The sequence below is a fragment of the Acinetobacter sp. Tr-809 genome (assembly GCF_011753255.1).
Lineage (GTDB): Bacteria > Pseudomonadota > Gammaproteobacteria > Pseudomonadales > Moraxellaceae > Acinetobacter.
Genome location: NZ_VWVZ01000001.1, coordinates 748,837 through 805,956, shown reverse-complemented (window position 1 = coordinate 805,956; position 57,120 = coordinate 748,837). Strand labels below are relative to the sequence as shown.

58 protein-coding genes and 1 pseudogene (1 of these 59 only partly in view) are annotated in these 57,120 nt (G+C 39.5%); 26 read left to right on the top strand and 33 right to left on the bottom strand.

Annotated features, from left to right (window positions below):
* The 3 genes in view from cysE to dnaE are tightly spaced (at most 13 nt apart) and all read right to left on the bottom strand, a layout consistent with a single transcriptional unit that may run on beyond the window.
* Positions 1 to 118, bottom strand: partial view of a serine O-acetyltransferase gene (gene cysE, locus F3J02_RS04110; protein ID WP_167247822.1) — the 5' portion only. It extends 695 nt beyond the left edge of the window; 118 of the gene's 813 nt are visible here — the first part of the coding sequence; the start codon lies at positions 116 to 118; its stop codon lies beyond the left edge, outside the window.
* The gene (locus F3J02_RS04105; RefSeq protein WP_171525997.1) at positions 111 to 950 is read right to left on the bottom strand and encodes an RNA methyltransferase; all 840 of its coding nucleotides are present in this window, start codon (positions 948 to 950) and stop codon (positions 111 to 113) included. The genes cysE and F3J02_RS04105 overlap by 8 nt, the downstream gene beginning before the upstream one ends.
* 13 nt (positions 951 to 963) lie before the next feature.
* Positions 964 to 4,527 carry a DNA polymerase III subunit alpha gene (gene dnaE, locus F3J02_RS04100; protein WP_167247821.1) on the bottom strand — a complete coding sequence of 1,188 codons (3,564 nt, stop codon included), beginning with the start codon at positions 4,525 to 4,527 and terminating at the stop codon, positions 964 to 966.
* Positions 4,528 to 4,742: 215 nt separating this feature from the next.
* On the opposite strand from dnaE, the gene F3J02_RS04095 reads away from it, so the two are divergent.
* Positions 4,743 to 5,639, top strand: coding sequence for a tetratricopeptide repeat protein (locus F3J02_RS04095; protein WP_167247820.1), 897 nt, complete (start codon positions 4,743 to 4,745; stop codon positions 5,637 to 5,639).
* Between the two features lie 37 nt (positions 5,640 to 5,676).
* Here the strand turns inward: F3J02_RS04095 and F3J02_RS04090 are convergent, their stop codons facing one another.
* Complete coding sequence (locus F3J02_RS04090) at positions 5,677 to 7,107, bottom strand: pyridoxal phosphate-dependent aminotransferase (protein WP_167247819.1); 1,431 nt, start codon at positions 7,105 to 7,107, stop codon at positions 5,677 to 5,679.
* Positions 7,108 to 7,347: 240 nt separating this feature from the next.
* Here F3J02_RS04090 and msrB point away from each other — a divergent pair, with 240 nt between their 5' ends.
* From msrB to F3J02_RS04070, 4 genes are all read left to right on the top strand, one after another.
* Positions 7,348 to 7,767: a peptide-methionine (R)-S-oxide reductase MsrB gene (gene msrB / locus F3J02_RS04085; protein WP_167247871.1), complete on the top strand. Its 420-nt coding sequence runs from the start codon at positions 7,348 to 7,350 to the stop codon at positions 7,765 to 7,767.
* Entirely contained in the window at positions 7,764 to 8,249 is a 486-nt protein-coding gene (locus F3J02_RS04080; RefSeq protein WP_167247818.1) for a glutathione peroxidase, read from the top strand. Before msrB ends, F3J02_RS04080 begins: the two co-directional genes overlap by 4 nt.
* 72 nt (positions 8,250 to 8,321) lie before the next feature.
* A complete protein-coding gene (locus F3J02_RS04075; RefSeq protein WP_167247817.1) occupies positions 8,322 to 9,125 on the top strand; it encodes an AraC family transcriptional regulator in 804 nt (267 codons plus the stop codon).
* 72 nt (positions 9,126 to 9,197) lie between these two features.
* On the top strand, positions 9,198 to 9,821 hold the full coding sequence (locus F3J02_RS04070) for a LysE family translocator (RefSeq protein WP_167247816.1): 624 nt from the start codon (positions 9,198 to 9,200) through the stop codon (positions 9,819 to 9,821).
* 38 nt (positions 9,822 to 9,859) lie between these two features.
* Here F3J02_RS04070 and F3J02_RS04065 read toward each other — a convergent pair whose 3' ends face one another.
* The 3 genes from F3J02_RS04065 to F3J02_RS04055 all read right to left on the bottom strand — a co-directional run bounded on the left by F3J02_RS04065 (position 9,860) and on the right by F3J02_RS04055 (position 14,840).
* Positions 9,860 to 13,012: an efflux RND transporter permease subunit gene (locus F3J02_RS04065; protein WP_167247815.1), complete on the bottom strand. Its 3,153-nt coding sequence runs from the start codon at positions 13,010 to 13,012 to the stop codon at positions 9,860 to 9,862.
* 1 nt (position 13,013) lies between these two features.
* Positions 13,014 to 14,204, bottom strand: a complete 1,191-nt coding sequence (locus F3J02_RS04060; protein ID WP_167247814.1) for an efflux RND transporter periplasmic adaptor subunit — start codon at positions 14,202 to 14,204, stop codon at positions 13,014 to 13,016.
* Positions 14,205 to 14,387: 183 nt separating this feature from the next.
* A complete protein-coding gene (locus F3J02_RS04055; RefSeq protein WP_004653055.1) occupies positions 14,388 to 14,840 on the bottom strand; it encodes an Lrp/AsnC family transcriptional regulator in 453 nt (150 codons plus the stop codon).
* 152 nt (positions 14,841 to 14,992) lie between these two features.
* Here F3J02_RS04055 and F3J02_RS04050 point away from each other — a divergent pair, with 152 nt between their 5' ends.
* Positions 14,993 to 15,610: a LysE family translocator gene (locus F3J02_RS04050; RefSeq protein WP_167247870.1), complete on the top strand. Its 618-nt coding sequence runs from the start codon at positions 14,993 to 14,995 to the stop codon at positions 15,608 to 15,610.
* Positions 15,611 to 15,799: 189 nt separating this feature from the next.
* Entirely contained in the window at positions 15,800 to 18,019 is a 2,220-nt protein-coding gene (locus tag F3J02_RS04045; protein ID WP_167247813.1) for a TonB-dependent receptor, read from the top strand.
* Positions 18,020 to 18,064: 45 nt separating this feature from the next.
* Here F3J02_RS04045 and dapC read toward each other — a convergent pair whose 3' ends face one another.
* The 4 genes from dapC to F3J02_RS04025 form a co-directional block, all read right to left on the bottom strand.
* Positions 18,065 to 19,234, bottom strand: a complete 1,170-nt coding sequence (dapC, locus tag F3J02_RS04040; protein WP_167247812.1) for a succinyldiaminopimelate transaminase — start codon at positions 19,232 to 19,234, stop codon at positions 18,065 to 18,067.
* A 25-nt stretch (positions 19,235 to 19,259) separates the two neighbouring features.
* Complete coding sequence (glnD, locus tag F3J02_RS04035; protein WP_167247811.1) at positions 19,260 to 21,923, bottom strand: [protein-PII] uridylyltransferase; 2,664 nt, start codon at positions 21,921 to 21,923, stop codon at positions 19,260 to 19,262.
* 70 nt (positions 21,924 to 21,993) lie between these two features.
* A complete protein-coding gene (purT, locus tag F3J02_RS04030) occupies positions 21,994 to 23,211 on the bottom strand; it encodes a formate-dependent phosphoribosylglycinamide formyltransferase (RefSeq protein ID WP_323127244.1) in 1,218 nt (405 codons plus the stop codon).
* Positions 23,212 to 23,331: 120 nt separating this feature from the next.
* Positions 23,332 to 23,721, bottom strand: a complete 390-nt coding sequence (locus F3J02_RS04025) for a tautomerase family protein (RefSeq protein WP_167247809.1) — start codon at positions 23,719 to 23,721, stop codon at positions 23,332 to 23,334.
* A gap of 187 nt (positions 23,722 to 23,908) precedes the next feature.
* On the opposite strand from F3J02_RS04025, the gene F3J02_RS04020 reads away from it, so the two are divergent.
* Complete coding sequence (locus F3J02_RS04020) at positions 23,909 to 24,373, top strand: hypothetical protein (RefSeq protein WP_167247808.1); 465 nt, start codon at positions 23,909 to 23,911, stop codon at positions 24,371 to 24,373.
* A 9-nt stretch (positions 24,374 to 24,382) separates the two neighbouring features.
* Entirely contained in the window at positions 24,383 to 24,886 is a 504-nt protein-coding gene (locus F3J02_RS04015; RefSeq protein ID WP_167247807.1) for a hypothetical protein, read from the top strand.
* Positions 24,887 to 25,005: 119 nt separating this feature from the next.
* On the opposite strand, the gene F3J02_RS04010 is transcribed toward F3J02_RS04015, so the two are convergent.
* Together F3J02_RS04010 and F3J02_RS04005 are read right to left on the bottom strand one after the other, a co-directional pair.
* Positions 25,006 to 25,323: a hypothetical protein gene (locus F3J02_RS04010; protein WP_101235898.1), complete on the bottom strand. Its 318-nt coding sequence runs from the start codon at positions 25,321 to 25,323 to the stop codon at positions 25,006 to 25,008.
* Between the two features lie 203 nt (positions 25,324 to 25,526).
* Positions 25,527 to 26,231, bottom strand: coding sequence for a Crp/Fnr family transcriptional regulator (locus F3J02_RS04005; RefSeq protein ID WP_167247806.1), 705 nt, complete (start codon positions 26,229 to 26,231; stop codon positions 25,527 to 25,529).
* A gap of 107 nt (positions 26,232 to 26,338) precedes the next feature.
* Here F3J02_RS04005 and F3J02_RS04000 point away from each other — a divergent pair, with 107 nt between their 5' ends.
* Positions 26,339 to 26,872 (top strand): DUF962 domain-containing protein, encoded by a 534-nt coding sequence (locus F3J02_RS04000; protein ID WP_167247805.1) that lies wholly within the window; start codon positions 26,339 to 26,341, stop codon positions 26,870 to 26,872.
* A 102-nt stretch (positions 26,873 to 26,974) separates the two neighbouring features.
* Here F3J02_RS04000 and F3J02_RS03995 read toward each other — a convergent pair whose 3' ends face one another.
* The gene (locus F3J02_RS03995) at positions 26,975 to 27,754 is read right to left on the bottom strand and encodes an alpha/beta fold hydrolase (RefSeq protein ID WP_167247804.1); all 780 of its coding nucleotides are present in this window, start codon (positions 27,752 to 27,754) and stop codon (positions 26,975 to 26,977) included.
* 102 nt (positions 27,755 to 27,856) lie between these two features.
* Here F3J02_RS03995 and F3J02_RS03990 point away from each other — a divergent pair, with 102 nt between their 5' ends.
* Complete coding sequence (locus tag F3J02_RS03990) at positions 27,857 to 28,804, top strand: GlxA family transcriptional regulator (protein WP_167247803.1); 948 nt, start codon at positions 27,857 to 27,859, stop codon at positions 28,802 to 28,804.
* A 51-nt stretch (positions 28,805 to 28,855) separates the two neighbouring features.
* On the opposite strand, the gene ychF is transcribed toward F3J02_RS03990, so the two are convergent.
* The 7 genes from ychF to F3J02_RS03955 all read right to left on the bottom strand — a co-directional run bounded on the left by ychF (position 28,856) and on the right by F3J02_RS03955 (position 36,487).
* Positions 28,856 to 29,947, bottom strand: a complete 1,092-nt coding sequence (gene ychF, locus F3J02_RS03985; protein ID WP_167247802.1) for a redox-regulated ATPase YchF — start codon at positions 29,945 to 29,947, stop codon at positions 28,856 to 28,858.
* Between the two features lie 99 nt (positions 29,948 to 30,046).
* On the bottom strand, positions 30,047 to 30,706 hold the full coding sequence (locus F3J02_RS03980; protein ID WP_008941282.1) for a methionine ABC transporter permease: 660 nt from the start codon (positions 30,704 to 30,706) through the stop codon (positions 30,047 to 30,049).
* On the bottom strand, positions 30,687 to 31,757 hold the full coding sequence (locus F3J02_RS03975; RefSeq protein WP_167247801.1) for a methionine ABC transporter ATP-binding protein: 1,071 nt from the start codon (positions 31,755 to 31,757) through the stop codon (positions 30,687 to 30,689). Before F3J02_RS03975 ends, F3J02_RS03980 begins: the two co-directional genes overlap by 20 nt.
* An 11-nt stretch (positions 31,758 to 31,768) precedes the next feature.
* On the bottom strand, positions 31,769 to 32,599 hold the full coding sequence (locus tag F3J02_RS03970; RefSeq protein WP_167247800.1) for a MetQ/NlpA family ABC transporter substrate-binding protein: 831 nt from the start codon (positions 32,597 to 32,599) through the stop codon (positions 31,769 to 31,771).
* Positions 32,600 to 32,626: 27 nt separating this feature from the next.
* Entirely contained in the window at positions 32,627 to 34,039 is a 1,413-nt protein-coding gene (locus F3J02_RS03965) for an LLM class flavin-dependent oxidoreductase (RefSeq protein WP_167247799.1), read from the bottom strand.
* Complete coding sequence (locus F3J02_RS03960; protein WP_167247869.1) at positions 34,039 to 35,262, bottom strand: SfnB family sulfur acquisition oxidoreductase; 1,224 nt, start codon at positions 35,260 to 35,262, stop codon at positions 34,039 to 34,041. Before F3J02_RS03960 ends, F3J02_RS03965 begins: the two co-directional genes overlap by 1 nt.
* 13 nt (positions 35,263 to 35,275) lie before the next feature.
* Positions 35,276 to 36,487 (bottom strand): SfnB family sulfur acquisition oxidoreductase, encoded by a 1,212-nt coding sequence (locus F3J02_RS03955; protein ID WP_167247798.1) that lies wholly within the window; start codon positions 36,485 to 36,487, stop codon positions 35,276 to 35,278.
* Between the two features lie 359 nt (positions 36,488 to 36,846).
* Between F3J02_RS03955 and F3J02_RS03950 the strand changes: the two genes are divergently transcribed.
* Together F3J02_RS03950 and F3J02_RS03945 are read left to right on the top strand one after the other, a co-directional pair.
* Positions 36,847 to 37,617, top strand: a complete 771-nt coding sequence (locus F3J02_RS03950; RefSeq protein WP_167247797.1) for a glutathione S-transferase family protein — start codon at positions 36,847 to 36,849, stop codon at positions 37,615 to 37,617.
* 459 nt (positions 37,618 to 38,076) lie between these two features.
* Entirely contained in the window at positions 38,077 to 38,547 is a 471-nt protein-coding gene (locus tag F3J02_RS03945; protein WP_004661600.1) for an Lrp/AsnC family transcriptional regulator, read from the top strand.
* Positions 38,548 to 38,591: 44 nt separating this feature from the next.
* Here F3J02_RS03945 and F3J02_RS03940 read toward each other — a convergent pair whose 3' ends face one another.
* Complete coding sequence (locus F3J02_RS03940) at positions 38,592 to 39,341, bottom strand: YebC/PmpR family DNA-binding transcriptional regulator (RefSeq protein ID WP_167247796.1); 750 nt, start codon at positions 39,339 to 39,341, stop codon at positions 38,592 to 38,594.
* Positions 39,342 to 39,482: 141 nt separating this feature from the next.
* Entirely contained in the window at positions 39,483 to 40,028 is a 546-nt protein-coding gene (locus F3J02_RS03935; RefSeq protein ID WP_416224637.1) for a 1-acyl-sn-glycerol-3-phosphate acyltransferase, read from the bottom strand.
* 636 nt (positions 40,029 to 40,664) lie between these two features.
* Between F3J02_RS03935 and F3J02_RS03930 the strand changes: the two genes are divergently transcribed.
* Positions 40,665 to 41,486, top strand: a complete 822-nt coding sequence (locus F3J02_RS03930; RefSeq protein ID WP_167247795.1) for a hypothetical protein — start codon at positions 40,665 to 40,667, stop codon at positions 41,484 to 41,486.
* A 7-nt stretch (positions 41,487 to 41,493) separates the two neighbouring features.
* Here F3J02_RS03930 and F3J02_RS03925 read toward each other — a convergent pair whose 3' ends face one another.
* From F3J02_RS03925 to F3J02_RS03895, 7 genes are all read right to left on the bottom strand, one after another.
* On the bottom strand, positions 41,494 to 41,760 hold the full coding sequence (locus tag F3J02_RS03925; RefSeq protein ID WP_167247794.1) for a DNA-binding protein: 267 nt from the start codon (positions 41,758 to 41,760) through the stop codon (positions 41,494 to 41,496).
* 262 nt (positions 41,761 to 42,022) lie between these two features.
* Positions 42,023 to 42,742 carry an ERF family protein gene (locus tag F3J02_RS03920; RefSeq protein WP_167247867.1) on the bottom strand — a complete coding sequence of 240 codons (720 nt, stop codon included), beginning with the start codon at positions 42,740 to 42,742 and terminating at the stop codon, positions 42,023 to 42,025.
* Positions 42,743 to 42,753: 11 nt separating this feature from the next.
* Positions 42,754 to 43,299 carry a hypothetical protein gene (locus tag F3J02_RS03915; protein ID WP_167247793.1) on the bottom strand — a complete coding sequence of 182 codons (546 nt, stop codon included), beginning with the start codon at positions 43,297 to 43,299 and terminating at the stop codon, positions 42,754 to 42,756.
* A gap of 4 nt (positions 43,300 to 43,303) precedes the next feature.
* Positions 43,304 to 43,501 (bottom strand): hypothetical protein, encoded by a 198-nt coding sequence (locus tag F3J02_RS03910; RefSeq protein ID WP_167247792.1) that lies wholly within the window; start codon positions 43,499 to 43,501, stop codon positions 43,304 to 43,306.
* Positions 43,502 to 43,701: 200 nt separating this feature from the next.
* Entirely contained in the window at positions 43,702 to 44,568 is an 867-nt protein-coding gene (locus F3J02_RS03905) for a DNA adenine methylase (RefSeq protein ID WP_416224636.1), read from the bottom strand.
* On the bottom strand, positions 44,558 to 46,402 hold the full coding sequence (locus F3J02_RS03900) for an AAA family ATPase (protein ID WP_167247790.1): 1,845 nt from the start codon (positions 46,400 to 46,402) through the stop codon (positions 44,558 to 44,560). The genes F3J02_RS03905 and F3J02_RS03900 overlap by 11 nt, the downstream gene beginning before the upstream one ends.
* 23 nt (positions 46,403 to 46,425) lie before the next feature.
* The gene (locus tag F3J02_RS03895) at positions 46,426 to 47,202 is read right to left on the bottom strand and encodes a LexA family protein (protein WP_167247789.1); all 777 of its coding nucleotides are present in this window, start codon (positions 47,200 to 47,202) and stop codon (positions 46,426 to 46,428) included.
* 1 nt (position 47,203) lies between these two features.
* Here F3J02_RS03895 and F3J02_RS03890 point away from each other — a divergent pair, with 1 nt between their 5' ends.
* The 10 genes from F3J02_RS03890 to F3J02_RS03845 all read left to right on the top strand — a co-directional run bounded on the left by F3J02_RS03890 (position 47,204) and on the right by F3J02_RS03845 (position 52,832).
* Positions 47,204 to 47,449, top strand: coding sequence for a transcriptional regulator (locus F3J02_RS03890; RefSeq protein WP_167247788.1), 246 nt, complete (start codon positions 47,204 to 47,206; stop codon positions 47,447 to 47,449).
* Between the two features lie 24 nt (positions 47,450 to 47,473).
* Positions 47,474 to 47,926: a phage regulatory CII family protein gene (locus F3J02_RS03885; RefSeq protein WP_167247787.1), complete on the top strand. Its 453-nt coding sequence runs from the start codon at positions 47,474 to 47,476 to the stop codon at positions 47,924 to 47,926.
* A 263-nt stretch (positions 47,927 to 48,189) separates the two neighbouring features.
* Complete coding sequence (locus F3J02_RS03880; RefSeq protein WP_167247786.1) at positions 48,190 to 48,483, top strand: hypothetical protein; 294 nt, start codon at positions 48,190 to 48,192, stop codon at positions 48,481 to 48,483.
* A complete protein-coding gene (locus F3J02_RS03875) occupies positions 48,480 to 49,478 on the top strand; it encodes a DNA cytosine methyltransferase (protein WP_167247785.1) in 999 nt (332 codons plus the stop codon). Before F3J02_RS03880 ends, F3J02_RS03875 begins: the two co-directional genes overlap by 4 nt.
* Entirely contained in the window at positions 49,475 to 50,395 is a 921-nt protein-coding gene (locus F3J02_RS03870; protein WP_167247784.1) for a helix-turn-helix domain-containing protein, read from the top strand. Before F3J02_RS03875 ends, F3J02_RS03870 begins: the two co-directional genes overlap by 4 nt.
* 64 nt (positions 50,396 to 50,459) lie before the next feature.
* Positions 50,460 to 50,864, top strand: a complete 405-nt coding sequence (locus F3J02_RS03865) for a DUF559 domain-containing protein (protein WP_167247783.1) — start codon at positions 50,460 to 50,462, stop codon at positions 50,862 to 50,864.
* The gene (locus F3J02_RS03860) at positions 50,861 to 51,367 is read left to right on the top strand and encodes a hypothetical protein (protein WP_167247782.1); all 507 of its coding nucleotides are present in this window, start codon (positions 50,861 to 50,863) and stop codon (positions 51,365 to 51,367) included. The genes F3J02_RS03865 and F3J02_RS03860 overlap by 4 nt, the downstream gene beginning before the upstream one ends.
* A 71-nt stretch (positions 51,368 to 51,438) precedes the next feature.
* Positions 51,439 to 51,675: a hypothetical protein gene (locus F3J02_RS03855; RefSeq protein ID WP_167247781.1), complete on the top strand. Its 237-nt coding sequence runs from the start codon at positions 51,439 to 51,441 to the stop codon at positions 51,673 to 51,675.
* Positions 51,676 to 51,677: 2 nt separating this feature from the next.
* Positions 51,678 to 52,298, top strand: coding sequence for a hypothetical protein (locus F3J02_RS03850; RefSeq protein ID WP_167247780.1), 621 nt, complete (start codon positions 51,678 to 51,680; stop codon positions 52,296 to 52,298).
* A 15-nt stretch (positions 52,299 to 52,313) separates the two neighbouring features.
* Positions 52,314 to 52,832 (top strand): hypothetical protein, encoded by a 519-nt coding sequence (locus F3J02_RS03845; RefSeq protein WP_167247779.1) that lies wholly within the window; start codon positions 52,314 to 52,316, stop codon positions 52,830 to 52,832.
* A gap of 540 nt (positions 52,833 to 53,372) precedes the next feature.
* Here the strand turns inward: F3J02_RS03845 and F3J02_RS03840 are convergent.
* Positions 53,373 to 53,537, bottom strand: a pseudogene (locus F3J02_RS03840) (HNH endonuclease); the annotation flags it as partial.
* A gap of 97 nt (positions 53,538 to 53,634) precedes the next feature.
* Between F3J02_RS03840 and F3J02_RS03835 the strand changes: the two are divergent.
* Positions 53,635 to 54,726 carry a protein NO VEIN domain-containing protein gene (locus F3J02_RS03835; protein WP_167247778.1) on the top strand — a complete coding sequence of 364 codons (1,092 nt, stop codon included), beginning with the start codon at positions 53,635 to 53,637 and terminating at the stop codon, positions 54,724 to 54,726.
* Positions 54,727 to 54,806: 80 nt separating this feature from the next.
* On the opposite strand, the gene F3J02_RS03830 is transcribed toward F3J02_RS03835, so the two are convergent.
* Positions 54,807 to 55,172: a MazG nucleotide pyrophosphohydrolase domain-containing protein gene (locus F3J02_RS03830; RefSeq protein ID WP_167247777.1), complete on the bottom strand. Its 366-nt coding sequence runs from the start codon at positions 55,170 to 55,172 to the stop codon at positions 54,807 to 54,809.
* Positions 55,159 to 56,286: an HNH endonuclease gene (locus F3J02_RS03825; protein WP_167247776.1), complete on the bottom strand. Its 1,128-nt coding sequence runs from the start codon at positions 56,284 to 56,286 to the stop codon at positions 55,159 to 55,161. Before F3J02_RS03825 ends, F3J02_RS03830 begins: the two co-directional genes overlap by 14 nt.
* 242 nt (positions 56,287 to 56,528) lie before the next feature.
* On the opposite strand from F3J02_RS03825, the gene F3J02_RS03820 reads away from it, so the two are divergent.
* Positions 56,529 to 57,029 carry a hypothetical protein gene (locus tag F3J02_RS03820; protein ID WP_167247774.1) on the top strand — a complete coding sequence of 167 codons (501 nt, stop codon included), beginning with the start codon at positions 56,529 to 56,531 and terminating at the stop codon, positions 57,027 to 57,029.
* Positions 57,030 to 57,120: the final 91 nt, after the last annotated feature.

Below are 57,120 nucleotides of genomic sequence, written 5' to 3'. Positions count from 1 at the left end.
TACGGTGCATGATTAAGGCGTGGATACCAGGGTAAGTGGTCAGGACTTCTAAAGTATTGCGGGCTGCAGGATCACGCGCAAATACAGCTTCGATATCTTCTTTCAGCTGTTTAATCATGATTATGATCCTCCGTATTCGTTTTTTTCCATGAACCATTGGCTAGAGCTTGTACGCGACTGAAAATCCCACGTAATAAATGATACTCCATACGATCTAATTGTATCCTTCCAAACAGACGACGCAAGCGTAATGGGAGTAAACGGGGATTATTCGGGTCAAGAAACTCAATCTCAGTTAGCATTTTTTCAAGATGAGGATAAAATTCTTCCATCTGCTGTTGCGTAACCAGAGGCTCATCCCATTCCATACTTTGCTGTTGTTTAAGTTGCATATGATCGGCTGGCGTTTCTTGTGCTTGACTATTTTGCTCAAGCGCAGCCATTCTCAACTCATAACAGACCACCTGAATGGCCTGTGCAACATTGAGAACACCATATTCTGGATTCACTGGGATGGTTAAATGGTAATTGGCCAAAGCGAGTTCTTCATTGGTGAGACCGCGATCTTCACGGCCAAACACGATCGCAATATTTTGTTGTTTGGTCGCTGCATGTAATGCTTCTTTGGCAGCAGGACGAACATCAAGTAATGGCCAAGGAATGGTGCGACTTCGTGCGCTGGTTCCAAACACCATATGGCAATCTTGAATCGCTTGTTCCAAAGTTTCAACAATTTCAATTTGTTCAATTAAATCTTGTGCACCTGCTGCCAAAGCATCAATATCTGGATGCGGATAGGTTTTCGGCGCGACCAATACAAGTTTTGATAAACCCATCGTTTTCATTGCACGTAAAGCACTACCGATGTTGGCTGGCAGGGTGGTATTGACCATAACAATACGCACATGATCCAAATGTTTGGACACGTTATTTGAGTCAAACAGGTTCATATATTATCCAAAATTAAGAATATTGAGAGGCTTCAGCCTGATAGAGATCAAGCGCTTCATCCATTGACATATTTTCAGGTGGTGGAGCAACCACACTGACTTTAGGTGCTTCGGCAACTTTTGCCGCTTTAGACTTCACTTGGTATTCAATGAAGATGGCTTCTTTACCAAAGTAATCACGTAACTTTCCAAGCAATTCATCCAGCGGTGCAACTTTCCATTGTGCACCAAGATGTAGCTCTGCTGTGGCAAAACTTTGATCAAGCTGGATGTGTAAACCAATATGTTGGCACATATCGACATTACAATAAGGTAAAAGTATTGCCTGTAAATCTTTGGCCAAAGATTTTGTCATTAAGTCTTGCGGTAGGCGAATTTGAATGCTTTGCGCACGTTTTTGACGAATTTCATTTAAGCTAAATGCTTTGCTCAAGCGCGCCATTGGGCGATCAAAGCCCTCACGCTCATAGATTTCACCTTCAATCACCACAACTTGTTCAGGGCGAACAATATCTTTATAGCGTTGGAAGCGTTCATGGTTACAGCTGATTTCTACACGAGCGGTACCATCATCTAGGGTGATCATAATACGGTTCGGGAAGTTGGCAATATCAACCACTAAACCCGCAAAAACAGTGGTGACACCACGGCGTGTCGGAGTAAGTTCATTTAGTTTGGCTGGAACAAAAGACTTTAATTCTGGACGATACACATCAATCGGGTGACCTGTGAGGTACAAGCCAAGTGTATCTTTTTCACCTTTTAAGCGAACTTCATCTGACCATGGTTTTACCGGTTTAGCTGGCTTACGTTGGACTTCTTCTACTTCACCGAATAAGTCCATGATGCCAGTTTCACGGTTGCTACGCGCTTGATCAGCCGCTTGTACTGCTTCAGGCAATTGTGCCATTAAGCTTGAACGTTCAATACCTAAGCAGTCAAGGGCACCCGCACGAATCAAGGCTTCTAAGGTTCGTTTATTGATTTTTTTCAAATCAATACGATGGCAGAAGTCGAATAAATCTTTATATGGGCCTTCATTTATACGTGAATCAATCACCGATTGCATCGCTTGTTCACCAACACCTTTGATCGCGCCTAGACCATATACAATGGTTTGTTCATCGCTGGCATGGAAATGATACAAAGACATATTCACTGAAGGTGGTAGTACTTCGAGTTTGTTATTCCGACAATCATCAATCAAGAATACAATGCTGTCAGTATTTTGCATTTCCGATGATAAAACGGCTGCCATAAATTCAGCAGGGTAATGGGCTTTTAACCAAGCCGTATGATAGGCAACTAAGGCATAGGCCGCGGCATGGGATTTGTTAAAGCCATAGCCTGCGAATTTTTCCATATAGTCGAAGATATGGTTGGCTGTGGCTTCATCAATATCTTTTTTCGCGGCACCTTCAGTAAAGATCTGGCGTTGCTTGACCATTTCTTCAGGTTTCTTTTTACCCATGGCACGACGCAGTAAGTCCGCACCACCGAGGGTATAGCCAGCACAGAATTGTGCGGCTTGCATTACCTGTTCTTGGTAAACCATGATCCCGTAGGTTGGTTCCAGTACACCTTCAAGCAATGGATGCAGATATTCAAACTCACCTCCATGCATACGATGGATAAAGTCAGGAATCAAGTCCATTGGACCCGGACGATACAAGGAAACGAAGGCAATAATTTCTTCAAACTTACTCGGTCGTGCTTCCTTAAGCATCTTCTTCATACCGACGGATTCAAACTGGAATACCGCTGTGGTATTTGCTTCGGCGAAGACCAAATAGGCATCTTTATCGTCGAGTGGGACGTTGGAAATATTCAGTGGAGTTTCAGATTTGATGCGTTTATTAATATTTTGAATTGCATCTTCAATGACGGTTAAGTTACGTAGGCCCAAGAAGTCAAATTTAACCAGACCTGCCGCTTCAACATCATCTTTATCGTATTGTGCAACACGGTTAGTACCATCAGCATCACAAAGTACCGCTGAATAATCGGTAATTTTACCAGGCGCAATAACCACACCACCGGCATGTTTACCCGTATTACGGGTAATTCCTTCAAGTTTGAGCGCCATTTCCCAGATTTCAGCCGCATCATCATTGTCAGGATTCGATGGGTTGGTAACGATATCTTTGAGCTGTGGCTCCATGTCAATCGCTGTGGCCAAATCGACACCCAGCGGTTTGGTTGGAATCATTTTTGAAATACGGTCAGCAAGACCATAAGACTTACCTAAGACACGCGCTACATCTCGGATGGCACCTTTCGCGGCCATGGTACCGAAGGTAGCGATCTGTGATACTGCTTGGCGACCATAGTTTTGTGCAACATATTCAATGACACGGTCACGACCTGCGATACAGAAATCGACGTCAAAGTCGGGCATCGAGACACGTTCTGGGTTCAAGAAACGTTCGAAGAGTAAGTCGTAACGTAATGGGTCAAGATCGGTAATTTTTAAACTATAGGCAACCAGTGACCCTGCACCTGAACCACGTCCTGGACCAACAGGCACACCATTATTTTTTGCCCATTGGATGAAGTCCATAACGATCAGGAAGTAGCCTGGGAACCCCATTTTTAGAATAATATCAACTTCGTATTTGATTCGTTCATCATACGGTTTACGAATTTCTGCCCAATCGTCATCACGTTCTTCAATTGGATAAAGATGGTTTAAACGTTCTTCCAAGCCTGTACGAGATAAATGCTCGAAATAGGTGTCGATGGTATAGCCATCTGGAATCGGGAAATCTGGTAGGAAATATGTACCGAGTTGCAATGCGACATTACAACGTCTTGCAATATGGTAGGTGTTTTCAATGGCACTTGGAATATCTGAGAATAGCTCAGACATTTGCTCACCAGTTTTGAAATACTGTTCTGTACTATAGTTTTTAGGACGCTTGTCATCACCTAAAACATAGCCATCGGCAATACAAACACGAGCCTCGTGTGCTTCAAAATCATCTTGCTTAACAAAGTGCACATCGTTATGCGCAACCACACCAATTTGATATTTTGCAGCAAGTTTTACCGCTTGCTGAATAAAATCTTCTTCTCCAACGCGTTCAGTACGTGTTAAAGCCAGATATACGCGATTACCAAATTTTTCAATCCATGCTTCTAATAAAGGTTCAGCTTTTTGTGGATTGGAAGAGCTCAACATTTTGCCGACATCACTATGTTGCCCAAGCAGGACAATCAGGTCTTCGGATTGCTCAAGTATCCATTCTTTTTGTACGCATGGGAGACTGAGTTGCTGTCCCTCAATAAAGCCGCGTGAAACAATTTCAGTCAGATTACGCCAACCTGTACTGCTCATGGCCAATAAAGTTGCACGGTGTTCAGCATCATTCAAGCGAATGACACTACCTAAAATAGGCTTAATGCCTTTTTTTAAGCATGATTCATAAAATTTGACTGCAGCATGAAGGTTGGATAAGTCAGTCAATGCCAGTGCGGGCATTTCATCTGTTACGGCAGCCTTGACCAAATCAGGTATGCGAACAATCGATTCCGTGATCGAAAATTCTGTGTGGATACCGAGATGAACAAACCGCATAGAAGGACTATCCTTTTTTAAAGCAACGCATAGTTTAGCATGCAAACCGAAAATGACATGCTTAATATTTTGGCAAACCGTGTGTTTGCTTTGTTATTTTTATAAAATGTTAAAAATTAGTTTTTGATTTTTCACTAGATATAAATATCTGTTTACACAAAGTGTTTTACCGATAGAATGTAATCGAATAAAAATGTAGCAATGTGAGCGAAATAATGAAATTAAAAAATATCGTGTTTTCAATATTATTGACCAGTAGCCTATTTACCTTAAGTCATGCAGATGATGTGTCTTTTAGTCAAGAACTTGTACAACAAGCGAAAGCGGGGGATGCCACTGCACAGAACAATTTGGGTGATGCTTATTATTATGGAAATGAGGTTGATCAAGATTTTGGTAAAGCATTGGAGTGGTTTAAAAAAGCGGCAGCAAAGGGTAATGCAGATGCGATTTTTTCAGTCGGTTATATGTATGATTATGGCGAAGGTGTAGAAGAAGATAACCTAACTGCTTTGAAATGGTACACCCAAGCGGCACAAAAGGATCAGCTCTATGCACAATACTATTTAGGTTATTTATATCTTTATGGTGACGAAGGTGTAGGGGTAAATACCAAAAAAGGAGTGGAGTGGATGACCAAGTCGGCTGATGCTGGTTTGGATATGGCGCAAGCAGAACTCGGCCATTTATATAATGATGGTGAGGAAGGTGTAGCACAAGATCTCAAAAAAGCACTGCATTATTATCAGTTGGCTGCGAAACAAGAGGAGCCTTCTGCAATTAATAACTTGGGTATTTTCTACTTAGAGGGTAAGGCTGGGTTGAAGCAAGATTATAAAGAGGCTTTGCGTTTATTTAGTTTGGCTTCTGGTGTAGGAAATGGTTTGGGTTCTTCTAATATAGCGTATATCCATGAAGAGGCCAAAGGTGTTGCAAAGAATTATAAAAAAGCAGCAGAGTTTTATGAACTCGCAGTGGCACAGGGTGAAGACGAAGCCTTGCTGGATTTAGCTCGTTTATATGAAAAAGGTGGCTATGGTTTGACTAAAAACCTAAAAAAATCGAAAGAATATGAAGCGCAGTGGGATGAATTACAGGATTCTGATTCTTAAATAAAAAAGCCCCCATGAATTAATGGGGGCTTTTTTATTAACGCATTTTGGCTAAGAACCGACTTAAGCGATTGATTGCTTCACGTAGTTCATTTTCAGCTGGTAAGAACACCACACGGAAATGATCTGGTGTTGGCCAGTTAAAACCTGTGCCTTGAACCAAGAGAACTTTTTCAGCTCTTAATAAATCCAACATCAGTTTTTCATCATCTTCAATTGGATAAACTGTTGGATCGAGTTTCGGGAAGCAGTACATTGCGCCATCTGGCTTAACACAACTTACACCAGGAATTTCATTCAACATTTCCCACGCAATATTACGCTGTTCGTATAAACGACCACCTGGGCGAATTAGGTCGTTAATTGACTGATAGCCACCTAAAGCGGTTTGAATTGCATATTGCGCTTGATGATTAGCACACAAACGCATTGAAGCCAGCATATCTAAGCCTTCAATATAGTCTGCGGCACGCGCTTTATTACCCGTGATCGCCATCCATCCAGCGCGATAACCAGCAATACGATAAGCTTTTGATAAGCCATTAAATGAAATACACAGTTGATCGCCAGCCAATGCTGCAACGGCCACATGCTCAATGCCGTCATAGACGATTTTGTCATAGATTTCATCAGCAAATAAAATTAAGTCATGTTTCTTCGCTAGGGCAACAATTTGCTCTAACACATGACGAGGATATACAGAACCTGTTGGGTTATTTGGATTAATAATCACAATACCGCGAGTATTCGCTGTGATTTTACTTTCCATATCTGCAATATCTGGATACCAGTAGTTTTCAGAATCACATTTATAGTGAATCGCAGTACCGCCTGAAAGGTTTACGGCAGCAGTCCATAACGGATAGTCAGGCATAGGTACCAGCATTTCGTCGCCATCATCGAGTAGACCTTGCATGGCCATCACAATGAGCTCTGAAACACCATTACCGACATACACATCATTGACGTGCATATCAAAGATGCCTTTTTGTTGGTAATACTGACAAATGGCTTTACGAGCAGGGAAAATCCCTTTTGAGTCGGTATAGCCAATTGCATTGGGAAGGTTTAAAGCAACGTCGTTGATAATTTCTTGTGGAGCTTCAAAACCAAATGGTGCAGGGTTGCCGATATTGAGCTTGATGATCTTATGTCCTTGCTCTTCCATTTCATTGGCGGCGCGTAATACTGGTCCACGAATGTCGTAACAAACATGCTCAAGCTTAGATGATTTTTTAATTTCTCGGCTTGAATGAGTAGACTGGGGAACAACAGTATTTTTTGACATAGCTGGATTCACTTTTGCATATCGGTATAAATAACTTTTAAAGGTTTCAACGCTTACCAAATTTAGATCGTGTTGATCTCTCAGTAATTCAACAATTTTTTCATGCGTAAAGCCTGATTGTTGATATTGTCTGATAGTTGGTAATAAATTTTGGAAAACCACACTTTTTTTCTGAGACATTTTTTGTCCTATACAACCGTGCGAAATTAGAATAACACCTTATTTGCTTACGCAAAAGACAATATTGTTAAAATTTGCTTACCACATCAATTTTATTTGCTTTCTTTTTGCTATTTTTGATTTAAGTGCTTAAATTTCACTAAATTGTACGATCTGAGACTAGAGTTTTTTTTTCGAATGGCGTAAATATAAAACCTGATCATTAAGATAGTTCTAACATCAGAATAAAAGGTGCAGGTTATGGGAAAAGTGAATAAAACAGACCGGGAATGGCAAAGAGAATTATCACCTGAAGAATACCGCATAACTCGTCAAAAGGGCACAGAACCCGCATTTACAGGACAATATTGGAACAATAAACAGCACGGCACTTATGTTTGTCGTTGTTGCGGTGCGGAATTATTTTCTTCTGAAACTAAATATGATAGTGGCTGTGGCTGGCCAAGCTTTTTTAGACCCGTCGACAGTGTTGCTGTAGAAGAACATGAAGATTTGTCGCATGGTATGGTCAGAACGGAAATTGTCTGCCATGATTGCGATGCACATTTGGGCCATGTGTTTGAGGATGGCCCACAGCCGACAGGACTGCGTTACTGCGTGAATTCGGCATCATTACAACTTAAAACAGAAGAAAAGAATGACGAGGAAACTTATCCATGAGTAACATTTATCAGTTTGAAGCTGAATTGTTAGAGGGAGAAACAAAAGCGCTCGCTGATTATAAAGGCAAGGTCATGCTGATTGTAAATACTGCAAGTAAGTGTGGCTTTACTCCACAATTTGCAGGACTTGAGAAACTTTATGAAAAATATAATGCTCAAGGATTAGAAGTTTTAGGTTTTCCATGTAATCAGTTTGGAGGACAAGATCCGGGGACAAATAAGGAAATTGGGGCATATTGCCAACGTAATTATGGGGTGACTTTTCCCATGTTTGCCAAGGTAGATGTGAAAGGACCTGAAGCACATGTAATTTTCCGCTATTTGACCCGTGAAGCAAAAGGCCTTTTAGGTAGCAGAAATATCAAATGGAACTTTACTAAGTTCTTAGTGGGCCGTAATGGAGAAGTTTTGGAGCGTTATGCACCAACGACCAAGCCAGAGGCTTTAGAAGCTGATATTGAAAAAGCTTTGGCCAAATAAGGAATGATAAGACTAGAGGTTGAGGTTTAAATTATTTTGGACTCAACAGTTGATTTTTGGAGTCATCCAGATATGCCTTATGTTGAAACGCGTAAGGCATGTCAAAGTCGAATTTGTTATAAATCTCACAGTCATCCTACTTTTTCAATTGGTGCGATTGATGCGGGACAGAGTCATTTTTCCAGTAGTTTTGCACAAGACCAGCTAATTCAAGCGGGTAGTGTTGTTGTTATTCCTGCTCATGTACAACATTCCTGTAATCCTTTACCTGATCAGGCGTGGAGCTACCAGATGATGCATTTAGATGCTGCTTGGTTAGCGACCCTGATTGAAGAGCTGCATCAAGATATTGCTTTAGAGAATGGCCGACAAGCAATACATTTCCCTCAGTTAAAACCAACTATTGTTCATGACGTAATAGTTTATGACACATTTACAGCATTAAATCGGCTTTTATTTAACGAACAGATTTCGGTACTCGAAAAAGAACAATATTTAGTTAAGATTTTAGCTGAGATGTTGATACCAAATTTTCATTGGGAAAAGATACATTCTTCTCACTATTTTCAGAAGCATCTTCCCGACTTGTTGGAATGCCTTGAAGACAATATTGAGAATCTGTCTCTGCAAGTCATTTCTGAAAAGATGAACATGAGCCGTTATGCATTGATACGATTATTTAAACATTACTTTGGCTTAACACCACACGCTTACCAGTTGAATTATAAGGTAAACCAAGCTCGACAACGCCTGAGAGAAAAATGTGATTTAGCTCAATTGGCATACGAACTCGATTTTACCGATCAGAGCCATTTCCATCGCGTTTTTAAGCAACATACAGGCATAACGCCCAAGCAATATTATAAAAAATCTTAGCCCACGCAATTTTATACAAGAATTGAGCCCTATAGCTTTTTAAGATGACTCCGATTTATTTGGAGAGCATCTATGGAGCTTTTTCTGACCATTGCGATTACACATTTTATTGCATTACTGACCCCAGGCGCAGATTTCTTTTTAATTTTAAAAACTTTGTTAGAGAGCCAGAAAAAGGCTGCGCGATTCACCTGTGCAGGCGTTGCACTTGGGAATGCCCTCATACTGATCAGCATCTATTTGAGTCTATTTATTATTGGTCAAGTGAATACCGAATTATTCATCCTCATGAAGTGGTTGGGTATTATTTATTTTGCATATCTGGCTTTTCAATGCTTTCGTTTGGCTCAATTAGCACAGAGGGTCAATGGACTTGCTGAGCAATGCGTTCATCTACCGCACAAGAATGCTTACCTCAAGGCATTTTTGTCGGGATTGCTTTCCAGTGTGTTGAACCCGAAAAATTTGATGTTCTATAGCGTCTTGGTGATTTTGATTTATCCGCAATATAATTTTGTTCAAAATACTTTGCTGTGTCTTTGGATGGTTGGGTTAGTGTTGATCTGGAATCTCACTATTGTTCAATTGATCGGTTCGAGCATTTATCTGTCTTGGTTAAATCGACATCTACAGCATTTATATTATTTGGCAGGATTCAGTTTTTTATTGTTTATGCTGGTACTGATTATGTATTAAATAAAAAGACGGTCATTTGACCGTCTTTTTATTCAAGCTTATTGAGTGGGTTCAACAGGTTGATGTGGTGTCTTCCTAAAGCTATGGATCTTGCGATTAATATCATCGATAAAGGTGTACACCACAGGGATCACCAATAACGATAAGAAGGTACTGGTAATCAGGCCGCCAATGACCGAGATTGCCATTGGTGCGCGGAAGCTTGGGTCGGTACCAATCCCGAGCGCAATTGGCAACATCCCTGCACCCATGGCCAGTGTGGTCATGATGATCGGACGTGCCCGTTTATGGCAGGCATCGAGTAGGGCATTGAAGCGAGAATAATGCTTTTCATTCCTTGCGATAATCGCGTAATCGACCAGTAGAATTGAGTTCTTACTGGCAATCCCCATCAACATAATCAGACCGATTAAGCTCGGCATTGAGAAACTGCTTTTGGCTAAAAGCAGCATCACGAATGCACCACCGAGGGATAAAGGTAAGGCCACCAGAATGGTAATTGGCTGTAAAAAATCTTTAAATAACAATACCAGAACTACATAGATACACAGTACCCCTGTGAGCATTGCTAGACCGAAGCTAGAGAACAGTTCCTGCATCACTTCAGCATCACCAATATTGGTACGCTTCACCGTAGGTGGTAAATTCTTCATCGTCGGTAGTTGATCAACTTTGGCAGCAATATCTCCCAAGGGTTGATTATTCAATTCAATATTGAAGTTAATGTTACGTAAACGGTTGAAACGGTCAATTTGTGATGGCCCACTTTCGATATTAACATCGGCAATGGTACCGAGCATCACCGGACCCCGACTCCCTTTCACCATCAAGCGTTTCATGAGCTCTTGATCTTGACGGGCAGCCAGTGGCAATTTAATCACTACAGGCACTTGCCGTTGAGATAAGTTCAATTTTGCAAGGTTTTGATCAAAGTCACCAGCAGTCGCGATTCGTAAAGTCTCAGCTATATCGTAAGTGGTCACACCTAAATCAGCTGCTTTGGCAAAATCAGGGCGAATCACTAACTCAGGACGGATCAAGGCTGCACTCGAGGTGATACTGCCTACATTTGGAATGGTACGTAATTCACGCTCAAGGCTACGTGCCGTTGCCATTAAGGCCTCTGGATCGTCACCTGATAAAGCCAGTTGGTATTGACTGTTGTTACCTGCCAATCCAACTTGAATACGTGCACCCGGAAGTGGGGCAAGGCGTTGGCGCAGTTGATCTTCAATATCTTGTAGACTGGTGCTACGATCTGACCGTTCGGTGGTTTGAATCGTGAGCGTCGCTTTGCGCGGTTCACTTGATGCGCCACCAGCAAAAGGATCTGTTCCCGCAGCACCGCCTCCAATGGTGGTATAGATGCTTTTAATCTCAGGATGGTCTTTAATCAGCGTACGTGCATATTCGGCAGTCTTAAGCGTATCACCAAACTGTGAGCCTGGGGTAAGCTCCAAACGAACTTGCGTTTGTCCTGTATCAGGTGGTGGGACAAAACCTGTAGGTAGTAACGGAATCAGTAAGACTGAACCGACAAAAAAGGCAATTGCACCGCTGAGAGTGAGCCAGCGATGATTGAGACACCATGTCACCAAACGCATATAGCCACGCATGACTTTGCCATCTTTAGCACGGTCTTTGGCTAGACTACTTGTACCTTGATCGGTGATAGTGTGTGCTGTTGTTGATTCATCTTGTTGTTCAACTTTACCAACCCATGGTTTCAGAATATAGGCGGACATCATTGGGGTGAGTAACCGTGCAACAAGCAGTGAGGCAAAGATCGCAAGAGCAGCCGTCCAACCAAACTGAACGAAAAATTTACCTGCGATACCACTCATAAAAGCAGTAGGTAGGAATACGGCAATCAATGTGAACGTGGTGGCAATCACTGCCAGACCAATTTCATCGGCTGCTTCCATAGCTGCCTCATAGGGCGTTTTTCCCATGCGTAAATGCCGGATGATATTTTCAATCTCAACAATGGCATCATCGACCAGAATACCCACCACCAATGACATGGCTAAAAGCGTAACGGTATTGAGGGTAAAACCAAAGAAATACATACCAATTAAGGCAGGTAAAATTGATAATGGTAGGGCCGTTGCAGCAATGATGGTGGCACGCCAGTCACGTAAGAATAGCCACACCACCAAGATCGCTAAGATCGCACCTTCATATAGAAGCGACATTGAGCCTTTATAGTTATCCTCAACAGGCTTTACAAAGTTAAAGGCTTCGTTGATTTTAATATCGGGATGTGCCGCTTTGAGTTTATCTAATGCGACGACGACACCTTTTTCCACATCGACTTCACTGGCACCTTTACTTCGTGTGATTTCGAAGCCAATCACAGGTTGACCATTCAATAGTGCAGCGGAACGCCGTTCAGCCATACCATCACGAACAGTTGCAACCTGATCCAAACGAATATGTCGACCATCACTGAGCGCAATATCCATTGCGCCAATTTCATCAGCTGTTTTTACTGTCGCAATGGTACGGATGGATTGTTCACTGCCACCGATTTTGGTTTGACCGCCAGAAGCATCTTGCTGAATCAAACGTAGTTGACGGGTAATATCGGTTGCAGTTGCATTCAGCGCCAACAGTTTTTCAGGATCAAGTTCGACTTCAACCTGACGTGTGACACCACCAACACGAGCGACAGCACCAACGCCTTTAACCTGTAACATCGCGCGGGCGATATCATAATCTACGAACCATGACAGCGCTTCTTCATCCATTTTTGGAGATTGGATGGTATAAGTCAGGATTGGTGAACCTGAAAGATTGATCTTACTGACAATTGGATCTCGTAGATCAGCTGGTAGATCAGAACGAACTTGTGATACGGCATTGCGCACATCATCCACAGCTTCTTGTAGTGGTTTTTCTAGTTGAAACTCCGCTGTGACAGTGACAACACCATCTTGAATGTTGGTGTATTGATTTCTCAAACCTTGCAGAGTTGCAATCGAGTTTTCAATTTTACGTGCGACTTCGGTTTCAAGCTGAGGTGGCGCAGCCCCGGGTAATGCTGCTGTGACAGTGACCATTGGTAGTTCAATGTCTGGGAACTGCTGGATCTTCATCCATTTAAAACAGAGCAATCCTGCCAAACCCAGCATAATAAATAACAGAATGCCGGGAATTGGGTTTCGGATTGACCAAGCGGAGAAATTCATATCATTTCTCCTGTGTGGTCACAAGTTGTTTGCTAAGTGGTGTCTCTGGAATATCTTTGGCGATACTGACCAGATCGCCATCAGTCAAGAAACCTGTACCCGAAGAAACCACTTTAACGTTTGCAGGTAAATCTAACAGCTCGACACGATCTCCCAAACGACGACCAATATTTACTTTCTGTTGGGTGACACGATTCTTGTCATTGACAATAAAGACATAGGAAAAACCATCACGTAATAGCAGGGCAGTTTGAGGAACCGTCAATGCGAGTTTCTGACCTAAATCAAATTCACCTTTTACAAACATGCCCATACGCACAGCCTGAGTTGTCGGAATATCCACATAAACCAAGCCATAGCGGGTTTGTGGATCAATCACAGGTGCAATCATTCTAACTTTACCAGTTACTGCAGGTTGCGCAGGGTCAGGTGAAACAATATGTGCGGTCATGCCTTGTTTGAGCTTGTATAGATCCGATGTGGTCACTTCAGCGCGCCATTCTAAACGATGGTCTCGAATCAAGCGGAACAGCTCTTGACCTGTTTGTGCAAGAGATCCGACTGTTGCTGTACGGGCTGAAATCACACCATTGTCAGGTGAAACCACTTGAGTCTGCGCTAAGCGTAATTGGTTACTTTCAATTTGTGCCTTGGCAGCGTCTAGACGCGCTTGAGCGGTCGCTTGAGAGGTTTGATACTGAGTAGACTCTTGCGCTGAAATTGCACCTGTATTTTTTAGTTGCTGGATACGTTTATTGTTGGTAATCGCATCTGCCAGTACTGCTTGTGCTTCGGCATAACTGGCTTTGGCTGCTGCCAAATCGGCACGGATGGTTTCGCTATTAATTTCAGCTAAAACCTGACCACGACGCACTTCATCGCCGACATTTACATTCACTCGGGTGAGACGTTGACCTGAAAGCTCGCTACCAATGACCACTTCTTGCCATGCAGCAATATTGCCATTTGCGGTGAAAGTCTGCTTCCAGTCTTGTTGTTGTGGAGAGACAACAGTAACGGTCAGTGCAGCTTTTTGTTCGGTAGTATTCGTATTTTTCGCTTTTTCAGGATTCACTGATTTCTTAGCAGTTCCACTCTGCCAAACCACAACTGCAATGATTAAAAGTACAATCGCAATTGCTAAAATGAGCCAACCCTTTTTCTTTATTTTATTGGGAGTTTGAGAAGTCATCTTTCCATAGTCATCAAGTTTTGATGGCTAAGTATAGACGAAGATTTCAACAGTTGGTCAATAGCCCATAGACAGATAAAAAAATTAATAAAGTCGCTTATGTTTATGACTTTTCAGCTTAGGAAAAGTGTGAATTGCATCAATTCCGCACTTTTTCTCCTGCCTAAAAGGTGAATTACTGTTTTAGAGTGGCAGTAAGCGATTGGAGACCACATTTTTCATGACAATGGTTGAGGTTAGACGCTGTACATTGGGCAAGGCCGATAAGCTGTCGTCATAGAGTTTCTGGAAGCTGGCCAAGTCTTTAGCAACGACATGCAGTAAATAATCTGGATTTCCAAATAAACGTTGTGCCTGAATCACATTGCCAATTTCAATGACTTTTTCTTCAAAGCTAGAAAGTGCTTTTTTATCTCCATCTTTTAAAGTGACAAAGATAATCGCTGAGAAATTCAGGCCGATTTTTGAGGCTTCTAGATCAGCGTGATAACCTTTGATCACACCACTTTCTTCCAATGCTTTAACACGACGATGGCAAGGGGACAGACTTAAACCGATTCTTTCTGCCAGTTCTGTGATAGATAATCGCCCATTTGCTTGTAGTTCAGCAATAATTTTCTTATCAATGCGATCCATTTAGAAGAATCTCCCTTCGGGCTGTGAAGATATAGAAGTATTTGGAATAACATTTTCACCATTAAAGCATATCCTTTCTCAACAATCTTCACCAAATGGTGAAAAAGAAAACGATTAAAGATCGTATTGTCGATGTGGGAAGGGCTTTGCTTATGGAACTCAGTGTCATTTTTGCTTTTTGGTGCGTTTCGATCTTGTTCGTATTAACGCCTGGTGCTGATTGGGCTTATGCCATTCTTGCAGGAGTCAAAGGTAGATTTATCCTGAATGCAGTCACAGGCTTGGTGCTTGGGCATTTCATGGCGATCCTCTGTGTTGCAGCAGGTGTGGGGGCTTTGGTGCAACACTATCCGATTTTACTCACTGCGATGACGATCATGGGTGCTTGTTATTTGTTATGGATGGGTATCAATCTATTTATACATCCAGCGACCATTTCAACTGAGACGGATACAACGCAGTCACTTGATTCAGCAGGTTCATGGTTGATTAAAGGCGTGGGGATTAGTGGCTTAAACCCGAAAGTTTTGCTGTTATTTTTTGCCTTGTTACCACCGTTTATTCATCCGCAAATGGCATTTTCGCCAACCGCACAAATTATTTTGCTGGGACTCATTCACTTAATCAGTTGTGCTGTGGTGTATATGTTTGTGGGGATCGCAGCCAAAAAATTGCTTAGAAGCAGACCGCGTGCAGTAAAAGCAGTCAGCCGTATTTCGGGCGGACTGATGATGCTCATTGCAGCAATCCTATTTATTGGGCAAATTTAAAATAAATGTTCCATTCTGCCTATTTATATAGCTTTAAATTTATCATTATTGAATTCAGGATCTTAATTTTAATACGGTTTGAGTTTGAGAAATCATAAAATTGTACAGTGGCACATATAGGTAAAAAATAGTGTAAAACGTATCAATTCTCATTTATTATGCGGTTTTTTAAGTCGGCTGATAAAGATCATGGGTAGACAACTTAAACCATTAGTGCTGATGATGGCATGTACTTCAATGGGAACAACTGCTGTTTTTGCTGATGAAGTGCAACAGGGGCAAACAGCGGATGCAACCGTGACATTAAATACTATTCGTATTACTGCAAGTGCGGATGCTTCGGCTGATGGTCTAATGGAAGCTTTTGCTGGTGGACAAGTTGCCAGCGGTGGTCGAGTTGGGATTTTTGGTAATCAAAAAAATCTGGATACACCTTTTAATCTGACCAGCTATACCAATGACTATATACAATCTAAACAAGCTAAAAGTGTAGGGGATGTTCTACAAGCTGACCCAAGTGTGAGAGTCGCGAGAGGGTTTGGTAATTTCCAAGAATCTTACTATATTCGTGGTTTTATTTTAGGTTCGGATGATACAGCCTATAATGGTTTGTACTCGATTCTGCCTCGTCAATATATCCCTACAGAATTATTTGAACGTGTTGAGTTGCTTAAAGGGGCATCTGCATTTTTAAATGGTGCAACACCAAGTAGTGGTGGTATTGGTGGTGCAATTAATCTATTACCAAAGCGTGCTGGTAATGAACCATTAAACAGAGTCACTGTGGGAACAGATTTTAATGGGGGACAGATTGCAAATGATATCTCTCGTCGTTTTGGTGAAAACCAAGAGTTCGGGGTACGTGTAAATACGGCTTATCGTGGTGGTAATACCAGTATAGATGATGAAAAAGCATCGTTAGGCTTAGCCTCGATCGGATTGGATTATCGCGGTGATCGTTTACGGTTGTCTGGTGATATGGGATATAGCAATAACCGTTTAAATGCAACACGACCAAATATTACTTTAAGTGGTGTAAGTCATGTGCCTAAGCCAATCGATTCTTCAAGTAATTACGCGCAAAAGTGGACCTATTCCAACGAAGAAGATGTGTTTGGTAGTTACCGTGCAGAATATGATTTAAGTGATGCTGTGACGGCTTATGCAGCCTATGGTTTTCGTCATGGTGAAGAAAATAATAGTTTAGCTAATTTCACACTGACCAATGCAGCAGCAGGTGATGGCACTTCCTATCGTTTTGATAATGCACGTGTAGATATGGTCAACACTGGAGAAATCGGTGTACGTGCGAAGTTGAATACAGGTGCGATTGAACATAATCTTGTACTATCAGGTTCAGCTTTCCAACTGAATAGCCGAAATGCCTATGTTATGGATTATTCAAATACATTTGCTGGAAATATCTATAGACCAACGCAGTATGATAAACCTACCATTTCTTCTTCAGCACTAACTGGTGGTCAGTTAGATCAACCTACTCTAACGGCACGTACTCGTTTAAGAAGTATTGCTATTGGTGATAATTTAAAAGCATTTGATGAGCGCTTATCAGTTATGCTTGGAATGCGTTATCAACAGCTAAAACAAGAAAATTATAATTATGATACTCAAGCCATTAAATCTGCTTATGATGATCATAAGGTTACGCCAGCGTTAGGTTTAAGTTATAAGCTGATGCCTGAATTAGCTGTATATGCTAATTATGTTGAAGCGCTTTCACAGGGTTCATCAGCAACGTCTAGTTCTGGAACGATCATTACGAACACTGGTGAAGCTTTGTCACCTTATATCTCTAAGCAAAAAGAAGTGGGATTAAAGTATGAAGGTGAAAAGCTAGGGGCGGCATTAAGTTATTTCAATACCAACCGCCAACGAGGTATGCTTGTTAAAAATGCTGATGAAACCTATACCTTTACTAATCAAGGTGAAAATCGACATCAAGGTGTTGAACTGCAAACCTATGGCCAGTTGACTGATACATTTAAAGTATTGGGAGGTGTGACATGGTTAGATGCCAAACAGAAAGATACAGAAAATGGGTTATATAACAATAATGACGTGATTGGAGTTCCTCAATTCCAAGCCAATCTTGGCGCAGACTGGCAGTTACCGATCGAGCAAGATATTTCTGTAAATGGTCGCATAATTTATACAGGTTCTAGCTATGCCAATAATGCAAATACGTTAAAAGTAAATGATTGGACTCGCTTTGATCTGGGTGCGAGTTATAAAACTCAACTTAATCAAGTTCCAACGGTATTCAACCTAACAATCAATAATGTATTTGATAAAAATTATTGGGGGTCAGTGGGTGGCTATGATGATGCAGGTTATTTAAATGCTGGTCAGCCACGTACCTTTATGATGAGTGCAAGCTTTGATTTCTAATATATTGGTTTAAAAAAATCCCCGAATATTCGGGGATTTTTTTATTTATAAAACAGCTTTCAGTCGTTTGACCACTTCTTCACACTGCGCTAAATCTGCAACCAGTGCCATTCTGACATGACCTTCACCAGGATTGCCTTGTTCTATGTCACGAGACAGATAACGGCCAGGTAAAACCTTGATATGCGCTTTTTCCATTAACATCTTGGCAAAAGTTTCATCATTATCCACTTTTAACCAGTAATAAAAGCCCGCATCTGGTTTTTGTAAAGGCAATAAATGACCGAGTTCAGACTGGAATAAATCAAACTTAGCACGATACTGCTGACGGTTTTCTTCAACATGTGCTTCATCATTCCACGCGGCAATAGATGCCAATTGATTTTGTACTGGCATTGCAGCGCCGTGATAAGTACGGTATTGCAAATAAGGTTTCAATAAAGCCGCATCACCTGCAACAAAACCAGAACGCATACCCGGTAAGTTTGAACGTTTAGAAAGTGAATGGAACACGATGCAATTTTTATAATCATCACGACCCATTTCGGTACAAACTTCTAACAGACCGATTGGCGCTTGATCAAACCAAAGTTCTGAATAACATTCATCCGATGCAATCACGAAACCATATTGATCAGACAGGGCAATTAACTTTTTAAACTGTTCTTTTGATAGAACCGTTCCTGTTGGATTACCTGGTGTGCACACAAACAGTAAGGCGGTTTTTTCCCATACTTCCGCAGGGACAGCATCGAAGTCACCTAAATAGCCATTTTCTTCAGTACAGTTAATAAAATAAGGTTTTGCACCTGCAAGTAGGGCTGCACCTTCATAAATCTGATAAAACGGATTTGGCATCACCACATACGGTGCATCTTCACGCTTAATCAAAGCTTGTACAAAAGAGAAAATACCTTCACGTGTACCAGAAACAGGCAGGATATGATCTTCTGCACTAATATGATTCAACTTGAAGCGATTGCTGAGCCATTGTGCAATACTTTGGCGCAACTCAGGCAGACCTTTACTGTTCGGGTAGGTCGATAGATGGGCAAAATTATCAATAATCGCTTGTTTAACGAACTCTGGTGCAGGATGTTTAGGCTCACCAATTGATAAAGGAATCAACGGTAAATTGGCAGGTTGCACATCTTTAAAAAGTTGATTTAACTTTTCAAAAGGATAGGGATGCAATAACGACAAGCTAGAGTTCATTTTAAACAGTTACCAAACAATAAAGTTAAGATGGATTACAAATTTGATTCGATGCTTCATCTAATGCGGCTTTTAAGCTTTCCGCAAAAGTTTTCACTTCTTCATCGGTGAGCAAGACACCATTTTTCTTAGTGACAAAGAAAATATCTTCCGCACGTTCACCCAGTGTGGCAATTCTTGCAGAATGGATATCCAAACCTTGCAACATGAACAAACCACCAATACGCGCCAACAGGCCTGGATGGTCGAGGGTTGAGATTTCAACCATGTGCTGCTGTAACGTCGGGTTTAAGACAATATCGACAGTATTTTGCACATCAAAATGGCGTAAATGACGTGGGATACGGCGTTGCATGATACCCGGATATTGATCCGAATGACTCAATGCATCAACCAAAGCTGCTTTCACTTTGCGCTCGCGATCAGGGTCAGTCAACAATGTACCAAAACGATCCAGTACCAAGTAGGTATCTAAGCTGAATGAGGTTGAGGCGGTGATAATACGGGCATCTTGGACATCAAGATTCATACGATCCAGTACCGCAACTGTGGTGGCAAACAAGTTCGGTTGATCACGCGTATAGATAAAGATCTGAACTGCATCATCGGCAGCATTACGATGCGCACGCAATAGAACTAAAGGTTCTGGATTATCACCGTGCTGTAAAATTGCTTGGGTATGCCAAGCAATTTCATTGGCCGACTCTTTCACAAAGTATTCATCACCCAACTCTTGCCAAACTTTCTCAACTTCAGCCAGAGAGAAGTCATTAACCAAGAGTTCACTGGCAGCAAACTTGGTATCTTCAATCAGCATTTGATAGTCAACTGGACGACCTAAGCCAGAGCGTATTACATCACGTGCATAGGTGTAGAGCTGACGCATCAAAGATGCACGCCAAGTATTCCACAGCTTCGGATTGGTTGCGTTAATGTCGGCAACCGTCAGGGTGTAGAGATAATCGAGATGCTCCATATCACCGACTTTTTCAGCAAAGTCTTTGACTTCATCAGGGTCAGAAATATCTTTTTTCTGTGCAGTGAGGGACATTAATAGGTGATTGTTAATCAGCCACGCAACCAGTTTGCACTCACGCTCGGTAAAGCCATGGGTGCGGCAGAATTCAATTGCATCCAATGCACCAAGTTCACTATGATCACCACCACGACCTTTAGCAATATCATGGAAAATTGCAGCCATATAGACAATGTCATGGCGGGCAATACGCTGGAACACAGAGCTAACCACAGGGAATTCTTTAGCAAATTCAGGTTCTTTAAAGCGACTTAAATTGCGAAGTAATAACAGGGTATGTGCATCGACCGTATAAATATGGAACAGGTCATATTGCATCAAGCCTGTAATCTGTCCAAAAGCGGGAATGTAATTGCCCAATACACCGTAACGCTTCATCGCCACCATGGTGTCATATAAATGCGGTGAGCGAATGATCGACATAAACAAGGCTTGATGTTCTGGATTATCACGGAAACGCTGATCAATCCGTTTTGCAGCAAGCACCAGCAGGCGTAAGGTACGGGCACGAATACCAGTAATTTCAGGTCGATTTGCCAATAAGTAGAATAACTCTAAGATAGCAATCGGTTCTTCTGAAAATACTTTGTGATGTTGAACAGCCAATTTCCCATCGACAATTTTAAAACGTTCATTAATATCAATAATGTGGCGTTCGTAATCAGGTAGACGTGGGGTAATCACCGATTCATTGAAATAGGCGAGTAGCATTTCATTCAGGGTTGAAACTTGCTGTGCGGTACGATAGTAGCGCTTCATAAACTGTTCAACAGCAAAATTAACAGGCTGACCTTCTTCACGCACATAGCCAAATTTTGCTGCGATATCACGTTGATATTCAAACAATAAGCGGTTTTCATCACGTTTGGCTAAACGGTGTAAATGGGTTCGGATTTCCCATAAAAAGCTTTCGGCTTCTTCCAATACACCCAGTTCAAATTCAGTGATAAAACCCAAATGCACCAAATCATAAATACGATTGACACGGAAGTGACGCTTGGCAATCCAGCCAATCTGGTTGATATCGCGAATACCACCTGGGGCATTTTTAATATCAGGTTCTAAATTACTCTCGGTATTGTTGTGTTGTGCATAGCGTTTAGCTTGTTCAGCCATTTTGGCATCATAGAAGGTTTGATCTGTCCATGTTTGCGCAACGATACGGCGTGGCCATTTTGCCAGTTGCTGATTGCCTGTAATGAGGCGAGCTTCAATCAACGTGGTCGCAACAGTTAAATCATTAATGGCTTGTTCAACACAGTTTTGAATGGTGCGAACGCTGATACCCGGTTTGAAATTACCGACATCCCATAAAGATGAAATAAAGGTCGAGATTAGTTTTTCTTGTTCTTCACTAATTTCATCCTCAGACAAAATCATGATATCAGTATCTGAATAGGGCAGCATTTCATGGCGACCATAACCACCTACTGCAAATAAGCCCAATTCTGTTTGATCTAAGCCTGCATGATTCCAAAGAAAGATCAGGGCTTCATCAATAGAGTCTGAGCGCGCTCCAATCACTTCACGAATGGGTTGACCATTTTCATAGCTCTCCTGTAATTGCTTTTCTACATCCGTACGCCATTGGTTAATGGCTTGAATATCATGAATACTGGTGACGTAGTTCAACAAAGGAGAGGTCTTGATCATAAAGCTGGGTCTTCTATCAAAGCCCCTCTAAAAAGAGGGGAAGTTGTGATGATAATCACCTAAGATCATCTTAAGCGTTGGTTTGTACACTCACTTGGTCTGCGGCGTGCTGTGCCAATTCACGTGCAAGATCAGTCGTTTCAGCGCGGGCAGTTGCAACGCCCATACGGCGACGTTTAAAGCCCTCAGGCTTGCCAAATAGACGTAAGTCTGTGTTTGGATTTGCTAAAGCAAGATTCAAGCCAGTGAAACTTAAGTTTTTAGCATCAACACCTGCATAAATCACCGCACTTGCAGCGACACTATGGCGTGCTGTATTGACAGGTAGACCAAGAATTGCACGGGCATGTAATTCAAATTCACTTTGGAATTGTGACGCTAAAGTGACTAGACCTGTATCATGAGGGCGAGGTGAAACTTCACTAAACCAAACTTTATCGCCTTTAATAAACAGCTCTACACCGAAGATACCACAACCGCCTAAAGCAACAGTGACTTTATTGGCAATGCGTTTTGCTTCTTCCAGTGCAGCAGGTGTCATTGGTTGTGGCTGCCAGCTTTCCACATAATCACCCGCATCTTGACGGTGACCAATTGGATCACAGAAATGTGTTTCGATTTCGCCTGTTTCTGGATTTTTAGCACGAACGGTAAGCAAGGTAATTTCAAAATCAAAATCAATTTGCGATTCAATAATCACGGTGCCTTGATTGACGCGGCCGCCTTGCATTGCATAATCCCAAGCGGCATCCACTTCATCAAAACTCTTCACACGAGACTGACCTTTACCTGAAGAAGACATGACAGGTTTTACAAAGTTTGGATAACCAATGTCATCACATGCAGCACGGAAGCTTTCTAAGGTATTGGCAAAGCGATAAGCAGAAGTTGGCAGACCGAGTTCTTCAGCAGCTAGACGACGAATTCCTTCACGGTTCATGGTGAGGTTAACTGCTTTTGCAGATGGAATCACGGTTGCGGTTTGGCTTTGTTCAATTTCTACCAAAACTTCTGTGGCAATGGCTTCAATTTCAGGAACAATTAAATTGGGTTTGATCTTTTCAATCAGTTGTTTTAATTCGGCTGGATCAGCCATATTCAGGGTATAGGCATAATGAGCCACTTGCATGGCAGGCGCATGATCATAACGATCTGCAGCATGAACTTCGACACCTAAGCGTTGTAAAGAAATCACAACTTCTTTACCTAGCTCTCCAGAACCTAACAGTAAAACCTTAAATGCAGAAGATTGAAGTGGAGTTCCAAGAGTGACGCTCATGCGAATAATCCTATCCTGAGTAATTTGCGTTTAAGCATAGCAGAACTTTTTGTGGAATTAAGCTAATCTGACACAAAAAACCTGCTTTTTGTTAGACAGAAAAATGCACTTCATCTGCGATTTGGCTGCTTACACATCTACCTGATAATTCAGTTGTAATTCATCTGCATGTTGACCACGGATTCCCCAATTGCATTTTGGTGTTTCAAAAATTGTAATTTCAATATCTTGTGTTGAAATCCCACATTGTTGCTGAATATAAGTGAAAATACTTTGAATCAAACGTTTTTTTGCTTCAGTACTTCTGCCTTCAAACATCGAAATTTCTATAATTAGATAATGCTGGCTACGATCATTGGGATAGATAAAGTCTTCTTCCGTTAGCGCAATAAAACGCTGAAATTTCTTTTCGATAGGATAGTTTAAACTTTCAATTAGCGCTTGATGTACGGCATCAGAAAGTTGACTCCTAAATTGCTCGATGGTGGTTTGTAGGGCATAAATCTTGATTTGTGACATTGTTGATTTCTTCCTTGTTGACGTTTTAATTTTTTATAGATGGACAAGTCTGACAGTATGCTGAACAAAAGCATAAAATCAATTGCTTAGAATAAAAAGCATTCTGCTGGGTAAATAAGTAACAAGCATTGAGAATTATTCCCAAATTGACTAGCATAATGTCCAAATGTTTCATCGGCGATTTGCTATGTCTAATCCAAACTCTCGTGTAACCGCAATCCTGTTGTGTAGTGCATTTTTATTGGCTGCTTGCGGAAACTCAAATAATGAGCCAAAAGAAAAGGTAGAAATCAAACCTGCGCCGAAACTTAACAACGATGCCACCACCTATGCCAATACAGCATGGAAGTTGATTAATGACATCGATCAGATTGTTTATAATAAACAAGTTGGTGAGATTGAAGAAAAAGTCAGAAAACCATTGCGTCAGCTCAGTACAGATTGGCGTATCAATGTCAAAATGACCGATTCCGTGACTGAAGGTAAATATGCATTGTGTCGCAAGGCATTGACCAGTTTGGATACGTGGGCACGCGATGTAAAAGATAATGCCAGTGCATCGACTCAAAAGCAGGCTGATTATGAGCGTGATAAAGCACAATGTAAGGATGCAATTGATAATCCTGCGCTAGGTAATACTTCTCCAAAGTAGGAGTGAAAAATGTATTTTCGCATCTTATCGGTTTTCTGGATTCTATTTGGTTTACTGGGAATAAACACCAGTTATGCCCAAGTAGATTTCCATCTTGCCTATCAGCTGCAAATGCCGAAGACCAAGCCTGTACATTTTTCTAATGATCGTTCATTTCGATTTGTGAGCCCATCTCCTTTTTTTACTGCCAATGAACTAGTCAATGCAAAGGCGATTCTTGTTGACGGAAGGGCAGTTGTTGAAATTGAAATTTCAGCTTCTGCACAGAAAAAGTTTAATCAGTTGGTCAACAAAAATACGCAAAGCCAAGATCAAGGTCTATTTGATCAGATGATTGGTTTAGGCGTTATGATTGATGGACAGCCAGCAACGGTTATACAAGGGGTTTATAGACCTATTTCAGATCGAAAATTATGGTGTTTCCTAGTAGATGATCGCTTGCCTGCCAAGGAGCAATTGCGTCAGGCTAATAATATTGTCAAAAAAATGCAATTGACCAAAGCGTCACATTGAAATCATCTCATTTGCAACTTATCCTAGCTTGGACTGGTCGCTTTGGATGCCAGAATGTTATTTCAATAAAAAAGCGAGATGTTTTATCTCGCTTTTTTATGGTTAAAGTCATCAAACGCTTATGAGGTTTTGACCGTTTTTGCTGCTTCCTGTTTAGCTTTGGTTGCTGTGGTATTAGCCGCTTTTTTCGTATCTGTTGTTGCTTTCATTGCATCGTGTTTGGCAGTATCTTTCATTTTCGTCATGTCATGCTTTGCAGTATCTGTTGTTTTGGTTGCTTCTTTCTTGGTTTTTACCACACTTGTTGCAACACATTTGCCACCTTTGTGATTTGGTCCTGTACCACCTTGGATTTGAGTTCCTTTCGGGCAGGCAAATGCGCTAGCGCTGAGTACTGTAAATAGGCCTGCTGTTAAAATCGTTGCAATTTTTCTCATGATTGTCATCTGCATCGGGTAAGCGATAGTGCTTAGCTTTAATGTATGCGTGTTGAAGACAGGAAAGCAGACTGATTTTGTGAAATATTTTAGGGCATCAGTAGTATTTTATAGTGAGAGTTTATCTTTTAATTTATGTTTAAGCTTCAAAGCATATTGCAAAAAATGCTGTGCTTATCCATTTGAAATACAAGATAGTATACTTACGCTTTTAGGTGACCGACTGTTGCCAATTTTCTAAGCCGATCTAAATCAATGACTTCGATTTTCTTAAAACCAAGTTGAATGACGCCTTGCTTTTCGAACAGGTTCAGCTCTTGATTTACAGTCTGTCTAGATACTGTCAACATATTGGCCAACTGGTCTTGTGAAATTTGAATACTAAAATCCTGAATAAACGAACGATTGCCATAACCCTCTAAAATGAACAGCAAGCGTTGCGCCAGGCGCTGGGTAATGCTTTGGGTTTGAATCGCAATTTGCTCTAAAAATACATAGCGTAGTTTTTGACTGGTCAGCAGGGCAAAGTAGTACCAGTAATACGGATTTTGCAGCAAGAAATCATTGAGTGGTTGTGCTGGTATTTGCAGCACCACGCTTTTCTTCAATGCAATGGCATCATGCGAGCGGGGTTGCTGATCGATGAGGGAAATTTCGCCAAACCACATGATCGGTTCCGCAATTGCAGCAATCGCTTCATTGCCATTGACATCGATATAACCCAAGCTAATTGAGCCTTCCAATACGCCATACACCCCATCAAATTGATCTTGCGCACTAAAAACAGCTGCATTTTTCTCGATGATATGCTTCTTGCCATGTTCAATAATAAAATTTTGAAAAGGCTCCGCTAAGTGGCTAAACCATGAGTTTTGCTGTAAATGTTGGATGTAAATCGAATCTAGCACGGCGGGGTCCTGTGTGAAAAATAAATCCATTTGTCAGCTACATGACAACTTCGCTGCAATATTTCTTATAGATTAACAGCATAAACGAATTATATGAGGAATGAGAAATGACAAATTTGGAACGTCTACTTAGTCAATATGCGGCTTATCACTTAGATCGAAATAATGTTGTGACCCATTTTGTGGGTATTCCTTTAATTGTATTTTCTATTCTGTGTTTAACAGCGCGTGCTGGCGTAGAAATTTCTGGCTTTTCAATTACTTTAGCCATGCTGCTTATTGTCCTAAGTACAATTTATTATATTTCATTGGATAAGTTATTTGGTATTTTGATGCTGATTTTATTTGTCTTGGCGTATCCATTGGCTGTGAAAATTGCGGCTTTAGCAATGTGGAGTTGGCTAGGTGCGAGTATCGGTATCTTTGTGGTGGGTTGGGTATTCCAATTCGTGGGTCATTATTTTGAAAAGAAAAAACCAGCCTTTGTTGATGATCTGATTGGTTTAGCCATCGGGCCTTTATTTGTTTTGGCTGAATTTGTTTTCTTACTGGGTTTCCGTAAGCCGTTGCATCAACGGATTTTAAAAGAAGCACAAATCAAACGTGCTGAAATGGATATGAAGCCGCAGACGGTGTCTTAAGTTGTTAGCTTGATGTAAAAGCCGATATCAAGATGAGTCGGCTTTTTTATTTGGATGAAAGAGCACTTATAGCGAGTGATATAAGTACGCTTTTGAAAACGATTAAAGTTGAGCAATAAATTTCTGAATCGTTTCGATGACTAATTCGGGATGTTCTCGGTGAGGGAAGTGTCCACACTGGGGGATAATATACGTTTCAGCGTGGGCATATTCAGCCAATCGTTTGGGTTGTTCTACGCTGCCATATTCATCATGCTCGCCATGTATGATCAGCATTTTAGCGGAGACTGCCTGCAAATCTGATTGTAACGACCAATCTCGAAACTCAGCTGAAAGCCATGTCTCTGTCCAAGCATCTAAAACCCATTGCGCTTTTTCAGCATGATATTTTTCTAGGCGGTGCATCTGTTCAGGTTGTTGAAACATTTGTTTGACTGAAGCAATACCATCCAATGTTTCCTGTTCAACATAGGCTTGTGCTGCAAGTGTGATGACTGCTGTACATCGTGAAGGTTTTTGTGCTGCAAAACTGACCGCCATACCACCACCGACGCTATGACCAAGCGCAATCACTTGTGGTATTTCAAGTTGATTTAAAAGTTCAGTAACCACATGGGCTTCTTGTTGAATAAAATGATGAGATAGCTTAGAGGGAATTGGATCAGATTTGCCAAAGCCCAAACGATCATAGGCAATCACGGTTCGATGGGTTGCGACCGCGAGTCGTTCTGGGAAATCCCGCCAGAGTTGCACACTGCCAAGCGAATCATGCAGTAACAGGATTGGAATTTTATTATCTGTGTATTGTGGCTGCCATATTTTTAGAAAGACATGTGCATGCTTTATCGCAAGTATTTGTTCTGTGATATGTAAAAGTGACATTGAAGCGAGGCCAAGTGTCTGAATTGATCAAAGAATAATAAAAAACTAACGATCTGATATAGCTATAATCGTGAACAAGGATAGTCTGATCGTGCCATTAAAATGAAAAAAATCGCCATTATTGTCTATGATGGGTGTTGGGCCATGAGTGTGATGATGTTGAAAGATTTCTTTCATGTCATTAATTTACTATCAATTCGGCAAGGTCAAGCCGAAAGCTATCAAGTTGAGATATTTAGTTTAGATGGTTTAGCCAAACTAAGTGCCAGTGGTCCAAGCATCGAAGTCGATAACAAAGTTAGAAGGGAGACAACTTATGATTTAGTCATTCTTCCCAGTTTTGAAGGGAATCTGCTTATTCAGATCCAAGAAGAAAATGATGACCTGGTCGATTGGCTTAAAAGTCAAATACAGCAACAAACACCAATTCTCGCGCTCACAACAGCTGCTTACTTTTTGGCGGCCACTCAACAATTACAGCATGTCCTGCTTGCGACCCATTGGGCATTTCTGCGAGAACTAAAACGATTGTTTCCTCTAAGCTCTTTTACTGCCAATCGAAATTATTTGCAAAGTGAGCAGATTTATACGACAGGTACATTGCTTGGAACGTTTGATGCTTTGCTTGGCATTGTGGCGCAACAGAAAGGGGATTATTTTGCACAACTCTGTGCCAGTCATTTATTAATGCACGCTCCACAAGAACTGAATCCTGTACTGCCAGATTTTCGAAATCATTGTGATGAAGCCGTGTTGCAGGTGCAAGATTGGCTTGATATCAACTTTCCTCAGGAAAATCGTATTGCTGATTTGGCTAAGCAATTTAATTTTAGTGAACGGAATTTAAAACGGCGTTTTCAATTAGCGACACAGATTTCACCTAATCAATATTTACAGCAGGTGAGAGTAGATAAGGCCAAGAAACTATTATTAACCACGGAGATGAATGTACAGCAGATCGCCTATGCGGTGGGCTATGAAAATGTCAGTTTCTTTATTCGTGTATTTAAGAAAATAACAGGTTGTACCCCAAGCCAATGGCTTAAATAAAAAAACCGCCAATAAGGTCATTACTGGCGGTTTGGAAATCAAAAAACTGATTTATACGTTAAAGCGGAAGTGTAATACATCACCGTCTTGAACAACATAGGTTTTACCTTCTAAACGCCATTTGCCGGCTTCTTTGGCGCCATTTTCACCGTTATATTGAATGAAATCATCATAAGCCACACATTCAGCACGGATAAAGCCTTTTTCAAAGTCAGTGTGAATCACACCAGCTGCTTGTGGCGCAGTCGCACCGACTTTAACTGTCCAAGCACGAACTTCTTGTACACCAGCAGTGAAGTAAGTTTGTAAGCCAAGTAAGCTATAACCTGCACGAATCACGACGTTTAAGCCAGGTTCTTCCATACCCATTGCTTCCAAGAATTCAGCGCGATCTTCATCTTCTAATAATGAAATCTCAGCTTCGATCTGGTTGCAAAGTGGGACAACAATCGCATTCTCTTCAGCAGCAAGTTTTTTTACTGCTTCAAGATGTGGGTTGTTTTCAAAACCGTCTTCTGCCACGTTGGCAATATACATCGTTGGTTTAAGTGTCATTAAACCAAAACCGCGAACGGCTTTACGTTCATCATCAGAAAGGTCAGCCGCACGTGCTGGTTTGCCTTCATCAAGTAAAGGCTGAATTTTTTCTAAAACTGCTTTAGTTGCAAGAGCTTCTTTATCGCCACCTTTTGCTGCTTTAGTTAAACGTAACAAAGCTTTTGCAACGGTATCAAGGTCAGCAAGTGCAAGTTCAGTATTGATGGTTGCGATGTCATCTAATGGGTCAATTCTACCATTTACATGAATCACGTTTTCATCTTCAAAGCAACGAACCACGTGGGCAATCGCATCTGTTTCACGGATATTGGCAAGGAATTGGTTACCCAAGCCTTCACCTTTTGATGCACCCGCAACTAAACCTGCGATATCAACAAATTCCATTGTGGTCGGAATAACACGTTGCGGTTTAACAATCGTTGTAAGTTTGTCTAGGCGTGGATCTGGAACAGGGACAATACCTGTATTCGGTTCAATGGTACAGAATGGAAAGTTTTCAGCTGCAATCGCTGCCTTTGTTAATGCATTGAACAATGTAGATTTACCTACGTTTGGCAGACCAACAATACCGCAATTAAAACCCATGAAACCACTCACAAATGTGTTATTTAAAAATTGCTGCTGATTTTACATGAAAGCCATGACAAAGTCAGGTCATGGCGAGTGCGGATTTTTATTTCAAGCTTAAACTTTGCGTTTATCGAGCTGTTTGGCAATATTATCGCCTGTCGTTTGTACCAGCATGACCAAAACAATCAGGACTAAAATCACCGCCAACATCACTTGCATATCAAAACGTTGATAGCCATAACGATAGGCAATATCGCCCAAACCACCTGCACCAATCGCACCTGCAATAGCAGAAGAACTGATCATGGTCACAATAGTCACAGTAAAACCTGCAACAATCCCTGGCAAAGCTTCAGGAAGCAATACATACCAAAGAATCTGCTTGCGGTTACAGCCCATTGCTTGTGCTGCTTCAATCAACCCTTGATCGACTTCACGTAGGCTCACCTCTGCGATACGAGCAAAGAAAGGAATAGCAGCAATGGTTAAGGGTACAATTGCGGCTAAAACACCGTAACTGGTCCCGACAATCCAACGGGTAAATGGAATCAAAGCCACCATTAAAATCAAGAAGGGTACAGATCGAGTAATGTTAATGATCCAACCTAATGATTGATTGATTTTCTTGGAGGGATAAATACCAAAATCAGCAGTACTCACTAAAATTAAAGCAATCGGCAGGCCAATCAGGAAGGCAAGAATTGCGGAAACACCGACCATAATTAAAGTATCGGTGGTTCCTGTTAGTAATAGGTCAATGAGTTGATTGTACATAACCGATCACCTCAAGTTGTGTTATTGCAGGATGTTTTTCAGATTGTGAGTGGTTTAGATCAAACTCGAGATTGCGAATCCCGATGATTAATGAGCCGATGGTACGCTGCTGAATGCTATCAATTTGACTGTAATACACCTGAACTGGACTATTAAAACCATCCAATAGTTCATATAAATCAGGTACCGATTTCGATTCACTGACATATTTCAATTTTAAAATCTGATGTGTACTTTGGGGCAGAATGGTTTGGCTCAACTCAAAGGGCAGATTCACCTGTTCAAAGTTGAGTAATTCCTGTGTGATCTGTTGTTGCGGATTGGAAAATACCGACCAGACTTGCCCAGCTTCAACAATTTCACCTTGATCAATTACAATCACCTGATCGCAAATCTCTTGTATGACCTGCATTTCATGGGTGATCAAAACAATGGTTAAACCGAGGTCCTGATTGATTTGTTTTAATAGCGACAGAATATTGGCTGTACTTTCAGGATCCAGTGCGGAAGTTGCTTCATCACAGAGCAGGATTTCAGGCTGAGAAACCAAGGCACGTGCGATTCCTACACGTTGTTTCTGCCCACCAGAAAGTTGAGCAGGGTAATCATTTCGCTTTGCCTCTAATCCCACCAGCGTCAGTACATCACTGACACGCTGCTCAATTTCAGCCTTGTCATAATCTGCGATACGTAGCGGTAAAGCCACGTTTTCCCACACCGTTTTCGCTGACATTAAATTAAAATGCTGAAAAATCATGCCGATTTTTTGCCGAGTTTTAATCAACTCGGCATGGCTCAATTCTGCGATATTTTGTTGATGAATCAGAATACTACCTGTATCAATCGACTCTAAGCCGTTTAAGGTACGGAGTAGGGATGATTTACCAGCGCCACTTTTCCCGATAATCCCAACAATCTGTGCTTTGGGAATATCAATATTAATGTCTTTTAAAGCATGTAAGCGTTGGCCCTGTACATCATAAAACTTATTTAAACCACGTATTTTTAGATATGGGACTGAAAAATCGACCTGTGAACCAAAACTCACCATGATTGTTCTCCTTATTTCCAACCTGGGAACCACAACGTTGGACCGAAATCGCTATCCAATGCAGCTTTGACTTTAGGTGAGTTTTGATAAATCTCGACAAATTTCTGCAGTTTATTGTCTTTGTCCTGATAATCATCACGCACTACAAATAAAATCGCATAACGTTTATTTGTGTTGTCATCAAACAATAAGGCACTTTCAGGATCAGCCGTCTTGGCTAAACGTAAGTAATGTGGATAACCAAAAGCGAGATCAACATCATCAATCGCACGTGCAGTTTGAGGGCCTTCAACTTCAGTAAATTTCAGATTCTTCGGATTCGCTGTAATGTCTTTCAATGCAGAAAGGTGATTGTTACTGTCTTTCAGCTCAATCAACTTGGCTTGTTGCAATAGCAATAAAGCACGCCCTTGATTGACAGGATCATTCGGAATCGCAACAGTTGCACCATTTGGTAGTGCATCAAAACTTTGATATTTTTTTGAATACAGTCCAACATGCGAAGCCGCACCCGCAGCAAAGGACTTTAATTTAAAGCCAGTTTCTTTAATGGCATTATCCAAAAAAGGTTGATGCTGGAAAAAGTTCGCATCAATGTCCCCATGATTTAAGGTAATGTTAGGCGTATTCCAGTCAGAAAACTCGACCAATTTGACATTTAAACCTTGCTGTTTGGCTTCATCGGCTGCGACTTGCAGTGGATGGGCAAAAGAGGGGCTAATTCCAATCACCAGTTCACTACTATGGTTCTGTCTTTGTTTATTCCAGATCAATAAGGCAATAATCGCAACGACGACGACAAGGCCAATACCGAGCCATTTTTTAGAGGCTGTTTGAGCCATATATTTCTCCAATTCTTTTCTTAAATGTTAAGCACTAATTTCTTCAATTATTTTTAGATCATCTGTGTTGTCATGTGTTCTACATCGGAACTGATTAGCAGGATGACTTGCGGCTAAATGATCGCCTTGGGCAAAAAGTTTGTTTCGCAGTGAACCCGTTGCATATTCAGTTTTATAACGTCCACGTTGCTGTAATTCAGGAATCACCAGTCGAATGAAATCATGGTGTGATTCAGGTGCAACCGTACGGGTCAGGTTAAAACCATCAATACCCGTTTGATCAAGTAGTTCAATGAGATATTCTGCAACTTCAATACCACTCCCTACAATCAGGGGATAACGTCCACCAAGCACATGTTGGGCTTTTAAGTCATTTTTGCTGATACGCTGTTCTTTAAACTTTTCATTGACGGAAGCGATGCTATTGCTCTTTTGATAAGGAATCGCTTCATCATCTGCAAACTTAGAAAGATCAATTCCGACTGAACTGGCATAATGCGCTAGACCTGCTTCAGGGCTGGCATATTGACGATATTCAGCCAGTTTTTGCTGGGCAAGTTCATGTGTTTCTGCGACTACAACGGTAATCCCGACAAAGATTTTAATCGCATCTTCATCACGACCTTGCTGTGTTGCTTGTAGTCGTATTTTATTAACTTGCTGACGAATCTTCTCAGGTTGATCACCACCGATAAAAATACATTCGGCATGACGCGTGGCAAACTGTAGTCCTTTCGGTGATGCACCTGCTTGGAAGAGTGTTGGCGTACGTTGAACCGAAGGCGCAACCTGAAATACCCCTTGGCTTTGGTAATATTGCCCTTGATGATTGATCGAGTGGACTTTATTTGGATCAGTAAAAACGCGCTGTTGTTTATCTTTCTTTAAGGCATCATTTTCCCAAGAGCCTTCCCAATATTTATAGCAAAGCTGTAGGAACTCCTCGGCCTGATCATAACGTGCATCATGATCTTTTAAGCCTTTTTGCCCAATTAGGCGTTCGGCACTATCCAGATAGCCTGTGACAATATTCCAGCCCAAACGACCTTGAGTTAAATGATCGAGACTGGCAAATCGCCGTGCAAATTGATAGGGCTGCTCATAGCTGAGATTGACCGTGACGCCAAAGCTTAAATTCTGTGTCACCAAAGCCATTGCCGAAATCAGGGTAGAAGGGTCATGGCTCGGCAGTTGAATTGATTCTTTTAAAGTCAGCTCTATTCCATTTTGATAGACATCGTAAACACCTGTAATATCAGCTAAAAATAAACCATCAAACAAACCTTGTTCTAACGTTTGTGCCAGTTCAGTCCAATAGCTCAATTCATTAAAGCGATGTGATTGATCCCGCGGATGCGTCCATAAACCATGATTGATATGACCGACACAATTCATATCAAAGGCATTTAACAAGATTTTTTTAGCAAACGTTTGACTCATTACAAAGTCCCCCGTCGTGGAGGCAGAATGCCATTCAACACATAATTACCGATGAAGTAATATTTCCAGCGTGCAGCATCATGTAAGGTATGTACACGTGCATTACGCCAATGACGATCAAGGCCATCAGCACGTTGACTGCCACGGCTACCTGCTAATTCAATCAGTTTCGATGATGCCTTTAATGCAGTTACCGTACTATGTGCACGAACTTTGGCCACATCAATTGAGGCTTTGGCTAAGGTGTCAGCATTGAGATCCTGTTTGGCGATATCTACAGATCGAGCTGCTTGTTTAAGGAGTAATTCGCTAGCTTTGACATCGGTTGCCACACGACCCAGCTCAGATAGAGTTAAAGGGTCCTGTGTTGCGGACTCAATTTTGGCATCAATCCAAGGGCGGGCAACACGCACACGCTCTAGGGTTTCTTCAAAGGCTGCACGGGCAATGCCGACTTCAATCGCTGCATGCATAATTTGCGCAAATGGCCCCACCAAAGATAGCTGCTTGAAGGCAGTATCAAAAGGAATCACATCATCCTTGGCAACAAAGACCTGATTAAATTTGACTGTACCGCTACCCGTAGTCCGTTGCCCAAACCCAGACCAGTCATCAATCAGTTCTAAACCTTGACTGTCTCTTTGTACAAAAGCCAAAAATTCGTTACCTGTTTCATCAACCACTAGGGTTGGAATACGATGTGCAAATAGGCTACCTGTGCAATAAAATTTTTCTCCTTGAATCAGATAACCGTTTTCACTTGGGATTAAGGTAGTTTGTTTATGTGCAGAAGTGCGGGTTTTAAATTCCGCCAGCGCATTACCAAAACGCGCACCTTGTAACACTTCTTGATAGAGGCGTTTCTTTTGCGCTTCCGTGCCTGTATTGCGTAATACCTCCAATGCATAAAAATGGTTTTGTGGAATCTGACCGATTGAACCATCTGCACCACTAAACAGCGCAATCACTTTGGCAACAGTTAAGCTGGAAACTTCTGCGCCACCATATTGCCTAGGTACAGTAATCGCCCATAAACCTGACTGACTGTAGGTTTCTATTTCAGTAAACGGCAAGTTTCGATTGGCATCGCGTTCAACCGCCGCTTGTTTAAACTGTTGACTGAGCTGGGTCGCAATTTCTAGGGCTTCGGCATCGCTTTGGATAATATGGGCTGCTTTAAAATTGGTTTTGGCAAAACCTTGTAATTCTTGATAAGAGGTCATAATGATTTGCTCCTTAAATCCAAGCATGGCGGGCAGGGTGCGTACCATTGAGGTAATAGTCACCAATAGCATGGAATTTCCAACGCACAGGATCGTGTAGGGTATGCACACGGGCATTACGCCAATGCTGATCAAGATTATGCTGGCTCAGGCTGGCACGGCTGCCACCAAGTTCGAGCAGTTTTTCTGAGATATGCAGGGCAGCATCGTTGGCATAGATCTTTGCTTCCGCCACTAAAATAGAAGCACGAGCAGCTTGCTCGGCAGAAATCTCAGCGATTTGATCCAGTTCATCTAGATATTCGGCAGCATCATCCAGCAATAAAATGGCTGCATCCAGCAGGATATTGAGCTTGCCAACTTCTTGTAAGGTGTAATGTTCTTCACTGGCTTTTTCTACGCCTGAATCAACAATTGGACGTGCTTTACGAATACTGGATAAGGTGTCATCAAAAGCAGCTTCGGCAATGCCAACATCAATCGCAACTTGTAAAAGTTGAGAATAAGCACCGCGAACATTTGGGATGTCAGCAATAATGCGCTCATCAAAAAAAAGTGCAGGATCAACGACAACGTTGTGTAGTTTTACCGTTCCACTTGCTGTAGTACGTTGCCCAAACCCATTCCAGTCATTAATCACTTCAACACCAACCGCATGTCGATCAACGATCGCCAATACGGTATAGCCATCTGGGTGTAAGGCACGAATCGCTAACCAATCTGTAAAGCTAGTTCCAGTCGAGTAAAACTTTTCCCCATTTAAAAAGTATTGCCCATTTTCCAATCTTAAAGCAGTTAGAATGGCTTTGGTGTCTTTAGAATTTTTTTCAGGCCCACCATTGGCAATGCGTTTACCTGCAAGAATTTCAGTGTAGATAAACTGCTTTTGTGCATCTGAACCGGTGATATTAATAAAATTTAAAAGACCGAATTGGTTTTGTGGAATTTGTCCAACATTGGCATCGGCTTTACTTAGAATACGAAACACATGGGCCAAGGTTTTATTGGAGACAAAAGCACCACCATATTGTTGTGGTATACGGATTCCGCCCAGACCTTTTTGGCTAAACTGAATGATTTGTTCGGTGGGTAAAACACGGTTTTGATCTCGATTATTTCGATCTTCTAATGCAAAGTCAGCAACTTGATAGGCAGCATTGATGGCCTGCTGATCATTTGAAATCAGTTGTGTTTGAACTTGAATCACTGATTGATTACTGGACATGTGAGCACCTCTAATAGATAAGAGACACTTTACAAAAGTTTTACTTTTCAACTAAACCATCAGTTATGGCTTATATATCACAATAATTTCTAAGCATTTTTTATGAGAAAAATAACAGAAAAATTAATATTAAATATTTAGATAAAACAGTGGTTTGTGCTTATTGGTAATTTATTAAACAGTCTAAAAACTCATTTTCTATGAATGAAAGGAATATTCTCACCACGAAAATTTATAAAGCGACTTCGCCAAAATTAAAAAAAGATCGAACGAAAAGGACATTGTATTCATTAGCTTTTACTTCTAAAGTAGGGAAAACCTTATGTTTGATCGAATAGAAAAATAAATTTGGAGAGTTTATGCGGGTTTTATACCAATTTCCTTTGTCTCACTATTGTGAAAAAGCTCGCTGGTTGTTAGATCATAAGGAATTGGACTATGTGGCACATAATTTAATTCCAGGTTTCCATCGTGCGTTTACTTATCTAAAGTCTGGGCAATATTTATTGCCAATGTTGAAAGATGATAAGCGGTGGGTTGCTGATTCAACACAAATCGCTTTATATCTTGATACGACATATCCTGAACATGCGTTATTGAGACGTGATGAGCAGTTACGTGAGCAAGCTTTAGAAATCGACAAATTGACTGATGAACTTGGTGTACATGTTCGTCGCTGGTCATTGGCACATGCACTGTCAGTGGGTGATCATCCGCTTGAAATCATGATGGGTGAACAAGGCTATTTACGTCAGTTTGAGAAGATTTCTAAACCAATACTAAAAAGTCTGGTTTCGACGAACTATAAATTGAGCCCAGAAAAAGTTGCTCAATCTAAGTTGCGTATGACCGAGTTGATTAGCGATCTCAACCAGCGTTTGGTTGATAATCAAGGACGTTATATGGTTGGCGATCGTCTTGGTTTAGCGGATATTTCAGTCTGTTCTATTCTTGCACCATTATTGGTGATCAAAGGCACGCCTTGGGAACTCGAGAATGATGATATTGAACAGTTTGATGGTGAACTGAAGCAATATTATGACTATTTATCAGATCTGCCGATTGGGCAATACGTTCAGCGTATTTATGCCACTGAGCGTAATGCTCGTGTCGATTGGCGTGGTTTATAAATCAGTTTTTTTGTGGAAAAGCCCTGATTGATTATAATCGGGGCTTTTTTATGGGAAAGAAAAGAGAAAAATAGCCAAGAAAGTAAAAAATTATCGGTAAATAAAATTAATTTTTAAAAGAAAATTCGTTTTAAGCAGAAAATATTAGAAATTATTGCCAAATTTACTTTAAAAAAACTGAAAAGAGGGAAATAATTATAAAAAGGCTTTGTTATCTTATGTTTCAGGGTGTGATGGGGATCGAAACGAGTTGTTCAACTATTGGGAGATCAGTTGAACAGTTGCTCAAAAGGTCTTGTTTCGGCTTTGAGACAGAGATAAATCAAAAGTTTATCGGAATTATGTTTGCGTTATCCATGCAGCATTGTCAAAAGTTAAACGAATGTTTTCCCTTGACCCTTAAAAATTACTGAGTGAGCAGTTCCGATAACAACGTAGACGAAGAGTGAGAACTGTAGAATGGAATTGGATCGTTTTGATAAGCAAATACTTGAGATTCTGACCCATGAAGATGTCAATCTGAATGAATTATCTGAGCGCATAAACCTTTCGGTCAGTTCAGTGCATCGTAGGATAAAAAACTTAATCGAATCCCAAGTGATGGGACAGCTCAAACGAGAAATTAATTTTAATAAACTCGGTTTTAGCTTACATATTCTTTTGCAGGTTTCCTTGAGCAAACACGACAGTGAAACTTTTGATAAATTCCTACAAGAAATTGAAGATATTCCAGAAGTGACCAATGCCTTTTTAGTGACGGGGCAGAGTGCAGATTTTATTTTGGAATTGGTGGCACGTAATATGGATGACTATAGTGAAATTCTATTACGCCGTATTGGTAAGATTGATAGCGTGGTTGCGCTTCATTCCAGCTTCGTGATCAAAGAATATAACGTATTTAACTGCTATAAACTTTTGAATAAGTTATAAAAAAATGCATCTAAAAAGATGCATTTTTTTATTATCTTAAAGAATTAAGCATCAAGCTGAGCTAAAACTTCTTCAGAGAATTCAACGTTGGTATAAACGTTTTGAACATCGTCAAGATCTTCAAGCATATCAATCATTTTCATGATTTGTTTGGCCTGATCGATATCAGTGATTTCAGCTTTAGTTGATGGACTCATTACAACTTCAGCATTGTCAGATTTTAAACCTGCTGCTGTAAGTGCATCTTGAACATCACCAAAGCTTTCAGGGCTGGTAATGACTAAGATACTATCTTCATCAATCTCGATGTCGTCAGCACCTGCTTCCAAAGCAACATCCATCACTTTGTCTTCTAAAGAAACATCTTCAAAAGAAATTTCGCCACGCTTGGTAAACAAGTATGCAACTGAACCATTGGTCCCCAAGTTACCATTGGTTTTAGAGAAGCAATGACGAACATCTGGAACAGTACGGTTTAAGTTGTCAGTCATAGTTTCAACGATAACTGCAACACCACCAACACCGTAACCTTCGTAGGTTACTTCTTTTAAATCATCATTGTCTTCGCCACCAGCACCACGTTGGATTGCACGGTTGATGGTATCACGCGTCATATTCACTGAAAGTGCTTTTTCAACAACAGCACGTAAGCGAGGGTTACTTGCTGCGTCTGGACCGCCTAATCTTGCTGCGGTTACGATCTCACGGATGTATTTAGTAAAAACTTTACCGCGACTTGCATCTTGTTTAGCTTTACGATGCTTAATATTGGCCCATTTAGAATGACCCGCCATGGAAGTAACTCCAAAAATAAAACTTAAAAAAAGTGCTGGAATATTAGCATAGCGATGGTTTTGTTGAAAACTAGCATCGCTCATATTCAAACTTTAAAATCTTGATCAAGCGTCAAAGATTGACCAAATAGGTGGGATCAATTAGCTAATTTTTACGTCTATGTCGTATTCCGCATAAAGTGCTTTGATCTTTTCCAGATCTGATTGTAAATCGCTTGGATAAATTTTCCCTAGAATGCCGCCTTGCTTGGTACGTGCATTGGCATACATCAAAATGATTGGTACATCGGCTGCTTTGGCGATATGCCAAAAACCAGTGCGAATAGGTTTGCGTTCTTCACCATCCTTGGCACGTGTTGCTTCAGGCGCAATCACGAGATTAAAGCTGTCATTCTGATTAAACAGCTCAACCATTTGCGTCACGATATCTTTGTTGGCTTTACGGTCGACAGGGATGCCGCCTAAATGTTCTAATATTGGCTTTAAGGGACCTTTGAATAATTCTTTCTTGATCAAGGTATGAATCTTTAACTCTAAAATTTCAAATAAAGCGAGTGAAAGGATGGTATCTAAGTTAGAGGTATGCTCGAAGCCAATAATGACTTGTTTTTTTTCTAAAATGCTTGGGTCAACGTTATATTCCCAACCCGTTGCTTTAAAAATAGATTTTCCTAAAAATTTTTTCATGTTTATCATCATAGGCATTGAGTGGCAGAAGTGTAATACGAGTTTTTAGGAAAATACATATCCTAAAACACCAGATGAAAAAAAATGGATGTCTTATTAATGATCAAAATAGTGCAATATGATCTTTACTCAAGCTGGGAAGATCAGATAGAATCAGCGCAGTTTATGATTTTTAACATTATTTTGGTAGTTTGATAAAATCATCTGCTTGTAATTTAAGTTAAATTTGACTAAGATCAGGCAGCATTAATCATACATAAAATATGATTTAAGTTTAGGGCCTATAGCTCAGTTGGTTAGAGCAGCGGACTCATAATTAAAAAATCTAATAAAATTTATAGCAACACCTCACCACTTTTTGCAACAAAACCCACTCTTAAATATCTGTTTTAATTGTACTATTATCCTTATTTCCTACTTTTCGCAACATTTAACAATCTATCGCAATCTTTCTAAAGTCTACTCAGAGTCTACTTTTCTGGTCTACTCACGGTCTACTCGAGATAGTCTTTTTGATAGTTTAATCTCGTTATATTAATAAAAACTTCTCATTCGAATAGCTAAGTGAAAGATACCTATTAATATGATATAAAGCAGTCACTTAAATATCATATAAAAAATTTCTAAAGGTTGATCATGCCAAACAATGTCATTGTTCCTGAAATTGGTATCAAATGTATTTATCCAGTATTAGATGCAGAAAAAATAAAGAATTATTGTATCCAAAAAGATGGAACAATTATTGAAATAGTTAATCAGAAGGTAGTGCAAACTGAAGAAAATACGCATTTTCTCGAGCATTCAACCGATACAACGGCAATGAAGTCTTTTGACAATGCCGCGATTATAGGAATAGGTATAGCATTATTTGCAACATGGTTTGCATGGTGGTGCGCTAAAAAAAGTTTCGATCTCACTAAACTTTCATTTGACTCACTAATTCAACAAATTAAAGATTCTACGCAAAGCACTATTGATACGAATATTGCTTTAATACAAAGCCAAGAGATATTAAAAGATAAGGAAATTTCAGCCGAAAGAGTATTGTACCTTATTACAAATATACGTGAGTATTTTGCAATTTTTATCGCGGATCTAGGTTATATCGCCAACGAAAGCCAGTCATTATTTCATCATATAAATCGTGAATATGTTGCAAATGTGAATTATGATCCAGAAGCTGATCCTTTAGCACAGGAAAAGATTAGAGAGTTAACTACAAAGAGGGTTGAATGTGAGTTAATTAAATCAAAAATTCTTCTATTATTAAATCATGAGAAAAGCTCTCATATTAAGCTTTTAGAAATAACAGAAAGTTGCTATCAGGAAATGCTTGGATGCTTCATTGGAGCTATTGATCAAACAAGTTCATCGTCTACTTACAATGATTTTAAAAAGAATATTCAGAATCTAATTAAAGAGACTAGCCTAGTTGTAAACAATGAAATAGGGGAGTAAATCCCCTTTACGCCGTATGTTTAAGCTTATTCTTATTAATGTAATTAATCACATCTGCTTTTAAATAATAGATGATCTTTCGGCCGTCAGGTTTGAAAAAGGGGATACCACCACCATTGGTTCTCTTGTTCTGCAACCAGGATAAAGAGAGGCCAAGTACAATTGCTACCGTTTCAGGCGGGAATTGAGCTGAATCATTGGCTGCCCAAAAGCGGTTTGATTCAGCGGTTTTTTCCTCTGGAGACATACGGTCTAATTTTGTTAAACGTGCCATTTAAATTTATTCTCCATAACGGAAATATTCAATGTTTATGGGATTGTCTAAATAATCGAATTTCATTTCTAATTATTAAGCTTTTCAAAAGACTGCGTGCGTGCAGCCTTTTGATTGGTTAATAGCGATACTGAGACATCCTTGATCAATTCATTGCCTTGCAATATCTGCTGTTTTGCTTGGAGAGCTGTCGTAGCCTCTACACGTCCTCGTAAGTTGCCTTTGCCGTGAAGCTTGGCCACATACTTAAAGATGTAGGTTTTTACGCACTCCAACCCTCCATGTCCTTTTTTGCTTTACAAGCCTGCACAATCTGATTTTCATAGCGTGTGCCTTTAAACTGTTTATAGATCGCACCTAGATCTGCTTCTTTGTCGGTGTGATGAATTGCATTTAGAGCCTGTTGAAAATCGTTAGTCAGTTGCTGAGCTGCATTTGGCTGAGCCGTTTGGTTTTGCTGCTGGCGTTGTTGCTGAGCCAGTTGTTGGTTCTGATTGCGTTGCTGATTTTGAGCAGGGGCATTCTGCTGATTGTTGCGAGTCTGCGAATTGGTCTGCTGATGGTAAGCATCAGTATCGGCATCTTGAGTATCATCAATCAGGAATAGACCATTCAATGCATATTTACGGGCATAGGAACTGGATGATCCAAAAGTCTGGGCAACATCCATCCCTTTTTTATTGATCTCCACGCCAGCATGTGCGGTAGTCATCGTTTGTTTGCCTTGGGCATCGGTAAAGACTGCTTTGGCTGTAATCACCACGACAGGGCCTATCTCTTGCACTTCATCGCTAACAACAAGTGTTGCGCCGTACTTTTGCAATAGTGGTTTAACACCTTCAAGGATGTCTTCAAGGCTACGGTAATGGAATTTACCAAAGTTATTGTATTTGCTCTTTGGTGCTTTTAACTCAAGCTGAATAAGTTGTAAGGCATCTTGTGTATTGGTTGATGCCATTTGTTGATTCACGGCTGCATTCATCATAAATCTCCTTAGGCACCGTTATATTGCGCGTTGCGGTAATCGATACGCTGTTCTGTGCTATAGCGTGGTGTTTGGCTTTTTGCTCTGCGTTCTATGGCACGTTGGTAATTTACGATTTTCTTGATATTACCTTTTAGCCAATACACCGCTAACTCTTCATCTGAAATCGGACGAGCTTGGCTTTCTAGTGATTCTTTAACCAAAATTGAATGCCATTCAAAGCGTGGGGCTTGAGCACCACCAAAGAATTCACCATCAAAATCAGGGGTGTAATTTAACGATACTTTGACCAGATAAATTTTTGGGCCAAGGCGTACGTTGTAGTAGTCGTTCACGTCTTTACAGATGAATTGCGCGAAAGGTGTGGTATAGCGTTTCTTTTGCATGACAGGCTCCAAATTCTTGGTCTTACCCTGTGTATATGATGCTGAAACCCCAGTATTTACAGGGCCTTCAAGTCGCTGTGCGTCATAGCTTGTCGGTTGTATTTTGTTCGATAATGACGAGTTGAATAGCTTAGTTTTTGAGATAGAAGCTGTATGTAATTGTCCCATGTGCTTATCCTCCAAAGATGCCGTAAATGACAAAGGTAAGTACAAGCCAGAGCAGGAAAACGACTAAAATAATAGGGAATAACTTAAGCGCATCTTTTAGATTGGCTTTGATGAAATCAAGTGTACTGACCTGATAATCAGTAGCAGAAGGGTGTTGGTGTAAACGTTGGGACGTTTGACTCGCTATAGGCTTTTGTTTCATACTTATCTCGCTTAATTGCAAAGCCCCGTTCATCCGCCAAGAGCACGGGGCTTTTTGTTGTCTGTGAGATAAATACTACTATAAGTAGAAAATTAATCAATATTTAGTAGCGGTTATTTCTACTTTTTGTTGCTTTGTTTGCTATTCAATAAAAAACTCACCATGTTGGTGAGTTTCAATTAATTAAAAAAAACAATGATTTAACTAAAATCGAATTCAGATTGTTTATGCTTCTTAGGCATTTCAACAGGTACTATTGAATCACAAAAAAACATAATTTCCTGACCTTTAGATGTACTGTGGGCACTATAATTGAGCACATACTCATCTTTTTTACAGCCCTTATATATTTCTTTGATTGGATCACAATTATCGTAAGAAACAATCCACTTGGATTTAACGTTATCTAAAGCTTCTCTAATCTTGACATGATCATCGTGTACATAAAAATTTCTATAAAGACCTTGTCCTTTAACATAGTAAGGGGGATCTAAGTACATTAGAGAGTGCTCAGGTAGCAGATTGTCTACTTGTCCCAATAATTCTAATGCATCTAAGTTATGGACCTTAATCCGATCTCTATATTCCCCAATCTTTTCTATGCGCTTAGATAAGTTTTCTTTGTGATAACGTGCATCTAACTTGTAGTTTCCATTTTGATTTTTTCCACCAATTACTCCTCCTTTTAGGATTCCTGAGCGATTGGTACGATTCAAAAAGAAAGTTGCAAAACCATGTTCAAGTTCGCTATGTAGATCCGGATTTGAGAGAATGTATTTTTGTTTATACCATTCTTCCATACTGATGGTTGTATCATTCAAAAGCTGTAAAAAACTCTCTGTATTTACAGTTACAGACTTCCAGAAATTGTAAACAGCGATATCAAAATCATTAATGTGAATATTAGTACAATATTCATTAAATAATAGATCTAAAGCAACAGCAGAACCTCCAGCATATGGCTCGAGATAGTCTCCGGAAAGGTTGTTTGCTTCAAAAATTTCTTTAACAAAATCAGCAAACTTACCTTTTCCTCCAGGATATCGCAGGGGTGTTTTAAATTGCATGTTGACCATTAAGCTTGTCTATAGTTTGGACTAAAGAACCTAAAAAAATATCGCAATAAGTTTTGTTTTCAATTGCCCATAAGCCAAAAATATTGAACGTTTTTAAAGTTTCTCTTTGAGCATTGTACCAATTTTTCATAGGATCTCTATGTAACTTTTTAACATCTTCTAAATTGTTTATTGGTGGTAGAACAGCAGAGCTGTAATGCTTTTGAATATCTTTCAAATGATCAAGGAAAAAATTAGTAGTAAGTCTGTTGGAGGTACTTGTATGCCAAAACTCGCGATTGGTATTTCTGTTTATAAATTTATCAAGTAAGAAACTATATGCCAATTTATCTGGAGGCAGACCATGAAATACAGACCCAGAATCATTAACAGGTAATGTAACCACATTTGAATAACTTAATAATGACTTTTTTATAGCTCCTGAATTACCAACAAGATCGTTAATATCACTGTCTAAAATAATTACTGAACTTTGAAAGTGAGGTGTTGTTTTACTTAAGCTAAGTAAATTATGACAACCAAGTTTAGCTGGTACTAACTCTAACTCTCTACCAAAGTAGCTGAATGTATCTTTGATATTAAAAGTGTCTAAGATTGCTAGGCAAAAGTCAAAAGCTTCAAGATCTTCAAAGTAGACGTACATTTTTGGTGGTGGAGTAACTGTTGGTTCATCTGTAACCTCGGTTTGTAACTCCTCTAAAAGCATATCATTCTTTATTTTTAAATATGATGGATTTTCCATTACATATGGAACATTTGTATCCATTAAATAAATAACATCGTCGGCTCTATACTCTCTTGGGGTATTTTCATCCAATGTTTCTTTAATAATTGTAAGAGAATGGCTTGTCATTATTATTTGTAATTTTAGTTCTTTAGCAGATAATTTTAAAGTTTGAATTAAGTTTCTTTGAGCTCTTGGATGTAGACCTGCTTCAACCTCATCAATTATAAGAATACCACCTTGATAATTTTCCCCAAGCTCAATTTGTAAGTGCTTAAATGATGCTAAAGCAGTTGTAATTGTACTTAATGAGTCTTGTCCTAATGAGATTGACAAAGAGGAATGCCCAAAATCAGGGACAATTGATTGTTTATTGCTATCATTAAATGAGTGGGCATAAGTTTTCTTATCATCTAAATTGACTGGATCTGAAAAAGGAATAATGCTGTCAAAGATTTGATAAATATATTCATCTATTTCAGGTGGAATAGCAGTAGCTTTCTGTTGGATCGCTGTCCAATCGAACTCACCAATGGGAGACATCCGGCTCATTCCTAAGTAAATTGTAGGAATTGGAATTTTCGCTGCATTCCCAATTGAATTCTCTTCTAAGAATGTTTTGTCTAATTGACTAGAATTAGTTGTTCTAGGAATAACTCTCATGCGGTAAACATAAAAACAGTCTGGTTTGAGAGCTAAAGTTTGTCTTTCAGTTAACTCTGTAGTTGGAACCTTAACCATAAATTTTTTATACTTTGTTTTATGGACAGCTTCTTTTTGAGTCCCAGAAACTTCGCAATTTTTAACGATATCAGTTTCGATAATCGTATAAGTCAAATTAGCTCTGGATGGTTCTGGTTTTCGGGATTTAAAGTCTTCGTAATAATCCAAAAAAAATAGTTCACCAAAATCAGCTCTAAAATCCTTGTTTAATAAAGTTTTATACTTTTTAAGCTCAGAACCATTGGCGATTAATCCTAAAATTGTTGATTTTCCAATTCCGTTATGCCCCGCAATTACATTAAGTCGTGGGGCGAAATTAACTGAAATATCTTTTAGATTTCTAAAACCTATCGAATCAAACTCAATTTTCTTTAACACTATTACATTCTCAATTATAAAAGTTATACATCCCTATATAACCCCACAACTTTACCAACCAATTCGCATCCTTCACGAAGCTCCATGATTTTTTCAAGCCATTTTGGGTTTAAGGGTTCTAAATACATACCATTGCTTTCTACAATCAATTTCTTGAAAGTTGCTTCTGTTTCCCCGTCGCATGCAACGATAACCAAATCACCTGTTTTTAAATCATTTATTTGAAAGTCGGGATTTACATATATTTTGTCACCAGGGCGGAAGTCTGGAAGCATGGATTCACCAACAACTTCTAAGCCGTAGCCATTTTTTCCACATTTAGGATTTGGCGGTAGCCATTCCTCAAACTGTGTTCCTACTGGCACACCCTCAGTAGATGTCCAAGTACCAGCTTGTACCCATGAAATCACTGGTATTAATCGACCTGCAATTGAAAAAGGATTTAAAATATTTTTTTCTGAACTAGTACCATGATCCAAATAACTAATATCAATATTAAAACTATTAGCCAAGGTTTGTAGTTTTTCTTCTCTTGGCTTGGCTGTACCTAATGTATAGCGACGAGCCATCTCGTAGGTTACGCCAATAGTATCTTTTAACTGATTAACAGTTTTGATTGACGAGCCTTCTTTTTCCATCAGTTCCTTTAACCGATTGGCAAAATCCAAGTATTTAGGCTGTGGCATCGAAACTTGTCCATTTTCTACATAAGGTAGAATTTTATCTTGAATTTTAGGTTGCACCAATTCTATTTTAAGTTGTATATTATCTTCTACTTTAAGTAGTGTTTTCGGTTGCATTATGTCCACTCCAAAAGATGCATTAAAAAAAGCTATCAAAATTGCTGGTAGTAAATCGGCATTAGCCAGAGGAATAAAAATTACTCCTTGGGCTTTATGTAAATGGAATTTCGAGAAAATTCCTGAAGATCGTTGTTTGCCAATTGAAAAATTTACGAATGGTCAGGTTAAAGCTGAAGAGCTTAGACCAGACATTAATTGGGTATACATTCGTTCTACTCAAAATAGTAGTCATCTCGCCATCTAATAAACACGTTCAAAAGGACTCGCAATGAACATATTAGATGCGGCTTACCACACGGTTCACGACTTTAAAGGCGGGGCAAATGCGCTTGCATCACGCATGGGCATAAAAAGCCCTGCGGTACTCAATAGCAAGGTCAACCCAAATACGGAAACACATCACCTGACTTTGCTCGAAGCCTCAAAGCTCATGGGCATAACAGGGGATTTTCGAATATTACAGGCGATCTGCGCAGAACATGACAAAGCAGCCATCGACTTACCAGATATACCTGAAAGCAAAAGAGACAGTTGCCTGATGGATACCTTTCTTAATATCGGTATCAAGAAAGGCAACGTAAGCAAGCAATTTAGAGAAATGCTTGCGGACGGACGAATAACAAAAGGCGAGGCAATCGACATGGCCAAAGTCATTCATGACATGCATGTATTGCTTGCCACGTTGGAACAACAAATTCATGCCTGTATTCAAGGCAAATAAAAAACCGCTTCCTGTTATTAGCAGCGGAAGCGGTTTTATGACCTTTTATTCATACTTGCTAAGCGAGACAAAAATATGAACGAACACAATCTAGCAAAACCGTCTGGCAAAGATAAACACAATTCCGATGATTTGACGCAAATCACTTTGATCATGGGCGCAGATCGCCACATCGAAAACCATATTTCTAAAAATTGCCGTGTGATTAGCAATGACGTTTCTAAATTTCTAAGTAGAGCTTTGTATGCTCAAAAGGAGATGACATGAATCAACAGTTAAAACAACTTCCAGATTTTAAGCAGATCCAAGCCGTTCAATCGTGGTATGAACCTGCATTGGAGCTTTTGAATAAATTGCTTGAACGCAATAAAGCAAATCTCCGTAGGCGTGGATACAACGAAGAAAATGCAGCTATTACCCGTGAAGAGTTTAGACAACAACTTGCTCGCCGTGGCCGTATTTCATTGCATTTGGCCGGAGAGATTGAAACGAGTTTGTTCAACGCTCGAAAGATTGAGTACATGGGCGGATATATTCGACCTAAGGAGATGAAATGAATGAGTTGGCTCTTTTCGCAGGTGCTGGTGGTGGAATACTCGGATCACATCTCTTGGGATGCAAAACAATCTGCGCAGTTGAACGTGATGCCTACGCAGCACAAGTTTTGGCGCAACGACAAAATGATGGAATTCTCGCGCCTTTCCCAATTTGGTCTGACATTAAATCTTTTGACGGAAAACCATGGCGAGGAATTGTTGATGTCATATCTGGCGGATTTCCATGCCAAGACATTTCATCAGCCGGCAAAGGAAAGGGAATTGATGGAGAACGTTCAGGACTTTGGTCAGAAATGGCACGAATTATTAGTGAAGTTCGACCTAGAGAGGTCTGGGTGGAAAACTCACCAATGCTTGTTTCCAGAGGACTTACCCGAGTCATCAGTGATCTTGCCCAAATGGGGTATGACGCGCACTGGGCACGTTTTTCAGCATCTAACTTTGGAGCGCCCCATATCCGTGACAGAGTGTGGATTGTTGCCTACGCCAACAGCACAGCAGATGGGCAGCAATACCAGTATGAGAGCAAAAGGAACTACAGCCAAAGATCGTTATCTAATGTGGCCAACTCCAAAAGCAACAGATTCGAATCGCAAGGACTGCAAATCGGAAAGAAATCGGAAAAGCCCAAGTTTGGAGTCAATAGTGAATATGTGGCCAACACCCAAAGCATCGGATTGGAACAAAAGAGGGAATATCAGCTCTCATCCGAGAAATGGTTTACCTGGAGCAGTTGCGAATTTTCCAACGCCGACTGCTTCAGATGCAGACAAATGGGGCAACGAGTCATTATCAGAAAGAAAAGCAAAAGGCCGTCAGATACGTCTCAACACGGCTGTTTCTCCACAAGGGGGAAATGGTGGTCGGTTGAACCCGAACTGGGTCGAGTGGCTGATGGGGTGGCCCATCGGGTGGACAGACTTAAAGCCATTGGAAATGGACAGGTTCCAGTCGTGGCTAAAAGCGCATTCGAATTCTTGGGAGTAGGATTATGAGTTTAGATGCAACCATTTGGGCATTTAAGGCAGCGGTTAAAACATCAAGCCAACGTCTTGTTTTACTTGCCTTAGCCGATCGTGCTGGTGACGAACACAAATGCTATCCGAGTCTAAAACGTTTGGAAAAAGATACGGTACTCAACCGTAAAACTATCATCAAAGTTCTAGATGAACTTGAAGAAGGTGCATTCATAAAATTTACAGGTAAAACGACGGGTAACGGAGTGAAAATCTATCAACTGATTGGTGTCGTTGGCCGAGAAGATGAAGATCCAACCAGTACCAAAAATGGAACTAGTCCCAAAAACGGAACGGGTACCAATTTAGGTACTGGTTCCAAAAACGGTACTAGTACCAATAACGGAACTGCCAGTAGTACCAAAAACGGTACTGCAACCAGTACCAATATTGGAACACAGAACCTCCCAATGAATCTCCCATTAGAATCTAAAAATAAAAAACACTGGCTCTGTTCAAAAAAATTAAGTGAGGAAATTGCTCAAGCAAATCCTGAGATCGATCCAAATAAGATCATTTCAGCAAGTTGGTTCAATCGTGAATTTAGAGCATTCGAGAAATTCAATGCTGAAAAATCCATGTGCGATGAACTCATGATCTACCACTTTGCAAACTGGTTACTTGAGGCAAAGGCAAAACTTGACCGTATGAATCGTTCTGCTCAACCAAGTAACAAACAGGAATCAAAATCTGAAAACAACCTCACTGAAAAACAAATCAAGTTTTTGGCAGGGAAGTTATCCCGTATTCCTGATTTCGGTAAATACGCCGTAGGGAATGAATCTCATGAGCAACTTGCTGTTCGTTTAGAAACCATGCTGAAAGATCCTAAGAATATCCAAAAGTGGGCTGAATATTTGGCTGCTGTGGGCTTTGAACAAAAGGGGGCGGCATGAGACCTCTACGATGTCAACGTAGCGCTCTAGGAGTGAGAGCCATACGCCATGAGTGTAGCGATCAATGAGATTAAGCATTGCCGAGTACAAATCACTAGTCAAACCCAAAGCAAAAAGGAAGACCACACCTAGAGTTAAACCTAAACAACAGGAACCAAGTGAAGGCGAATTAATCTTGATGCGAGATTTAAGAGCCTTAGGCATTGGCTTTGAACATGAATACAAGTTTCACCAAACACGCAAATGGCAGGCAGATTTCCTGATCAGCAATACCAAGATCCTGATTGAGGTTGAAGGTGGTATCTGGTCTCAGGGCCGCCATACACGGGGAACCGGTTATATCGGTGACATGGAAAAATATAACGCAGCAGCAATTTTAGGATTTCAGGTTTTACGGTTCAGCACACAACAAGTGAAATCAGGTTTAGCGGTTCAACAAATAGAGCAATTGGTAAGAGGTACAAAATGACATTGGTGATTGAAAAGATGCATATCATGCAGGCAATAAATTGGTCACGATTCGATTTGGAAAGTTGGCTATACCAATTCGGTGCTTGGCTCTATAGTCATACAGGTCCATGTGGTCAGAGTACCAATCCAATTGCTATCGCGATGGACAATGCTGCCAAAACCCGACGGACCAAAAAGTTGGCACAGAAGAAACGTAATCAAGTCATTGCAGACTATATTTCCAATGATTATGAACCACCACGACCAAAGCGAGGCAAAGTCACTTGTGAGATCAATGACAATGAAGCTCGTGCTGTACAACGTTTAATACTAGATATTTTAGGCCAAAGCGAAGTGATGGACGAATGGCTAGATGCAGTGGTTGATCGTTACTTTAGAGGGCAATCATGGTCTGAGATGGCTAATGATGATCGCACTCAAAATGATGCTAGACAAGACGTTAAGTGTGGACTGGCAGCATTGCATTGTAAGTATGGGTTTATTAGGTTTAAACTATGGTAAATCTGCGGTATATTGTTTAAAAAGACTAGCGGTTAAAATTGTTAGACCTCAAACCTTCGGGCTGTATTGTTATGAGTGAAAAAAGAAAAGTTATTTTTAAAAATAGTAAATCTGCAGAGTTCGTCATGGGCTTTCGCGTTAAAACAACCAGTGATATTGGAATAGTTGAATTTATATACTTTGATGATAAGAAAGATGAAAGCGATGAGTTAATTAGAGAAAACTATATAATTAGTTCAATTGCTTTTACAAAAGATACTGCAAAAGATTTAATAGAACAGTTGAATCATTTTATAAGTGATGAATAAAAATGGAATATATAACCAATTCATTTGATAATTCATATCAAAATATTGGAATAAAAGTTAAAGAAAAAACATACTTTAGTGAGACTAAGGTATGGACTTCTTCTTATGTTTTAAATGAAATAATTGATGAGGAAAATGTAATTGAGCATTTACATTGTGAGTGGATAAGTTTTTATGAGAAAAACTATATCAATCAAATAAATGATATGGAAAATATGTTGGATGTATTATCAAAATGTGATTTTTCAAATGAGATTAATGATTCTTTTTTAATGGCTATGGAAAACACTATTAAAGAGTACATGGGGGAAATGGATAGTTATTATAAAGCTGCTAACCCATCAATTGATTCTTTAATTAATACATTAAAATATGTTTCTTTTCTTACATGCTATAAACCTAAATTTTATATCGATGCAACTACTGGATATTTTGGTTGCACTGTTAAAAAGAAAAAAGGATCAAGGAAGAAAAAGAGTTTAAATTTAATTTTCAAACCTAATGATGAAGTTATTTTTAGTTTAACTGAAAGGCTTAATAATATTATTACTATTACTGGTGTAGCAGATTTTGAAGATAATCTTAATGATGCGAAAGCTTTAAGATATCTTTTAGAGTTATAAATAAAATGGTGTAAGATGTTAGAAACTACTACTTTGGAGCAAGATGTAACTAATGAGTTGTGGAGACTCATCAGGGACTCTCATTATTCTGTAGATGAGGATGGTGAGATTGAAATTTCTTTAGATTGTTTTGATCTTAGAAAAGAAATGAATCCTCCTGAAACAAATATTTCTTTTAATAAGGTTGATAACACTTTAGAGTTCTATGAAAAAATTTTTAATTTAATGAGGGATCTTTTTCTTAAAATTAAAATTAAAGATAAATACTTATTTGCTGGACTTATTGATGTAGATGCTTATAGAAGAATTAATAAAGATAAAAAAAGTTTTATCGTGTTTAAACAGGATCATGAGCCACCTAGTAATCATTTTGGATTATATTATCTTACAGAAGATGAAGTAGAATTGACTAAAGTTAAAGGGATTCTGAAGATTTTGTTGGAAGAGAAATTAACTTCAATTATTGAAGATGACGAAAAATTAAGAAGTTATAATAATGATTTATGCGAGGAGAGAAAACTAACCAAAAAATAGAAAAATTTTCTTATCTATTAGTGGTTTTTATATTTCCCTAATTCAAAATTAGGAAAAAATCTATAAAAGGATTTTTGAGTTAGATAATTAAAAATGAATAAATTTATTGGAGGATCTTTTGATGAGCAAGACTTTCCTATTGAAAAGTATGAATAAGAGTGTTTTATGCTGTAAATACAGCTAATAACTCTAAAGAAGAGAATATATAAAAATGAAATTGAAAGAAATGGAGGGTTGCATACTTTTGGATTATTAAAAGAGATGCATAATGATTTAGTTAAAAAGCAGATTGATACACTTTTTAAAAGTATATCTTTTAAAATTAAGTGTCTATAACTATTTGAATTGCCTTTGAAGAATTAACTCTAAATCCTTTAATAAAAATCTAGGTATTTGCTACATGTGGTTACCAACTATTTTAGTTGGAATAATTATTTGAGGGATTATGATTTTTATACCAAATAAAAAATCTAGTTTTAAATTGTTTTTGTTTAAAAGGAATCTTTCTAAATAGAATTTTTAAGTATAAATATTCTGAATTTAAATAACTTTTTTCAATAAAAATTGATTTTTATATTTTAACGTTAAACGATCAGCCTCAGCATTCACGATATGCATCTTCTTATGACAGTTTGGGCAAAGTGCAATGGTATTCTCTACAGTATCAGCACCGCCGTGTGCTAACCATTCAATGTGGTGAGTCTCTTTTGGTTTTCTTTTTAATTTTAAGTCTATATTTTATATGAATTTATTTTTTATTTTGTGCTATTCTTTCTAAAATCATAAAAAAGGTACAAATGACATGATAGAAAGAGTCTTGTTTGCTCGCGTGGGGTATATGAATCTATATCGGGGAAGTGCAAACGAAAAACCTTTAGGTGGGGGAAGCTATACTGAAAAGAATGTTGGCCTAGAAGCATGCAATTTTTTAAATATTGAACAAGATGTTTACGGATATTTTCAGCCAGCAGGATTCAAACCAAATGGCTTATTCAATGGCACTATAAATTTAAGAAAAATTGATCCAGCTATTCCTAAAAGTGATGAAAAGATTGAGAATGTCTTAGTAATTTTTTTTGCTACAAAAGAGAGGCTATCCATACCAGATAAAGGGCCTGTAACAAGATCGGTGATTGTTGGTTGGTATAAGAATGCTACGGTTTATGCAGGAGCACAATCTTTAGAACAAAAACGGGATGGTGTAGATAAAGTACTAGATAGTTATTTCATTAAAGCCAACAAAAAGGATATGTATTTAATACCTGATAGTAATAGAAAGTATCGATTAGGTGGAACTTCTAGAAAAAGTAAAAAAGGAAACCCTGGGAGATCAAATAGTTTTTTTATTTATGATGAAAAATACAATCTAAAAAAAGACCGTTGGATTTCTGAAGCTATAGATTTTGTTCATCAATATAATGGACCAATTTTACAGAGTGATACTGACTTTGATGTTGAAAGAGCAAACATAGAATTAGAGGGAGCTGGATTTCAAAAAAATCAAAAAATAAAACAAGCTATTGAAAAATATTCGACAGAAAGAACAATCCAAGATTTAGAAGAAAGAGGATTCAAAGTACAAGAATATTATCCTAATGGTCAAAAAGTTTGTTCAAAAGAATCATTTGACTTGATCGCATATAAAGATAATGTTGAATACGTGGTTGAAGTGAAAGGTACGCAGTTAGATGGTTCAGCAGTGATTTTTACTAACAATGAAGTTGAACTATACAAGAAAAATAAAAGGAAAGTTATATTGTCTGTTGTTCATTCGATTCAAATTTCTAAAGAAAAGGTCGTCAAAGGTTCTGGTAAAGTTGTAATTCAAGACCCATTTAAATTAGTTGAGTCGAAATTGGAAGTAATCTCTTACATATATAAATTTAATAAGTGATTATATTTCATTAAGATAATATATCTATAAAGCTCAAATAGTTGGGCTTTATAGATATACTTATGACAATTCGGGCAAAACTACTTCGCCAACTTCCACCATTGCAACATTTGCTGTAACTCTACGTCCTGCATGGTAAGTCCTTCTTGCTGAGCCTGTTCTTCAACATAAGCAATACGATTCTCAAACTTTGAGATAGCTAAGCCTAAACATTTTTCAGAGTCTAGATTTAGTCGGCATGCCAAATTAAGCAGAGAGAATAAGCAATCTCCAAACTCATCCTCTAAACGATCCTGATTGATTTCTGGAGCATTGATCTCAACAAAGAGTTCATCGATTTCTTCAAGAACTTTCTCTTTGGCCTGCTCATGGCTCTTCCAAGTGAAGCCTTTAGAAATTAATAAGTTTTGGATCTCTTCAGCGCGTTTAAGATTACTTTGTCCCATATCTTTTCTCATTAACTTCATTGAACTTTTCGAAATGACTACTCATATACTTTTTGAAAACAGCCAGATCTTTACCTCGGAAAGGCACCTTTATCACGAAATCGATTAACTGATGATTGTTAATAATTTCAAGAATTAAAGGATCTTCACACATGATGAGTCGCAGTGACTCAGGATCAAACGTGATGAAGTAACGATCAAAGAGTTTGTCCATCAATGCCGACAATAATAAACCATTTCTAGAATCAATCCTTTCCTCATTCGTACACTCGCTCCAAGGTTTGATATGACTTGCGAGTAATAAGGATTCATGCCGGATGCCAGTTAAAAGGCACGTGCTCTTAAAATTTTTCAACAAGTCTTTTCTAAATTGTCCCTGACCTAAGCGAGACTGAATAAGCCTTTCTTTATTGGTCTCTGTTATAGATGAGCTTTGCTGGATTGCATAAATTTCTTCATCAATATCTTTCTCAGGATTGATATCGACAGTATGTGAAGGTGCACTGGCTTGAAACTTATCAAAAACTTTCTTTTCACTATTACGGTGTAACACACTATCTTTTAAATCAAAGATAGTCCCTAAGTTTTTTAAAGTATTGTCTTTAATCGCTTCATCAGGCAATTTCACTGAAATATTTGTAATTAGCCCATTTCTACCTTGGACACATGAAGAGTAGCGGAAGCCTTCATAAATCTTGGCAACCTGAGTATCATCAGCAACATTAAAATAGTCTTTCTTTAATTCATAAACGTTATTTTTAGACTTTAGGGTTGGATAGGCCGCTAGAATATTAAAGTAGAAGCGGTGAGGGTAAATGTTAGTGCCAACCTCATCGTCCCATATTTGAGGGTTATCTACGTCTTGCTCCGCCGTAACTTCAAACATATCACTGGTTACTTTCGCCAGAACATATTGTGTTAATTGACCAGAGAAGCGGCTTCTTACAGGACCTAAAAGGGCATGAGCAAAAATTAGGTAATCACCAGTTTTAATTTGCTTTGCATTACTATTTAATTCTTTAAAGCCCCAAATTCCATGGTTAAGGCCTGTAAGGAAGTTGTTTAGGCTTGGATCTGCGACATAGATACAATGAAGATTAATATTGTTAGGCATAAAGTAGGATTATTAATAAATAAAGTAAGGATTTTGAGATTATTGGATAGGGTATCATCTCAAAACTGTCAAAACAAAACTTATAGTAAATTTTTCAAAAACTTGACCCTGCGCAGGGCAAATGCTATTTTTACGTTATAGTGGTCGAAGTTTAAGTAGATCATTAGAATTAAAGTTCATCGAAAGGTGGGCTTTTTTGTTTTCTGTGGTATAAATTTATCTCCAATATTTTGGGGGTAAATATGGAAAGTTTGTTAATCGAGATTTTAAAGGGATTTGGAGTTTCTGCTGTAAGTGTTGTAATGGTGCTTGGGTTGTTAATGTTATCAAAGGAAGCTTTAATTTCAAGGCTCACGAAATCTATCGAACATGAATATGCAGTAAAACTAGAAGATTTTAAATTTCAATTGGAAGCCAAGAAAAAAGCAGAATTAGTTGCTAAATTATTAGCACACTGGATAAGATTCCCTGAAGACCAAGAAGAGTTGAATAGAATGGCTTTAGAATGCTTTCTGTGGTTGCCAGACAAAATAGCAAGTGATTTGAGTGATCTGCTTGCCCACAATAGGGAGCATGAAGTTTCTATTAGATCTGTAATTATTTCTATAAGACAACTTCTTAATAATGGAAATAAAGAATACATGAATTTAAAGGATTATGAAGTAATTCTTTTTACCAATCAATCAAAAGAACTTCAGTACAATCATTTACTGAATTCATTAGGTTTAAACTTACAACCATAGTAGAAAGATTTATAAACCTCCTTCGGGAGGTTTTCTTTTATGCCCACCATACCACAGGTTTTTTTATACCGTAAATTTTATCAAAAATACT

What these genes read in the sequence shown, in the direction of transcription:
- F3J02_RS04105 (WP_171525997.1), bottom strand. Translation starts at nt 950, where the DNA reads ATGAACCTGTTTGACTCAAATAACGTGTCCAAACATTTGGATCATGTG.
- dnaE (WP_167247821.1), bottom strand. Translation starts at nt 4,527, where the DNA reads ATGCGGTTTGTTCATCTCGGTATCCACACAGAATTTTCGATCACGGAA.
- F3J02_RS04095 (WP_167247820.1), top strand. Translation starts at nt 4,743, where the DNA reads ATGAAATTAAAAAATATCGTGTTTTCAATATTATTGACCAGTAGCCTA.
- F3J02_RS04090 (WP_167247819.1), bottom strand. Translation starts at nt 7,107, where the DNA reads ATGTCTCAGAAAAAAAGTGTGGTTTTCCAAAATTTATTACCAACTATC.
- msrB (WP_167247871.1), top strand. Translation starts at nt 7,348, where the DNA reads ATGGGAAAAGTGAATAAAACAGACCGGGAATGGCAAAGAGAATTATCA.
- F3J02_RS04080 (WP_167247818.1), top strand. Translation starts at nt 7,764, where the DNA reads ATGAGTAACATTTATCAGTTTGAAGCTGAATTGTTAGAGGGAGAAACA.
- F3J02_RS04075 (WP_167247817.1), top strand. Translation starts at nt 8,322, where the DNA reads ATGCCTTATGTTGAAACGCGTAAGGCATGTCAAAGTCGAATTTGTTAT.
- F3J02_RS04070 (WP_167247816.1), top strand. Translation starts at nt 9,198, where the DNA reads ATGGAGCTTTTTCTGACCATTGCGATTACACATTTTATTGCATTACTG.
- F3J02_RS04065 (WP_167247815.1), bottom strand. Translation starts at nt 13,012, where the DNA reads ATGAATTTCTCCGCTTGGTCAATCCGAAACCCAATTCCCGGCATTCTG.
- F3J02_RS04060 (WP_167247814.1), bottom strand. Translation starts at nt 14,204, where the DNA reads ATGACTTCTCAAACTCCCAATAAAATAAAGAAAAAGGGTTGGCTCATT.
- F3J02_RS04055 (WP_004653055.1), bottom strand. Translation starts at nt 14,840, where the DNA reads ATGGATCGCATTGATAAGAAAATTATTGCTGAACTACAAGCAAATGGG.
- F3J02_RS04050 (WP_167247870.1), top strand. Translation starts at nt 14,993, where the DNA reads ATGGAACTCAGTGTCATTTTTGCTTTTTGGTGCGTTTCGATCTTGTTC.
- F3J02_RS04045 (WP_167247813.1), top strand. Translation starts at nt 15,800, where the DNA reads ATGGGTAGACAACTTAAACCATTAGTGCTGATGATGGCATGTACTTCA.
- dapC (WP_167247812.1), bottom strand. Translation starts at nt 19,234, where the DNA reads ATGAACTCTAGCTTGTCGTTATTGCATCCCTATCCTTTTGAAAAGTTA.
- glnD (WP_167247811.1), bottom strand. Translation starts at nt 21,923, where the DNA reads ATGATCAAGACCTCTCCTTTGTTGAACTACGTCACCAGTATTCATGAT.
- F3J02_RS04025 (WP_167247809.1), bottom strand. Translation starts at nt 23,721, where the DNA reads ATGTCACAAATCAAGATTTATGCCCTACAAACCACCATCGAGCAATTT.
- F3J02_RS04020 (WP_167247808.1), top strand. Translation starts at nt 23,909, where the DNA reads ATGTCTAATCCAAACTCTCGTGTAACCGCAATCCTGTTGTGTAGTGCA.
- F3J02_RS04015 (WP_167247807.1), top strand. Translation starts at nt 24,383, where the DNA reads ATGTATTTTCGCATCTTATCGGTTTTCTGGATTCTATTTGGTTTACTG.
- F3J02_RS04010 (WP_101235898.1), bottom strand. Translation starts at nt 25,323, where the DNA reads ATGAGAAAAATTGCAACGATTTTAACAGCAGGCCTATTTACAGTACTC.
- F3J02_RS04000 (WP_167247805.1), top strand. Translation starts at nt 26,339, where the DNA reads ATGACAAATTTGGAACGTCTACTTAGTCAATATGCGGCTTATCACTTA.
- F3J02_RS03995 (WP_167247804.1), bottom strand. Translation starts at nt 27,754, where the DNA reads ATGTCACTTTTACATATCACAGAACAAATACTTGCGATAAAGCATGCA.
- F3J02_RS03990 (WP_167247803.1), top strand. Translation starts at nt 27,857, where the DNA reads ATGAAAAAAATCGCCATTATTGTCTATGATGGGTGTTGGGCCATGAGT.
- ychF (WP_167247802.1), bottom strand. Translation starts at nt 29,947, where the DNA reads ATGGGTTTTAATTGCGGTATTGTTGGTCTGCCAAACGTAGGTAAATCT.
- F3J02_RS03980 (WP_008941282.1), bottom strand. Translation starts at nt 30,706, where the DNA reads ATGTACAATCAACTCATTGACCTATTACTAACAGGAACCACCGATACT.
- F3J02_RS03975 (WP_167247801.1), bottom strand. Translation starts at nt 31,757, where the DNA reads ATGGTGAGTTTTGGTTCACAGGTCGATTTTTCAGTCCCATATCTAAAA.
- F3J02_RS03970 (WP_167247800.1), bottom strand. Translation starts at nt 32,599, where the DNA reads ATGGCTCAAACAGCCTCTAAAAAATGGCTCGGTATTGGCCTTGTCGTC.
- F3J02_RS03965 (WP_167247799.1), bottom strand. Translation starts at nt 34,039, where the DNA reads ATGAGTCAAACGTTTGCTAAAAAAATCTTGTTAAATGCCTTTGATATG.
- F3J02_RS03960 (WP_167247869.1), bottom strand. Translation starts at nt 35,262, where the DNA reads ATGACCTCTTATCAAGAATTACAAGGTTTTGCCAAAACCAATTTTAAA.
- F3J02_RS03955 (WP_167247798.1), bottom strand. Translation starts at nt 36,487, where the DNA reads ATGTCCAGTAATCAATCAGTGATTCAAGTTCAAACACAACTGATTTCA.
- F3J02_RS03950 (WP_167247797.1), top strand. Translation starts at nt 36,847, where the DNA reads ATGCGGGTTTTATACCAATTTCCTTTGTCTCACTATTGTGAAAAAGCT.
- F3J02_RS03945 (WP_004661600.1), top strand. Translation starts at nt 38,077, where the DNA reads ATGGAATTGGATCGTTTTGATAAGCAAATACTTGAGATTCTGACCCAT.
- F3J02_RS03940 (WP_167247796.1), bottom strand. Translation starts at nt 39,341, where the DNA reads ATGGCGGGTCATTCTAAATGGGCCAATATTAAGCATCGTAAAGCTAAA.
- F3J02_RS03935 (WP_416224637.1), bottom strand. Translation starts at nt 40,028, where the DNA reads ATGAAAAAATTTTTAGGAAAATCTATTTTTAAAGCAACGGGTTGGGAA.
- F3J02_RS03930 (WP_167247795.1), top strand. Translation starts at nt 40,665, where the DNA reads ATGCCAAACAATGTCATTGTTCCTGAAATTGGTATCAAATGTATTTAT.
- F3J02_RS03925 (WP_167247794.1), bottom strand. Translation starts at nt 41,760, where the DNA reads ATGGCACGTTTAACAAAATTAGACCGTATGTCTCCAGAGGAAAAAACC.
- F3J02_RS03920 (WP_167247867.1), bottom strand. Translation starts at nt 42,742, where the DNA reads ATGAATGCAGCCGTGAATCAACAAATGGCATCAACCAATACACAAGAT.
- F3J02_RS03915 (WP_167247793.1), bottom strand. Translation starts at nt 43,299, where the DNA reads ATGGGACAATTACATACAGCTTCTATCTCAAAAACTAAGCTATTCAAC.
- F3J02_RS03910 (WP_167247792.1), bottom strand. Translation starts at nt 43,501, where the DNA reads ATGAAACAAAAGCCTATAGCGAGTCAAACGTCCCAACGTTTACACCAA.
- F3J02_RS03905 (WP_416224636.1), bottom strand. Translation starts at nt 44,568, where the DNA reads ATGCAATTTAAAACACCCCTGCGATATCCTGGAGGAAAAGGTAAGTTT.
- F3J02_RS03895 (WP_167247789.1), bottom strand. Translation starts at nt 47,202, where the DNA reads ATGCAACCGAAAACACTACTTAAAGTAGAAGATAATATACAACTTAAA.
- F3J02_RS03890 (WP_167247788.1), top strand. Translation starts at nt 47,204, where the DNA reads ATGTCCACTCCAAAAGATGCATTAAAAAAAGCTATCAAAATTGCTGGT.
- F3J02_RS03885 (WP_167247787.1), top strand. Translation starts at nt 47,474, where the DNA reads ATGAACATATTAGATGCGGCTTACCACACGGTTCACGACTTTAAAGGC.
- F3J02_RS03880 (WP_167247786.1), top strand. Translation starts at nt 48,190, where the DNA reads ATGAATCAACAGTTAAAACAACTTCCAGATTTTAAGCAGATCCAAGCC.
- F3J02_RS03875 (WP_167247785.1), top strand. Translation starts at nt 48,480, where the DNA reads ATGAATGAGTTGGCTCTTTTCGCAGGTGCTGGTGGTGGAATACTCGGA.
- F3J02_RS03870 (WP_167247784.1), top strand. Translation starts at nt 49,475, where the DNA reads ATGAGTTTAGATGCAACCATTTGGGCATTTAAGGCAGCGGTTAAAACA.
- F3J02_RS03865 (WP_167247783.1), top strand. Translation starts at nt 50,460, where the DNA reads ATGAGATTAAGCATTGCCGAGTACAAATCACTAGTCAAACCCAAAGCA.
- F3J02_RS03860 (WP_167247782.1), top strand. Translation starts at nt 50,861, where the DNA reads ATGACATTGGTGATTGAAAAGATGCATATCATGCAGGCAATAAATTGG.
- F3J02_RS03855 (WP_167247781.1), top strand. Translation starts at nt 51,439, where the DNA reads ATGAGTGAAAAAAGAAAAGTTATTTTTAAAAATAGTAAATCTGCAGAG.
- F3J02_RS03850 (WP_167247780.1), top strand. Translation starts at nt 51,678, where the DNA reads ATGGAATATATAACCAATTCATTTGATAATTCATATCAAAATATTGGA.
- F3J02_RS03845 (WP_167247779.1), top strand. Translation starts at nt 52,314, where the DNA reads ATGTTAGAAACTACTACTTTGGAGCAAGATGTAACTAATGAGTTGTGG.
- F3J02_RS03835 (WP_167247778.1), top strand. Translation starts at nt 53,635, where the DNA reads ATGATAGAAAGAGTCTTGTTTGCTCGCGTGGGGTATATGAATCTATAT.
- F3J02_RS03830 (WP_167247777.1), bottom strand. Translation starts at nt 55,172, where the DNA reads ATGGGACAAAGTAATCTTAAACGCGCTGAAGAGATCCAAAACTTATTA.
- F3J02_RS03825 (WP_167247776.1), bottom strand. Translation starts at nt 56,286, where the DNA reads ATGCCTAACAATATTAATCTTCATTGTATCTATGTCGCAGATCCAAGC.
- F3J02_RS03820 (WP_167247774.1), top strand. Translation starts at nt 56,529, where the DNA reads ATGGAAAGTTTGTTAATCGAGATTTTAAAGGGATTTGGAGTTTCTGCT.